Raw genomic sequence first — 45,352 nt, 5'->3', positions numbered from 1 at the left:
TGGTACCGGTGGAAAAAACGTCCGGGAGCTCAGTCAGGGGGCGTGCGCGGATGTCAAAAACAGGCCCGGCAGACGTAAGGGCGAAACTGTATATGGCGGCGATCGTAGCGATCAGGTGGAATGCCCCGGCGAAGGCGCTGTACCAGAGGCTAATCGCGAAGGGCAAAGCCAGCAAGGCCGCGCTTGGAGCGGTGATGCGCAAGCTGGTTCATCAGTGCTTCGGGGTGCTGAAAACGCGGATGAAGTGGGATGAAAATTACGCAGCTACCGCTTGACGTTCAAGACGGTAGCTACGGAATGTGCTTGCTTTTCGTTATGCGGCTGTCTTTCTTCGCTTCATACCAATTAATGTCGGGAACACAAACAGCGACTGCCCCAACCCGCGATTGGTCAGTGACCACACCAACACCGAACACAACGAACAGATGGCTACGATGGCAATCGGATACAAGCACGCCCAAAGTATCGAGAACCACGCCTGCTCGTACAGATGATGGCGCTGCGCAAATAAAATGGCTGACATGCCAAAATATTCAATAAATATGCGATGAATAACATAAATTTGCAGGGTATTGCGGCCAATCCAGTTCAGATAGGTCATGCGGAAATGCGCATTCAGCCAGCGGCAAATCGCCACGCTTAACAGCACCGCGATGATGCACAGAAACAGGTTCCTGCCGACACCAAAGATAATGTTTACCCCCGCAAAGGCGGCCAGCAGTGCCCAGGGGACCATATTTTCCCGCTTCCAGCTACTGAGCCGCAGCATCAGTGGACTCCAGAACGCCCCCAGCAGGAAAAACAGAAGATATTGCGCCAGACTCTGCGGTCCCCAGTACGGGATAATTTTCACTACCGCCAGATAATTCAACACCACCGCCACCGCCAGCAACGCCATTCTCTGCTCGCGAAAGATCTTGGCTAACAGGAAATAAATGCCCAGACCGTAGAGATACCATGACGTGCTCATCGCCATAAAGGTGAGCTTCAGAAACTCCAACAGCGATCCGGCATAGGCCGCATTGGTATTGTCAGAAATACGTTGCCCGGTGATTTCCGATGAAATGCCATCGATGGACCACCACTGAATAAATCCCCATAAAATATAGAGATAGAACAGATTGGTAATGCGGCTGGTGAAAACCTGCTTCCACGGGCGATTCATGATGCCATTCGCCGCCAGCAGTCCCGACACAAAGAAGAAGGCAGGCATACGCAGTGGCGACAGAATCGTATTAAACTTCACCCAAATTTCCGCTGGCAGCCAGCCTGCCGACAGATAATGCACGGTATTTTCGAATCCGGGTAAAACCGTATGGTAGAGCACCACTAACAAAATGCAGGTGCCTTTAAGGGTGTTCACCCATAATATCTCATCGGTCCTGGTGTTATTCATATGATTAACTCCCGCTGTGTCAGTCTTGAACGCGAAATTTGACGCCGAGAAATGAGGTATGACATTTTTAATAGTGAGAGGGATTATCAAACAGGCGAGGCAATCTGACTGTAGCGAAAGTCTTAAAAAATTTTTACTGGCCCTATATAACAATGCGTTACGTCATAACACCGACCAGCATAACTAAGCAGGCTAATAATTTTCTCCATTTATTTAAACGTTAAAGTGAATATTGATACACATCAATCGCAAATAAACGCGGTCAATAATTAAGATTTACTCACCTGCTTTCAATCCACACGATAATCAAATAAAAGTAAAAATAAACAGCATGTGGCAGAGAGTTAAGAAAAAAAATTCTGCCTGTGCTGCTTGTAAATGGCGAAATGGCCAGTTTTCACTGGCCTGTATTTCATCAGGATAACGGCGATGATTTTGCTTCAGTGGCTTGCTTACGCAGTAAACGTGGGTAGAGAAACAGCATCCGCCCCGGACCATGATTTAATAGCGTCCAGACCACTAATGACAGCGAAGTACAGACGGCTACCCCTGCCAACGGCATCAGTAATGCCCATGCCCAGCTAAAGGTGGTGTTACCAAACCAGCCATAGTGCAAAGCGAGCGTTAGCGCACTTAATCCCAGCAGTTCAATAAAGATGCGGTGCAGCACATAAATCTGTAGCGTGTTCCGGCCAATCCAGTTAAGCCACGCCATATTGCAACGTTGATTGAGGAAGCGGCACAGCACAATGCCAAACACGATGGTCAGCAGGCTATAGAAGGGATTCTTGTAACTACCGCCGACATGATGCGCCACACCGATTAACGCGATACCGGCCAGGAGCAGCCAGTGTTGCCGCTCAAGGTGGCTGATGACGATCAATCTCTCGCTAAAGAAAACGCCAAGCAGAAAGTAAAGATAGTTCTGAGCCACGCTGGCGGGGCCCCAACCGGGGATCAGACTGAGCTGAGCAGCATAGTTAGCCACAATTGCCAGCAGCACCAGCGCCACCTTCTGGCGGTGAAACAGCTTGGTGAACAGGAAAAAGCCTGCCAGCGCATAAAGATACCAAAGGCTGGTCATCGACAGCAGCAGCAACTTGATGAACTGAAGTGGAGAATCCGCGTAGGCGGCGTTTTTCGCCGTCGATAAGCGGTCACCCATCATATGCGTTGAAATGTAGTGGATGCACAGCCACTGAATCACGCCCCACAGCAAATAAAGATACAGTATGTTGCTGAATTTCTTCGTAAACACTTCCTGCCAGCTTTTTTTACTGATGGCGCTCGCCGCCAGCAGGCCAGAGACGAAGAAGAAAGCGGGCATACGTAACGGGGAGAGGTATTTATTAAAGGTCACCCAGCCTTCAGCAGGGATGATCCCGGCGGTCAGATACTGCAACGATGGGGCAAAAGTGGTGATGATAGCGTGGTGCAGAACCACCAGCAAAATACAGCCGCCTTTTAGCGTATTGATCCAGAGTATCTCTTGCCTGGCAGACGTCATTGTTAAGTCCTGATTGTGTCATGAATTTGTAAATAATTATTTTTATTTATTAATTCATCACAATCAGTACCACTCTTAAAAAGACCGCAAGAACCCAGCAGAGTAAATGAACGTAAAATAAATACTTAAAAATCAGTACAATGAGAAAATCAGGCTGATTTTTTTCGGAAGAAACTGATGTGGAAAAATGAGGAAAACGCCGTGAATCATCCACGGCGCTTAAGATTATTGATTAAGGAATTTATCGAGGAACTGTCGGGTACGGGCATGTTGCGGATTGCTGAACAGCGCCTTCGCCACCCCCTGCTCAACGATACGGCCCTGATCCATAAAGATGGCACGGTCAGCAACGTCGCGGGCAAAGCTCATCTCATGGGTGACAATCACCATCGTACGCTTCTCTTCCGCCAGCGCACGGATGGTATTCAGTACCTCCCCCACCAGCTCAGGATCAAGCGCTGAGGTGGGTTCGTCGAACAGAATCACCTGTGGGCGCATTGCCAGTGCGCGCGCTATCGCCACACGCTGCTGCTGTCCACCGGACAAGCGTCGCGGGAAGCTCTCTTCCTTACCGTGCAGCCCCACTTTCTCCAGCAATGAACGTGCACGCGCAATGGCCTCCGCTTTCGGTTCACCTTTGACGATCACCGGCCCTTCGATAATGTTTTCCAGTACCGAACGATGGGGGAACAGATTGAAATTCTGGAACACGAATCCCACCTGCTGACGCAGACGGCGCACCAGTTCCTTCTGTTTGTTGATGCCGAGAGCAGCATCGACGGCAATCTCGCCCACCCGGATGGTGCCACTATCCGGCACTTCCAGCAGGTTGATGCTGCGCAATAAGGTAGTTTTACCCGAACCGCTCGGCCCGATAATCGCAACCACTTCGCCAGAAGCCACGTCCAGATCGATACCGTGCAGCACCGTCTGGCCGTGAAACTGTTTCACCAGCTGACGTACTTCAATGGCACTCATTTCACCTCCCGATCCTGACGATTAACATGCGCTTCCAGTCGATTCTGCAAGGCGGAGAGTACCGTCGCCATCACCCAATAAATCACCGACGCCGCCAGGTACATGGTAAACACCTCCAGGGTACGCGAGGTGATCAACTGCGCCTGACGGAACAACTCCGGCACCTGAATCGTGGCCGCCAGCGAGGTATCTTTCACCAGGCTGATAAAGCTGTTGCCCAATGGCGGTAGCGCGGTACGTGCCGCTTGCGGCAGGATCACGCGACGCAGCGTTTGCCACGGCGTCATACCGATACTGGCCGCCGCTTCCCACTGACCACGCTCAATCGCAGCAATCGCGCCACGTAGCGATTCCGAGGCGTAAGCGGCGGTGTTTAACGACAGACCAATCATGGCGGAAGGAATGGGATCCAACTCGATACCAAACTGCGGCAGGCCGTAGTAGATCATAAACAGCTGGGCGATAAGCGGCGTGCCACGAAAGATCGACACATAACATCGCGCCAGCCAGTTAATCGGCCAGAAGTGCGACAGGCGCATCAATGCCAGCACAAAGCCAAGTATCAGCCCGAAGAACATGCCGCCGATACTCAGTTGCAGTGTGAACACCGCGCCTTTGAGTAAAAATGGTGCTGAATCCAGCACCAGTTGTAGGCTTTCCTGCATTATTTAGTAACGTCCGCGCCGAACCATTTCTCGGAAAGTTTGCTCAGGGAGCCATCTTTCTGCATATCAGCAATCGCCGCATCAATCGCTTTCAGCAGATCATCATTACCTTTACGCAGTGCCACGCCAGATTCCAGACGCGAGAAGGCCGGGCCTGCCACTGCCATGGTATCGCCAGTTTTCTTCACCAGATCCAGCGCGGCCAGACGATCCACCAGGATGGCATCAAGGCGGCCTGAACGCAGGTCCTGATATTTGGTTGGGTCATCATCATAGGTGCGGATATCCACGCCCTTCACGTTATCACGCAGCCACTGTTCATAGTTGGAGCCGAGACCCACACCGACTTTCTTACCGGAGAGATCGTCCGGCTTAGTAATGCTGCCCGCGTTTTTCTTCAGCGTCAGCGCCTGCACACCGGAAATGGTGTACGGCGTGGAGAAGTCATATTTCTTTTTACGCTCATCCGAAATGGTGACCTGGTTGATGACCACATCGATACGTTTTGAATCCAGCGCGGCCAGCATACCGTCCCATTTGGTTGGTTTCAGGCTGGCTTTCACGCCAAGATGCTGCGCCAGTTGCTGGGCGAATTCCACTTCGAAACCGGTCAGTTTGCCGTTTTCATCCTGGAAGCTGAACGGCGGATAGGTTCCTTCCAGCCCCACCAGCAGCGTGCCGCGTTCTTTCACTTTATTCAGCAGATTTTCTGCCGCGAAGGTTTTCACATTGAAACCGGCGACCAGCGCCACCGCCATCACTCCCATCACCAGTTGGCGACGAACCTGTGAGAAAGCCATAAATACCCCATTTATTATTTGTGAGTTGTGTGTGTTGTGTGCGTTATTTCACCGGGTCAGGCAAATAACAGCCGGATTATAAACCTTTTTTTACCTGCGTCTCAGACCGAAGGATGATAAGCAAATAACGCGGGTGATCCGCCGGTATGGACAAATAACAACGGGCCTTCACGACGGAAACGGTTCTGGCTGATGCCGTCAATCAAACCGGCCATCGCTTTTCCGGTATACACCGGGTCAAGCATGATGCCTTCCAGCCGCGCCAGCAGCTTCACCGCCTCCATCCCCTCTTCGTTCGGTTCGCCGTAGCGCGGAGCATAATATTCATCCCACAGCGTAATGGGCGCGCGCGCTGCAACCTCCAGCTGCTGCGCCAGTGCCGTGCGGATGCGCTCAACCACGGGCAGTTGATCTGCCACTTTGCGCGACACCGTCACACCCACCAGCTCGCTGTCCGGCAGCAGTTGCTCCAGACCAACCGCCAGGCCAGCATGGGTACCGGCACTGCCGGATGCCACCACCACGGCGGCAAAATCCACCACGCCTTCGCTTTGATGCGCAATTTCCTGGGCACATTCCACATAACCGAGTGCACCCAGTGCATTGGAACCGCCCACCGGCACCACATAAGGACGAAAACCCTGTGCTTCGAGACGTTCAGCCTGCTCCGCCAACTGTGCCGTCGGATTATGCAACGCATCGACCATCACCACCTCGACGTCCATCAGGTCCAACAGCAGTCGGTTGCCGTTACTCAGGTAGTTTTGTGCCGTGGTGCCAATCGGGTTTTCCAGCAACGCCACGCACTTCAGACCAAGACGTGCCGCCACTGCCGCTGTCTGACGTACGTGGTTAGATTGTATTGCACCCGCCGTCAGCAGCACATCCGCGCCTTCGCGCAGCGCATCGGCCGCGAGGAATTCGAGTTTGCGTAGCTTGTTACCACCGAGCGCCACCGGGGTGAAATCATCACGTTTAATGAAAATATCACGCCCAAGATAGTCAGAAAGACGGGGCAAATGCTCTAGCGGCGTGGGAGCACCCAGCAGCTCAAGACGAGGGAATTGGTGCAAAAGATGTAAGGACAATGCAGCCTCCATTCGGGCAAATTGCAATTATTCTTACAGTGTTGCAGAAGATGAGAAAAGTCGCACCCGGAATTCACCGGGTGCAGCCCCTGTTGCTGGCGTCTTCGACAACAACAGGGGGAGGATCACAGTTAGCTGCGCTGCCAGCCTAAAAACTGGTCATATTTACGCAAAGCGATGCGGTAATTATTATTACCGGCATCAGGTAAATCGTTCTCCAGACACTCATGCCAGCTGTTGCCCCGCAAACGTTCTGCCGGGAAATTTTTCGCCTTGAGCATGTCATCGAGTCGACGTAAACGCACCACGTATTCGCGGATGGTGCTGTGACTCATCTCAGTCTGTTCAAAGAGGTATTGCTTGAACGCCATGATATCGAAGTAATTCGGATGAGTATTACAAAAAATATCGCTGCAAAAACGGCACAACGCAGTCAATTCCGGCTGGAGTTTCATCCACACCTGATCGTCAATCATTTGGTCCATGCGAGCAATGGCCTCTTTATTGATGATCTGGCCGCGGAACACTAACGCCATACGGTCAAGAACCTTGCCACAATGTGAACAATTGCTTTGGCTGTGCTTGTAGTCTTTAAGGTAGCGACTTAAAGGTCTGGCTTTGGATTTGGCTCCCATTGCTGAGTCCCCGGTTTTATTTTTTTTTGGATCCCCAGGAACTGATTCTGTCAGCGCGCTCCCGTTAAACGGGCACGCAGGCGTTTGATCGCCTGACTGTGCAGTTGGCTGACGCGGGATTCGCCCACTTCCAGCACCGCGCCAATCTCCTTCAGGTTCAGTTCTTCCTGGTAGTACAGTGTCAGCACTAATTTTTCACGCTCGGGCAATGCCTCGATCGCTTCAATTACGCGCTCACGCAGATTCCCTTCCATCAGTTGATGAAGCGGGTTGGCTTCTTCATGCCCTTCCGTCACCAGCTCTGCGCTGTCACCGTGTTCTTCCCGATACTCGTCGTAGGAGAAGAGTTGGCTGTTGTTGGTATCGAGCAGAATCTGCCGATACTCCTCCAGCGAAACATTCAATTGATCAGCCACTTCCTGCTCGGTAGCCGCGCGCCCCATCGCTTGCTCTACCTGATGCATGGCGCCAGCCACTTCGCGCGCATTACGGCGTACGCTACGAGGTGCCCAGTCGCGACTGCGCAATTCATCCAGCATTGCTCCCCGGATACGCTGCACGGCGTAGGTGGTAAAGGCGGTGCCCTGTAACGCGTCGTAGCGTTCCACGGCATTCAGTAAGCCAATGCCACCGGCCTGCAACAGATCGTCAAGCTCAACGCTGGCGGGCAACCGTACCTGTAGGCGAAGCGCTTCGTGCCGCACCAGAGGAACGTAGCGCTGCCAGAGCGAATGTTTATCCATCACGCCATCGGCGGTATAGAGATCGTTCACGTTGACTACCCTGCGTTAATAAAGTTATCGGCATGATTATCTAATTCTGTAGGGCGTTTTGATTGGAGGAATAGGCGGGCAAAGCGCGGTTATTTCAATTTGTAATTGATGGCGGCACAGCAGGCCGCCACCCAAGACTTCCCTAACGCAGATTACGCAGGCGCTGGCGCGTGCCGGGCGGTACGTTGTCCCATAACACGCAGGTTTTCCCCTCAAGCGACTGATAGAAAGGGCTAATGTTGCCATCGCTTTCAAGTTGCGCGTTGAACACCACCTGACCGGTTTCCGCATCGATGCTTAACATGCGGTTAATAAATAGCCGCTGTAAGTCACTGCGCAGGAACAAACCGTTATCCACGCTATTATCGGCGAGAAATCCTTCTTCATTTTCCTGAGTATCGATATGACAGGCTTCGACCCACGGCCAGCTGTGTCGTTCAGTCAATCGCGTGCCAGTGATCACGCAAGCGCCGTAGCGCGCTTTAACCGCCGCGCTAAACTCGGCCTGACTGGCACGCTGGAATACTCGCGCTTTAACCCGCCTGCCGACTTCAGTACCGGGCATCACCGCAATCGGGACTTTATGTTGCGGTGTACTCAGCACCACCAGGAATTGCACCTTGCGCGATAATGGAAAACAGGGATGAGCCTGCGGGTCGAACAACTGCCAATATTCGTCGTCTTCATTCTGGCGCATCAGCACCAGCTTAAAGCCACGGCTTGCCAGCAGGTTCTGCGCCTCTGCCGAATGGGGATCGAGCATCGCGTAGACGCGGGTTTCCCCGACGACCTTCCAGCGATTTTCTTTCTTTATTTCGTCAGTGCGGCGGAAATAGAGGAAAGCCTGCTGGTTCTTCAGGTAATGCTCAAAGCGACGCAGATAGTTTTTGCGTTCGTTGTCGTCCGAGACAAACAGCAGATCCTCAATCGGGCTATTAATCTCCTGCTGAGCGAACACCGCGCGTATCACCAAATTGCGATAGCTGGTTGACGGGCTCAGCAACCCACGGGCGGTAAGCTCTTTATCATCAGGATTTTGCTGCATGTAGCGCAACGCGATCTCTTCGAAAGTCAGTAGCTCACCGGGTAACAAGTCATAATTGAAGCGCATAGACACCCCAGAAAATGGAAAAAGTACGGCAAAAATTCGTGTGATTCTGAAGGGAGTTATCGGCAGATTTGCAGGGTTCTGTAACAGGTTGGTTACTTTTTTATGGTATCCATACAAAGGTCATTTTTCTGCCCCTTATCCCCTGCATTACCGGCTTTTTTAGTGTTTATTTGCGCCATTAATTACCCTGACTCACTCGTATGCTGCTGTCATGACTCTTCACGCGCAGTGAATGGACCAAGATGAGAGCAAATTATGAAAGGAATGGTGTTGGCGGGCACAAGCTCCCGATTACATCCTGTGTGCACGCCGTGGTGTTACGGCCGTCCGATGTGGTGGAGTTGACCCCATGCGTATCCTGCTGACAGGCGCGGGCGGCCAACTCGGGCGCACCCTGATTGATCGCTTACCGACAGAATGGGATATTCATCCTTTCACGTCTGGTGAACTGAATATTACGCACTATCCATCCGTAAAACACAGGTTCCTGAATCTGCGCCCGGATGTTGTCATTAATGCTGCTGCTTACACCGCAGTGGACAAGGCGGAAAGCGAACCCGAACATGCAATAGCGGTCAATGCAGAAGGTCCGGCTTTGCTGGCTGAAGCGGCGAATCAAACGGGCGCTCGTCTAATTCATGTGTCTACGGACTATGTTTTTGATGGCAATAAATCGACGCCTTGGGTGGAAGGTGACACGCCCTCCCCGATCAATGTTTACGGCTTAAGTAAATTTGCCGGGGAGGTGCGGCTGATTAACACCTTACCTGATGCCTTAATTGTGCGTTCATCCTGGGTGTTTAGTGAATATGGTCAAAACTTTGTACGTACCATGCTCGACATCGGATTGCAGCGTCGGCAACTCAGTGTTATCGAAGATCAGATTGGTAATCCCACCTACGCCGGTGATTTAGCCGATTTTCTCATCTTTTTGGCGCAGAAACCGCAGGTTAAAGGAGTTTTGCATTTTGCCGGCAATGAAACCATCAGTTGGTTTGGCTTTGCGCAGGCGATTTTCCAGGCAGCAACGGCTATCTGTCCGGCCTACGCCAGCATGCAACTCACCCCCATTAGTAGTGAACAGTGGCCATCACCGGCAAAGCGCCCACGGAATTCAGTCCTGTGCAGCTTACGCCTGGCCGAGTTAGGTTTCCCTTCTTCGGATTGGCGCGCCCGTTTAAGCGAGGTGGTCCCTCAACTGCTGGCAGCAAACGTGTTGAAAAAGGCAAATTGAGCCAAAAACCCTGTCTGTTTCTGCCATTGCACTGACCCAAGCCTGAATAAAATAAGGCGGTTAAATTTACTCAGGCTAAGGTTGGACGCCATGTCTTCACCCTCCCGGGCGCTGCTGCTTGATGCGGGATTCGCCTCACTGCCCTTTCTGGATGTATTACGCCAGCACGGTTACCGCACGGCGGTGTGCGGCAGCAAAACCCAAGACCCTGGCCATCGTTTTGCAGATGACAGCAGTCCTGTTAACTATGGTGATGTGCAGCAAGTCATTGACCTGTGTCGCGAATGGGGCATCTCGGCCCTGCTGCCCGGCGTCACGGATGTCTCGTATCTCACCGGTTCACGCGTCGCAGAACAACTTGGTTTTTCCGGATTCGACACTCCGGATGTTGCCGATACGTTGTTCCAGAAGGACCAGTTTCGCCAATGGGCACAGGCTAACCATTTCCCGGTGCCAGCAGCGGTACAGCAGTTAAGCGAAAGCAATGGATTGTCTTTACCGCTGATCGTTAAGCCAGTTGACGCCTACAGCGGGTTAGGGATTACCCATATCTCTGAACGCGAACAGTTAGCTGCTGCTTTCCTCGCTGCTCAACAGGCTTCACGTAGCGGTGAAGCGTTGATTGAGCAGTTTATTAATGGCACGCTGCACAGTCACTCCGCCTTTATTCGTAAAGGTGAAATCGTCTGCGAATTTTATGTCGATGAGTTTTGCACCGTTTATCCGTGGCAAGTCAACAGCAGTTCTCTCACCACGCAACTGAGCCGCACATTACAGGATCGCGTCAGCGATTGTCTGGCGACGTTGACGTCACAGCTCAATCTGTGTGATGGCCTGCTACACACCCAGTTTATGACCGACGGCAACGATTTTTGGTTGATTGAACTGACACGACGTTGTCCAGGTGATCTCTACAGCCGCCTGATCAGCCTGTCGACCGGTGTGCCTTACAGCAGCCATTTTGTCGCCCCCTTTATCAATATTGATGACCACTTTGACCAACGCCGCCCGGTACGCCAGCGTTTTATCGCCCGTCATACCGTCTCCGTCGCCGAAGCAACCCGTTTCGCGGGTTTTCACTTTGCCGCATTACCGGCAAAAATACTCGATGTCATCCCCCTCAAGTTACCGGGCGATGCACTGGAAGCCGCGCCGCGCGACCGCGCAGGACTGGTGTTTGCCGAGTGCGACAGCCTGACCAGGCTGGCGCAACTGACGCCGCATCTGAACCAGTATCTTAATCCCCCGATGCAACAGGAGAGAAAGTCATGACCCAACCACTCAGGATTGCCTTCCTTGGTGGCGGCATCAATTCCGCCATCGGCCAGACTCACAAAATTGCCGCCCAGATGGATGGTGAATTTCATCTGGTCGCTGGCTGTTTCAGCCGCGATGCACAGATAAATCAACAAACAGCGCAGATCTGGGGCATCGCCACCGATCGTCTGTACGACCATTATGAAGCGCTGCTGGCAGCAGAACATTCACAACTGGATGCGGTGGTGATTTTACTGCCTACGCCGCATCATCTCGACGTCATCGTGCGCTGCCTTGAATATGGTGTCGCGGTGATATGTGAAAAGGCATTGGTGGAGTCAGTCGCCAGCGCGCTGGTGGTCAGCCACACCCTGCAACGTACTGGTGGTCGTCTGTTTGTTACCTATAACTACAGCGGTTACCCAATGGTGCGCGAGCTGCGCCAGCGCATTGCCGATGGCGAGCTGGGGAATATCCAGCAGATCCTGGTAGAGATGCCGCAGGAGGGCTTTAGCCGTCGCAATATGGCCGGGGATGTAGCACGGCCACAAAGCTGGCGTCAGTCCGACGGAGTGATCCCCACGGTATCGCTCGATCTCGGTGTTCATGTGCATCAGTTAGTGGATTTTATTGCGCAACGTCGGGCGACCGATGTCTATGCGATCAATAGCCACTTCACGACGTTACCCAACATTATCGACACCGTCCATGCTGTTTCCCGCTATGAAGATGGTCTGGTATGCCAGTATTGGTACGGCAAGGCGGCGCTGGGTTACCGCAATGGCTTACGTATCCGGGTAATGGGCGATAAAGGTAGCGCGGAGTGGTTACAGGTGGAACCGGAAACCCTGAAACTCAGCAATGTGCACGGCCAGGTCACTTTGATTGACCGTACCGATAATGCCAACCGCATCGCTAACCTGCCACGCTACTGCCGCTTCAAGGCAGGTCATCCGGCTGGATTTATCGAAGCCTTTGCTAACTACTATGCGGATATCGCCCAGAGTTTACGTGGCGAACACAACGACTACAGTCAGGGTATTGATACGGCACTGAGCGGGCTGAATTTTCTCGAAAAAGCCCAACGCAGTGCCACGTTACACCAGCCAGTAACGCTGCTGGACTTGCTTTCCCATCCCGCCACTGCGACCGGTTAATGCGCTAACACTTTGCTCCCCCCTTTCGGGGGGAGCCGTTCTCAGGCCGCCGCGGTCTGACTGGCTGCCAACACAATATCAATAATGCGCACTTGCTCTGTCTCAGTCAGCGTGGGATGGATCGGCAGGCACAGCACCTGCTGGGAAGTGGCACTGGCAACCGGCAGATTGTCAGGATGAGACGACTCATAACCTTTATACATCGGGAACTGCGAAATCAGTGGATAGAAGTAGCGACGGGCGTAAATCCCTGCGTCCTTCATCTGTTGATAAAGCTGGTCGCGCGTCAGCGGAAAGTGTTCCGGGTGGATAAACAGCGGGCAGTAGGCGTAATTCCATTCGGTTTGCGCATCCGCCTGCAACAACGATACCCCTGGCACCACGGCTAACGCCTCAGCATAGCGTTGATAAATTCGTTGACGCACACCAAACGCGGCATCCACATGCTTTAGCTGCAACATACCAAATGCCGCCTGGAATTCGCTCATTTTGCCATTGATGCCCGCCGCTACGACCGTTGTTTCATCAGCAAAACCGAAGTTCTTCAGATAATCAATGCGACGTTTAATCTTCTCATCCGGGCAAATAATCGCACCGCCTTCGAAGGTATTAAACACCTTCGTGGCATGGAAACTCAGCACCGATAAATCACCATGATTCAGGATGCTGACCCCTTCACGTTTCACGGCAAAAGCGTGTGCCGCGTCATAAATCACGCGTAAGCCATAAGTATCGGCAATGCGCTGAATCGCATCGGTGTCACACGGCAGGCCGTAACAATGCACAGGCATGATGGCGCTGGTTTTAGGCGTAATTGCCGCCTCAATTTTGGCCGGGTCGAGGTTACAGGTTTGAGGATCAATATCGACAAACACCGGCTTGATGCCGTTCCACAACAACGAATGTGAGGTTGCCACAAAGGAGTATGGTGTGGTGATCACCTCACCATCAATACGCAGCGCCTGTAACGCGGTCATCAATGCCAGCGTGCCATTAGAAAACAAGCAGATATGTTTCACACCCAGGTATTCTGCCAGCGCAGCTTCCAGGGCCTGGTGATACGGGCCCCCGTTGGTCAGGTATTTGCTCTGCCAGATATTTTCGAGGTAAGGAATAAACTCCTCCAGTGGCGGCAGTAAGGGGCTGGTCACCAGAATATTTTTGTTGTCGTAATGTGGCGCGATTTTTTTCATCGTGGCCCCCTGCGGGCAAAGTAATGTGTCACGGTTAATGGAGATCTACACCGGCCTGCTGCCAAAAGGTCGCAAGCGTGTTTGTCGTTGACTGGTTTTCGCGGGTTACTGGCGACACAACTGCCGACTCAACGTTCTGATGCCATTCACGTAAGCGAGTAATCCAAACATTGTCTTTATTCCTTACCGCTGCTACTGACCCGCCGTGTGCCAACGCGATATGCTCACTGCACAACACCGGAAGCGAAGCCGCCTGGTAATGCAGCAGGGGCAAATTATCTTTGAAGCGGTTTTCATCATTGTTGAGACGAAACAGCACCGCCAGATTGACTTGCAGGGATATGATGTCATCAGCGTTCACTAGCACAGAGTGCGTTCGATGTATTTCACTCACACCGGCAAACCAACCGGCGGGAACATCGCCACGAATGACCCAATCGATAAATCCCGCGGTTTCGTTGATGACAGGGGCAAAGAAGCGCTTATCAGCATCACTTAATTGCAGAGTGTCACATAACACCCGCAGTTTCGTGCCGCGTGGGGCGACTCCTAACTGAAGTTTTGGCATGACCACCAACGATGGCAGGGAATAGACCGTTTGCTTACGTTTTTGCAGCCAGAGTTTTAATTCTTCGTTGCGTACCAGCCAGCCAGCGAGCCAATCGGCATGCAACAGTCCCTGGACTGCTTGCTGATTGATGCCAGCCTCAGGTAAGCAATACGTCTGGCAACCGGTCATGGTGGTAATCGACTTAAGATGCCCCAGTTGGCGTTCGCCTACCTCCGCCGATATGATCAGCATGTCTGGCTGTAAGCGCACCAACACCCAAGGCGCGAGGGCATCATATGTGAGCAACGCAATCTGTTGTTGCTGCGCCATCGCGCTCAGTATCTCACCCAGGTAAGCGCTGGCGGGCATGCCTTTATCTCCCTGTACCCAAACGACGCGTGGGATGTTTGCCTGGGTGAATGCTGGCCACATTTGCTTGACGCTTTCATCAACCGTGAAGGGTTCGCCATACAGAGAATGACTGGGGTGATAGCCAGGGTCACAGAATAGACTTCTGCCCCATTGCTGCTGAAGATGCGAAGCCTCGACAGAAGATGGATTAAATCCACGCGCATCAGCATCAGTTGCGACCACACTGTGGGGCGTCCAGATGGACAGGTAACCGGCTTGCGCGACCTTGAGGAAAAAATCGATTTCCGCCAGAGCAATGTCGCCATAACTCTCGTCCAGTCCCTTCATCTCATGCCAGCATGTTTGGCGAACCACCAGGCATTGCCCATCTAACAGGCGAGAATAACGGTCACTTTGCAGGAAACCGGCGGCGATCATCGAATCCCAACGTTCGCCCTTACCAATGTGCCCGGCAAGGCCACGATAACCACCAATGATGCCAGCCGACAGGATATGCTGCTCCGTATGGATCAGTTTTGGACCAACCACAGCCACTTCCTGACGTTGAGCGTGATTCATCAGCGCAGAAAGCCAGTTATCACTAAAGAAAATCAGGTGAGGTTCGATAAAGCAAAGAAACTCGCCTTTGGCGTGTTGCGAAGCACGATTGCGTAATATTACAGGCTGCCAGCCGACAGTAAGATTAATCACCCGGATACGCGCAGGATCAATGCTTGCAAGTCCCTCCAGCCATGTATTGATCGTGCTATCACTATGTTGATGATTGATCACCAGCAATTCGGTATTTGCCCATGCGTTATATTGCAGCAAACTGGTGATTGCACGTTCAAGAGCCGCCAGTTTGTTGCCCGCCAGCAGTATTAAAGAAACCAAGGGTTGCGCTCGATGATGGTACACAACACGCATCGGCAAACCGGGTTGTACCTCTACGGAGGCCGTCGGATAACCTCGTTGGATTGTCAACGCGTTTAGCGCCTGAGCAGCCTCATCACTCTCCTCGGTGTGCACTTGCGGCTGCGGCAAAATACAGATCAGGTCGGGATAATGCCGAATAGCCATAACACCGGCATGGAGATAAAGTTGTTGCAGCACGCTAACGTCCAGTGCCTGCGTTAAATGGGCTGTATCCAGCCATTGAGCGAATGCACTTCGCGCCAGCAGGCAGCGTTTGAGATAGATTTCGGGTGCGTTACTGAACAGATCCCAATCCCATTGCGGTTTGAGATGTGGAACCGGCTCACCGTTAGCATCAAGCCATAACTCGTCGGCATACACCGCCTGCACTTGCGTCTGACTCGCAAGGAAATGTGCCAGGCCCGGCCAGCACTCAGCGCTATAAAAACCACCAGCAGGAATACACTGCAACCAATCAAAAGTATCCTCAGCAACCTGCCGTGCCAACCACCCTCGCCAATGCGTCAGTGCAACAACCTCAACACCTTGCCTTGCGGCATCCTGACGCGATGAAACAATGACAACAGCCACGTAAGCAGGACGTTCAGCCAGCGTATCAAGCGTTAACGACAAGCGATCGGGATGTTCAGCATCATCAAAAATCGTGATAAGCAAACGAGGCATCTGCGTAAATTGCAGTTTGCTTTTCAGCGCAGGTGTCAAACTTCGGTTCACCAACCAATTTTCCAGGCGTCCTTCCCAAACCGTTTGCTGAAATTCTCTGGCTGCCTGCTGTGAAGAGCTCACCAGATGGTCAAGCTGTGACGCAGTCTGTTTACGGCGCTCAAGTAACACATCATGCATTTCTCCGATGTTACTGCGCACCCTCTCCAGGGTCCCAGGTTTGTCATCCCAACAATAGCCTAATCCATTTAGATCATTGATCGTTGCGGGTGTTACCGCATGCTGTTCATAGCCCCTGGCCGTCAACGCCACCACCGGACAACCACAGAGTACGGCTAGCAATCCTGTTCCCGAGGATTCATAGGTGTATAACGTACGGGTAGTTTTGAGTATTTCGGCGAGTTGTGGCAACGATAACGGATTACGCATGGAGAGAATCTGTATATCCGCAGGCAATGACGCGAAGTCAACGGCAGATTCTGGAACTCGATTCAGGTACAGCACATCACGATTACGTTTACGCTGCTCATCACAAAACAGGTCAAGGTCATAACACTCAATATTGAGAATATTGGCGTGGTGGTGCTTTGCAGCGAACTCCGGTCGATACCAATAAAAGAGGTCGCCCACCTTGTCTTGTAATGTATTGCCATTAATTGCCGACTCACGGTTCAACATATATCGCACCACGACCGGAGCCTGATGTGGATTCCCGCTGACAACTTCTGGATAAACAGCAATAAACAGGCCGCCGCGCAAACGGTAGTCACGCAACTCTTTCCCGGTCACCGCCGGGGTATTCCATTCTGGATTGACCTTACAATTCACCATCCATGCGCGTCTGCCACTTTCATTTAACAGATGGCACAAGCGATGCATAACCTGCACGCCAGCAGAAGAGTCGCGGTAATCTGGCGCGATAATGAAATAAGGGAAATTTTCGTCCTGAATAGTCGTCATCATGGTTACGCGTATATTGAGCGGCAAGTGTTGCCGGGCAAATTTTCTCTATAGTAGCCATGACAGGTGACAACCAATCCCCAAAACAGAGGGCAAAAACGCGGCATTTTTCATATCAAAGGAAACAGGCTGGATGGGATACCCAGCCTGCGTGCCACAGTAATCAGGCGCTCCAGGCTTTGAGCCAGTTATCAACATGGGTGCCTTTGAGCATCCACTCTTCACGCACCTGCCGCTGGAGGGCGAGACCGGTTCGTTCACTTTCATTCAGGTCATTAAGATGCATACGGATCGCATCGACCCAATCTTTGAAGCGATTTTTCACGCGAGTCACCGGTAAGTTAGTGTGGCGATAACATTGGACATCGCTGCACACCACCGGGATGCCACAAGCGCCATACTCCATCAAGCGCAGATTGCTTTTGCAATCGTTGAAGATATTATCCTCTACCGGTGCCAGAGCCAGATCCAGATTCAGTGCAGCCAGCGTGGCCGGATAAAGGCTGATGTCCACGCCTGAATGATGTTCATGCACGTAAGGGCGCAGTTTCTCCGGGCACATCCCCATGAACACCCATTCCACTTCGTTGGCAAGCGCTTTGACCACATCCGCTATCATTTCCAGGTCCCCCTGATGACTGGAGCCACCAGCCCAGCCGACACGGGGTTTACGCCCTTGCCCACGTAGACTGTGTAGCCCTCCCCACCAGTTAACCGGCAAACGGTTAAGCACCACCTGAATATCAGGGTGGAAAGACGACAGGGCCTCTGCTAGTGGCTGTGTCGACACCACGAAGCGGTCAAAATAGCTCAGGCTTTTACGTAAATGCCCCGATACTTCCTGCCGGAAATTGGCGCGGTTGTAGTGTTTCATGGGCAAATTAAGAATATAGTCATCCAGCTCAAACACTTTGAACATTTCGGGAATCTTACCGGCACGCTCAATCCAGGTATGAAAGGCAGGTGCATACCGGCGCTGGATAATCAAACTGTCTGGACGATACTGTGCCACCTCACTCAGGTTAAGCAATGAGAGAGAGGCATTACCCTGTGCCTTGCCTTCCATTTGCATCGCGTGCAAGGGTTGCAGCATACGATAGTGACCGCAACCCGCCGTATCTGAGTGATGGAGTAACAGCTGTGGTAAACCCGCACTTCTCACTGGCTGCCAGCACATTTCACTGTCATTGCTGATATCAAAATGTCGACCACGTTGCGACAGGTTGGTGTTATACGCTGGGTCGCGTCCAACTAACGGTAACCAGCGCTGCAACAGCAAATCCTCTTCCTGTTGCTTGAGTCGCGCCGCAGCCTGGATCGACACGCCCGCAAACGGACGTTTTCGATCTGCCGCCCGCAATACACGGGCATAGGGCGTCCACACTGTCAGGTAGCCTTGATTTCGGGCGCGCAGGCAAAGATCAACGTCAGTGAATAGCGTCAGGGTTTCATCGAAACCATTCAGAGCGGCAAACACCGTAAAACGAACCAGCATAAAGTCGCCTGATACGGCACTGTAGTTTTGATCGAGATGTAGGCGTCCAAGCGCAGACGGAGCCTTATCGTCCTGGCCGCGAAATACATCGCCAGCGATGCCATTAACACCAAGGACAAAGCCCGCATGGCGCACTTTATTATCCGCCGACAGTTGCTTGCCTCCCACAATCGCCACTTCCGGGCGTTGCGCGTGATTGAGCAAATTCGCCAGCCACTCGCCATCCGTAATGGCTAGCTCACTGTGCAGAAACATCAGGTATTCGCCCTGTGCATGTTCTGCTGCCAGATTCGCCATTGCGCCCTGATGCCATTCACCGTCGTAACGCACGACGCGGATACGCTCTACATCAACGGTTGCAATCGCCTCAAGCCAGTTATCGCGCTCCTGGCTACGCTGATTGTCAGCCACGATCATCAACTCGTAATGCTGATAACGTGTCTTCTCCATCAATGTTGTGACACAGGTGATCAACGCCGCCAGGCTTTCCCCGGCCAGAATGATTATGGAAACCTTGGGTTGATCAGCATGGTTATAGCGCAGCCGATAGTTGTAGTAGCCATCAAGCGCAATTTCCGCCTCTGCATAACCACGGTTGTGCAGATGACGCTGGATAATCTGTGCATCCTGCGCAATATCTCGTGGTCGAAGATGAGCTGTCAGAAGTGGTTCCGCGAGGTGACCGACAACATTCAACCCCTGCGATTCAATCAGTTTGACGATCAGATCCAGTTCAGCTGACTGGTTAAAATTGATGTCAAACCCCTCTGCTGCGAGTAACAGTTCACGACGAAATAGCCAGTGTCGTGCCATGGACTTCGGTGAACTGAGCAACATATCCAGATTGAAATCCGGGCGGAATGCCAGACCTGCGGGTTGCTGTTCAATATAGAAATACTCATCTGCATACAGCGCCAACACGTCATCCCGTGATGGCAAAGTGGTAGACAACGCCATTAGCCCGGAGAGATTAAAACGTGTTCCGGCCTCAACACACATCAACCAAGTGTACGTCTGTTCAGCAATAAGCTGGTTAATTATCGCAAGTCGGGATTCAGCTGATGCAGGCCAGGCTGGGGCTCCCTGCGTATTGTCAGTTACCTCACCGACCAATAAAGGGGTAAGTACCAATAATGGCGAAGAAAAATCACTCAGGGATGTTAACGTGTCATTCAGCTGCTCTACATTTTCAGGCGTGACGATAATGATGATCGCAAGGCTCGCAGGCTGTGGTGAACGATCGCTCAACTGTTGCAGCGCCGCCTGGTGAACTGGCTTCAGACTCCGAACCGCATTCCAGTGAAAAAGCGTACTGAGACTGAGTGCATGATATTGCAACTGCCTGACATTATGCTGCGTAAATGCCGCTGGCTGTGATAAGGGCGCAACAGAGATGAGCTCTGATGGCCCTTTTGCGCTGCTCTGCCAGGATGCTTGCCGCAAAAACTGAATCACTCTCTCTCGCGACGTCCGAGCCGGCTCGTCATCCTCGATCTGATGAGGTTGAGGATGGACATCAGAAACGCGTACTGCACAGAGTGGGGTCGGGAACCAAACCGCATCACCTTGTGCTAACAATTTGCTATACAAAACCAGTGCACCTGCTGGTGCTAATGTTTCATTCTCAAGGGTGAACAGCGCCTCTGGTTCTGGCATCAGTGCCAACAGGCACTCCCGCCTGATTAAGGTCGCACTGAGGTCACCGATCAGGTTGTAGCTGAGACGACATTGATAACGCAGCAGGTCGGTACCCTTTACCAGCCCCGGTTGTGGCAAAAATGCCGCTGTGGATAACGTATCCGCCACATCCTCACCGCCTGCATCAAGTCGCTTACGTTTGGAGACAGCCAACACCGCCTGAGGCAGGCTTTCTAACACCTGGACCATCGTTGAAACACATTGAGGTGCCAATTGATCGGCAAAACTCAGCAACTTAATGTATTTGCCTTGTGCCGAATGGATCGCTTCAGCCAGTGCTGTTGAGTACCCAGCTGGAAAGATTAAGTGCCTGACGGTATGTCCTGGCTGATTGAGATAAGGTTGTAACCGTTGACCAATAAACTGTTTGCCACTGGTATCGGAGACCAGAATCTCACAATGCGGATAGTCCTGTGCCAGGGCGCTTTTAAGCGATCCCTCCAGCCAGACGGGAACGTGTGCAGTGATAATAATGCTGACAAGTGGAGAGTGATTCATCAGAGGCCCTTCGCTGGAATACGTTGCGCCAGCACTCTTTGTCAGGCGCAGAAAGACGAGTATTCCTCATGATAAAGAGCCTCTCTGGATTCAATCCGTCGAGCAACACCGTGAATCGCCGCCTATTCATACCGTTTTGGTCAGCAATCAGGCGCTGCTGAATGTCACATGGCCGGTGATTTTGGCGAAAGTTTTAAGAAACGCATAACACCCGGACGTCGCTCGGAAGTCAGTAGTAAACGGTTGTCGTCGGTTAAATCACGCAGCTCAGCCAGATGGAGTGTGGCACGCTCGACAGGTTTAAGCAGCTCGAGGTCAAATAACTGACTTGCTGTGCGCAATAACCTTGTATAACGTGGCAAAAAATCATCAACCCAATGATGAATTTCAATGATAACAGTACAGGATTGCAGCAACGAAAGTGTTTTTTCGCTCAACAATTCAAACTCAAACCCTTCAATATCCACCAGTACAAACGCGTTGTTCCTTTCCTCCGCAGATAGCGCGGCGAGACTCTTCTCAGTCGCCTCACCAAAAATATGCAATTCACCGGGTGAACCATTGTTTTGCCAATTTTTGGCGATGACTTCGCGCCCTTTTTCCGTTATTTCAAAGCAAGATGTCTTGTTAAATTTACCGGAAAGCAGCATCCCAATAGCATAATATCCATCAGCAGCACCAATATCGATAAATCGGCTGTACTGATCGGGATTTATTTCTCCGACAATATCAAGAATCTCTTTTTCATATAAACCCAGACATTGTGACGCAAGATCAAGCTTACCCCACCAGGTATTACGATCGAGTTTCATGCCAGTAAAAGGACCGTATTTAACATGGCCCTCTAACTGTTCAAAGACTTCAAGTGAAATACGCTCCTGGCGTTCCCGAATCGTCTCCGTACGCCATTGTTCCCGCTGCGCTGCTGTCGATTGAGTTGCACGCATCAGCATGGGTTCGAAATAGCGACTTTCACCAGTAATAAAATCTTCAATGTCTCTCATGTCTTTTCTCTTTGATAAAATGCCCGGAAATGCCTTGATTTATAACGCCTGTAATATACGCTTGCGTTCAGCATCATCTTCTTCACGGCTATAGTCCGCAACAGTACAAGAAGCACAAATTCCTTTTTTCAGGCCAAAATCAAATAACCCTTTACGGAAATTACTTAGCATTTTCCCAGCATAGATGTCATAGATTGACAACGTCTGTAAACTCCCTGCTGAAGCAAGATTAGTCTTGTCATCAAGAAAACTTTCGCAGCAAGGTTGAACCGTACCGTCATAGAAAATAGTGAATTCTCTAAATGGCTTCACACAGGGCTGCGTACGAATCGCACTGCTCGCAACATGTTCTGTTAATAATCCCGCGCGATTTGTGCCGCTTTTGCGCCAGTCTGGCCATTGAACCTTAATTTTTACGCCCCGCAGGCTGAACTCAATGTTCGTTGACTGCGTCACATCATCTACACTGAAATCGGCAAACAAGTGTTCGCAACCCAATCGCTCGACAATTTTATGCACTCGCCGACAAATGGAGGATGCACTTTGTATGACGTTCGCATTGGGATGTAACGTCACACATATGGCATCCAGTCCACTTTCAGCTAAGGTAGCCAAGCGTTCGCTGTCCAGATAATCCCCATTACTGTTAAATGCCACATGGGTATAGGGTAACGTGCGTTTTATCAAAGCAATTTTGCTTTCCAGTGCCAGGTCCATTAACGGTTCGTTATAAAGATTTAACGAGATGCGATTCTCATAACGAACTGCCGCCAGTTCATGACAGATCTTTTCTAATAAAGTCTGGTCCATGAAGCGTTGCACTGACTGACGATTCGAAAAACTTACCGGGCAATAATCGCACTTCCGGTTACAACTGTATGAGAGCTCAAGGTTGACGATTTCAACGTGTCGTTTAAACATGATTTGTTTCTGAATATCCGTCAGTAGCGCACTGCGACGATTATCTAACAAATTCATAATGCTTTCGTCTGAACCGAAACTGATCTGATCGAAATAGTTCATTGAAACTCTCCTGCTTATCCCCTCCGGTTTGACAAGTTATCTGCTCTTACCGAAGCCAGAATGGGATGACTCTGCTAAAGTGCCAGGAGGGATCCGGGCGGTTAAATGAGATTAAAATTAACACCGGATAAACCTTTTCAATCGTGAGATAAAGGCCTAATTCACGACTATTTGCCGCCTACATATTCACCCTGGGGAGCGTGTTCTGGCTTGCAGAAAGCAAAAAACGAAGGGTGTATAAACACCCTTCGTTTACGTTAATCAGATTCAGTAACTCGTTATGCCAGACAAGTCTGTTTGGATAACGCCTGTTACGCTGATTAGCCTTGCAGCAGAGACAGAACCTGCTGAGGTACGGCGTTAGCTTTCGCCAACACGGAGTTACCTGCCTGCTGGATGATCTGTGCTTTAGACATGTTCGACACTTCTGTTGCGTAGTCCGCATCCTGGATACGGGACTGCGCTTCCGACAGGTTCGTCGTGGTGTTGTTCAGGTTGGTGATAGCAGAGTCCAGACGGTTCTGCACCGCACCCAGGCTTGAACGGTAGGTATCAACTTTAGCGATAGCTTTGTCCAGCAGCGCCAGCGGGTCAGCAGTTGCTGCGCCAGAGAATTCTGTGGTTGCAGTCACGCCACCGGTAGAGCTCAGTTCGATACCTGAAGTTGCGCCAGAAGTCGCAGCAGTTGCATCGGAGCTGTTTGCCAGCAGGCCAGAAGACACGCTGTAGTTTTTGTCCTGGATGGTGACGTAGGCAGTTGCGTTGCCGCTGCTGTCGGTGCCAACTTTAATCAGCTGACCGCTCTGTACCGCGCCGTTAGTGGCGATACCGTTAGATTCGTCACCGTAAGAAACGTCGGTGGTGTTCAGTTCAACTTTACCGGCATCTGCACCGCTGTTATCAACAGATACAGAGTAGTAATCGCTGCCAGACTGAACAACATATTCGTTGGTGCCAGAGATCTGGTGCAGAGACAGAGTACCGCTGCTCACGCCCAGTTTGGTTGCTACGTCTGACATGTCAACATCAGTCATCACGCCGCCAGTATCGGCAACCTGAGTAACCGCGTCGGTCACATCCAGAGAGTTTTTAGAAACAGAGAAGCCGCTCAGACCCAGAGTTGAAGAGTCGATCTGCTCCAGGTTGATGTCGATGGTTTCGCCATCGTTAGAACCAACCTGAATGCTCATTGAGCCGTTTTTAGACAGCACGTTCACGCCGTTGAAAGTGGTCTGGTCAGACACACGGTCGATTTCATCCAGACGTGATTTGATTTCGTCCTGGATTGAAGACAGGTCGGAATCAGAGTTGGTACCGTTCTGTGCCTGTACGGTCAGTTCACGGATACGCTGTAAGTTGTTGTTGATTTCAGACAGTGCGCCTTCAGTAGTCTGCGCAGCAGAGATACCGTCGTTGGCGTTACGAGCTGCCTGAGTCAGGCCGTTGATGTTAGAAGTGAAGCGGTTAGCAATTGCCTGGCCCGCTGCGTCATCTTTAGCGCTGTTAATACGAAGACCAGAAGACAGACGCTCAATAGAAGTAGACAGAGCAGACTGGTTCTTGTTGATGTTGTTCTGAGTGATCAGCGAGAGGCTGTTGGTATTAATGACTTGGGCCATGATAAATATTCCTGTTAATCAAGTCTTTCGGTTAAGGTGTGGGCTTCAACCCGCCGGCTTCAGCGCCGTCAAAGTTGTTATCGTCTGCCCTTAAACAACCTTTAGATTTTTTTTAGTACCAGGCAAAAATTTTTGTCTTCAGCCTGTCACGCTTATGTTTATCGCCCGACCCGCTGACTTCTTTAGATATAAATGATCACTTTTCTAGCGTCAGAAATACCCTTCTCTATATGCGCTATTCGCTTTATTACTCGCAGGTAAATAATTTTAAACTTTCCCCATCGAAAGCCGATAACCCCGGTATTCACTCTCCGTGTCGACATAAAAAGGAAACAACATGGCAAGTATCTCTACCCTGGGTGTCGGTTCAGGCCTCGATTTAAGTAGCATTCTGGATAGTCTGGAAACCGCCGAAAAAGCGTCATTAGATCCTATCTCTACTCAGCAGACAGCTTATACCGCCAAGCTGAGCGCTTACGGTACGTTGAAAAGCGCATTGACCACGTTCCAGACCGCGAATACCGCCTTGAATGACGCAGACCTTTTTACTGCGACATCTGCCACCAGCAGTTCCAGTGCCTTTAGCGCCACGACATCTGGCAGCACAGTAGCCGGAAACTACACCATTAGCGTGTCACAGCTGGCGCAGGCACAAACCCTGACTTCAGCAACACAGACCAGCAACAGCACCGCGCTGGGCGACAGCTCTGCCAGCAGCCGTACGATGACCATTACCCTGGTGGATGGCACCAGTAAAGACATCACCCTGACCAGCGATCAGACGTCATTGACGGGTATGCGTGATGCCATCAACAGTGCCGATGCCGGTGTTACCGCCACCATTATTAAAACCGGTGATAGCAGCTATCGCCTGTCACTGACGTCGTCAGAAACCGGCAGCGATTATGCCGTTAGCAGCATCAGCGTGACCGGCGATGACACCCTGCAAGGCATCGTAGGATATGACTCAACCTCCAGCAGCAACGCCATGACGGAAAGCGTCACGGCTCAGAATGCCAAGCTGACGGTAAACAACGTTGAAATTGAGAACAGCAGCAACACCATCAGTGATGCGCTGGAGGGCATTACGCTCAAACTCAATGACACCACCACCGGTAACGCGACATTAAGCATCACCAAAGACTCGTCGAAAGCGCAAAGCGCGATTGAGAGCTGGGTTGATGCCTACAACACCCTGCTGACACAGTTCGACACCCTGACCAAATATACCGCAGTGGACGTGGGTTCAGATTCACAGGACTCCAGCAACGGCGCGCTGCTCGGTGACAGCACCCTGCGTACCATTCAGACGCAGCTGAAAAGCATGCTGACCAATGCGCAGAGCAGCTCAACCTATAAAACGCTGGCGCAGATCGGTATTACCACTGACCCGACATCCGGTCAGCTGGAGCTGGATTCCGATGAACTGGAAACCGCCCTGACCAGCGACCCGGATGGCGTGAAAGAGATGATCGTTGGCGATGGCACCACCACTGGCATCACCACCACCATCGCCACCAACCTGACCAGCTGGCTTTCTACCACCGGTATCGTTCAGGCGGCCACCGATGGCGTGAGTAAAACCCTGAATGATCTGACTGATCAGTACAACGATATGAGTACGCGTATCGATAACCTGATCGCGCGTTATAAAACACAGTTTACTGCCCTCGATGTTTTGATGAGTCAGTTAAACAGTACCAGTAGCTACCTGACGCAGCAGTTTGATTCTTCAAGCAGCTCCAGCACGACGACCAGTAGCTCATCCTCATAAGGAGTGATTCATGTATAGCGCAAATGGCACCCAAGCCTATGCCAAAATCGGCGTTGAAAGCGCCGTCATGAGCGCCAGCCAGCAGCAACTGGTGGTGATGCTGTTTGACGGTGCGCTCAGTGCACTGGTACGCGCCCGTCTGTTTTTGCAGGACGGAAATATGGAGGGCAAAGGTCTGTCGCTCTCTAAAGCGATCAATATTATCGAAAACGGACTCAAACAGGGTCTGGCAGAAGGCAGCGGTGATGAACTCACCGATAACCTGTTAGGGCTGTACGCCTACATGGTTCGCCGTCTGTTACAGGCCAATCTGCGTAATGACGTAGAAGCCATCGAAGAAGTTGAAGGGCTGCTACGTAACATCGCTGATGCCTGGAAAGAAGTCGCTCAACCTCAACACCTTCAGGACGCCGTTTAATGACTATCGCACCGCATCTGATTGCCATTTACCAGCAGTTACTCGATCTCAGCCAGGGAATGCTGCGCCTTGCCGCAGACGGCGAATGGGATGAATTAATCACCAAGGAGATGGAATACGTTAGTGCGGTGCAACAGTTGGCACGATCGACGCAAGATAACGCACCTTCGCTGCAAACTCAGGAGCAACTTCGCCCGGTACTACGCCATATCCTTGACAATGAGAGTGAAGTCAAACGCCTGTTACAGGCACGTCTGGATGAACTGGCACAGCTGGTTGGACAATCATCACGGCAGAAAACCATGATGAGCGCCTACGGCAAGCAAGGCAGCGTATTGGTACCACGTCAGTCAGTCTGAGTGTTACCTGAAGTAGCGGCAGCGAAACCTCTTTCTCTGCCGCTATTTTTTCAACGATTAATTCTGTGCGGCACTCTGCGTCGGACGCAAAATCTCAGGTTCAATATTCTGAATCACATCGTCATTTGGTCGTGCGGCGACTTCTTTTAATGCCTGCTGACATTCAACGGTTGGACGGTCCACTTTACGCATCCGCAAGCCATCGTAACGCAGCTCACCATTATTTAATCTCAGCGGCATCACACGTACCTGGCGTGTCACGTTAACCCATTGGTCATCCAGACGAGTCAGCTTGCCGGGTTTGGCAATAACGCGCTGCCACTGGCGGCAATCAAGCGTATCGCCCTGTGCGCCAATAATCAGACTGCCCATTGCCTGATCGCTCACCAGCTTGCGTTGGGGACCGACCGTTTGCCAGTAGCCCTGCAATTCCGCTGGCGCGGGCGTCTTCACCGCCGCTTCATAATTGTTGATTTGCGCACACCCCGTCAGCGCCAGCGCGGTCAATACCATCCACTTTTTCATCATTCGATCCCTACACTCGCTTCAATGGCGGCTACGTTATAATTTTTCCAGGGCGTTGCGCAAGGTATCTGCACAGGATCTGGCTGGTTCCTGACAAGCTGACGCATGCGCGCTACACTACGCGCCGAGTTTATTAGCAGGAACCTCCGCATGAAAACGCCAGAACAATATTACGCCCAGGCCCGAGAAATGTTTTTTGCCGCCCATCCTGATTTCCAGGCGGCGCTGGATGAATTGACAGAGAATGATGCGCAGCAAGCGGGCATGACCCTGACTGCGCTGCACCAGTGGCACGCAGAACGTATCTATGCCGCGTTCTTACGCCAGAAGAACCTCGACGGCATGCTGTTTTCTATTCAGCTTGCCGAACCGGATAAAGCGGTGGCCGCAGAGGCCATCGAAACCTACCTGAAATCTCACGCGGCGGCGTTAGGTATGACGTGGGAAGAGTTCTGTATTAAGAACGAACTTTAAACACTTCAGTTTTGCGTGGTCGCGATTTCACACCTCCTACCACTCAAAATGATCAGGATAAAGTTGTACAAGGACGAAAAACTTGTATAAGTTAGTTCTACGACTTCGGTCGTAGATTGTCCTTGAACGAATGGTGCTTTTGCACCGCCTCTGGAGGTGTTGCTGGATTTCCACCTCCAGAGGTTCTATTTTTTCACTTACTCTTCACGTTCTATCGCCTTCACTTCGACATAACGCGCCACTGCCAACAGGCGATTGATATGGGTCAGCAGCAGATCCACATCAGACTGCAAAAACTCTTCAGAGGAGCGAGACGCGGTGACAATCGCATCCTGTACCGTTTCACTGATGGTCAGCGAATTATCCTGCTTTGCCTGAATCAATAACGCGGCCAGCAACAGCGACTGCGCTTCGACCTGTGCCATCAGCTCTTTCGCTTCCACATCCATCTTTGCCATCTTAAGTAAAATATCGACGACCAACTGGCGCATGCTTCCCCTCCTGGCGTGAAAAAGTGACGTGGTGAGAGACAGGTCGAGAAAATTATCAGCTTTCCCCTTCCTGCCGCTTGATACTGTTTTTATTTACAGTAATATGACGCTCTGATTGATTAAATGGAATGCCCTGAATGTTTGTGGAGCTGATTTACGACAAGCGCAACGTCGCAGGATTACCCGGTGCGCGCGAAATGATCTTGCAGGAACTGGAAAAACGCGTGCAGCGGGTATTTCCGGAGCTTGAGGTACGGGTCAAACCGATGGAACGGAACGCCATTGAGACCGATATGAGTAAAAATGATAAAGCCACCCTGGCACGCATCATCGAGGAGATGTTCGATGAAGCCGATATGTGGCTGGTGGCCGACTAAATCACCGCGTTGGTGGCTTAGCGCTCCTGCTCGTTATGATTGACGGCGATTTCCATATCCTGAATCGCCTGATCAATATCGTCCAGCAGTTTTCCCTGCTTATTAATCAACGTATCGAATCGTGCGGCATATTCTTTGTCTTTATACTCACCGGCATCAAAGGCCAGCCAGTGACTGGAAAGAGTTTCGGTGTTGGTCTGCGCATAATGACGCATCTCTTTTAGCTGTGAGGTGACATCACGCAGGTAGTCAGTTTTGGTTTTGATTGCCTCTGAATCACTCATGCTATATTCCTTTTCTGTGAAAATTACCCATTTAAATAACGCTTCAGTGATTAAAGGTAGTTAAATATATCGATAACGCATTAGGAATAATCGGATCTGACTTTTCTACTGAGGCTGATGCCCTCGCTGCCGTGTGCCGGCCATGCAAATGACTCGCCGAAAAGTATCAATGCAAAAAACCCGCTCACAGGCGGGTCAAGTAACACAAAAACTACGGCAAAAATTACAACACGTCGGTCAAGTGATCGACGACAACCCTTCCGTTTACATCGGTTTGCGTAATACGGTAGCTGACATTCCAGGACCGCTGGATGCACAGTTTATCAAACAGGGAGACATGGCCCTTATGTTCACCATTCTTCCCGACAATACGCCATTCGGTAATATCTTCCTGACCGCGATTGTTGAGCCTTTGTATGCTCTGTTCTACTAAGCGATCGCTATCATCAATCTTCAAATAATCACGCAACATTGTGCTCACCTCCCGTTAACGAAGGTCACACTACGCTTTTTATTTGTCGTTTCAATCTAATATTTTTATCGTTAACCATAACACGGTCGGATGCAGAAAGAATCCGATTTGACGTAAACAGAACAGCGCTTTTTACCCTGTCGAGCGCTTTCAGACGCTTCTCAAGATAAATAATCGCTGTCTGAGACATTTTCCCTGGATGCTCTGTTAATGTAGACCTCACAAAAATAATGTTCCGGAACCTGCCATGCTCTCAACCATCCTTTATCGCAGCCATCTCTGCGACCATGTTCCAGTGAAAAGACTGGAAGACATGGTTGAAAAAGCCAATAGAAATAATGAATTATTGGATGTGACGGGCATTTTATTATTTGACGGGCTGCATTTTTTTCAGTTGCTGGAAGGGCCAACCGATGCTGTACAGTCTATCTATGACCGGATCTGTAAAGACGCCCGCCATCAAAACCTGGTAGAGCTATTGCACGACTATGCCCCGGCGCGCCGTTTTGGCAATACCGGGATGGAGCTGTTTGATTTACGCGAACACGATAAAGCCACGGTTTTACAGGCGGTGCTCAATAAAGGAACATCAAAATACCAGCTTACCTTTGAAGACCGGGCATTACGATTTCTGCGAACGTTTGTCGAGGCCGGAGAAAAAGAGAACTATTTCGAAATCCCGCCCGGCAACACCTGGGAATTTATCGCCGACGAGCAGGAAAATTTAATCATCGATGTTCCGCAAGACGCTTCTGTCCAGTGTCATTTTGCTTTCCAGCCGATTATCGACCCCTTTTCACGCGAAGTACTGGCGCTGGAAGCGCTGATTCGCAGTGCTGATGGCGGCTCACCACAAAAGTTTTTTGCCCCATACAGTCGCAAGCAAGCTTATGAGGTTGATCTCAAATGCAAAAGCCAGGCATTTAAGCTGGCAAAGCAGTTCAACATCCCGAAATTAACGCTGTCGATTAATCTGCTGCCGATGTCGCTGGTGATGGTGCCAAATGCGGTGGACTACCTGCTGGAAGAAATTCATGCCAATGGCCTGATCCCGGAGCAGATTGTGGTTGAGGTGACGGAAGATGAGGCCATCTCACGCGCCGACGAATTTACCGCCGCCATTAAACAACTCAAAGCAGCGGGCATCAGTGTGGCCCTCGATGATTTTGGTGCCGGTTTTGCCGGCCTGTCTCTGTTGGCAAAGTTCCAGCCGGACAAAATCAAAATTGACCGCAGCATTATCAAAGATGTCCACAAAAGCGGGCCTAAACAGGCAATTGTGCATGCCATGATCAAGTGTTGCGCTTCGCTGGAAATTTCCGTGATAGCGGAGGGCGTAGAGCAACCCGAAGAGTGGATGTGGCTGGAGGCGGCAGGAATCAGTAAATTTCAGGGCTTTTTGTTTGCCCGACCACAATTGAACGGCATCCCGGCTGTGGCATGGCCGGAGATACGCTAATCCCGAAAAACTTGCGCAATCCGGGGTCATGAACTAGCACGGTTAAAAATGCTTGTGATTGGCATCACGATACCTGGCAAATGTGCCTGCGTGACGCTGTATTTTTCGGATAAGTCTGAGATAATGACCTTGCCCCTTCAAGAGCTAAGCCATTGTGAGTGCCGGAGATAAGCGCCGGGTGGGGCATAAATTTTTCATCAAAACGGCGCGAGGAATCGCGCCGTTTTGTTTGCAGTGTCAATGCGTGATGCTGACTACACCTGCATATTCATAATATCGGTATAAGCCGACACCAGCTTGTTCCTGACCTGAATCCCCATCTGCATAGAAATCGACGATTTTTGCAGATCGACCATCACATCATTTAACGCCACGCCCGGTTTACCCAGTTCAAAATCCTGTGCCTGACTGCGCGCATTGTTTTGCGTTTCACTGATCTTATCCAGCGCCGCTTTCATGGTTGCGCCAAAGTCCACCTGCTGAGTGGCGTCACTCTGCTGGCCGCTGGCTTGCAACGACGTCAGCTGAAGCTGTTGCAGAACACCATCAATTGCCTGAATCGACATGCCATTACCTCGTTGAAGATGATTCATTTTTTCACGCTGGAAAAGTTATCACACTGTCAATAAGACAAAGGCGTTAAATGACCGCAAAAACCCCGGCTTTTTCGCCCATCAAATTTCGCGATTCAGAAAATAATGCAAAGCATTGGAGTGGAATTTCATTTTTCGACGTTTCAGGGAGTCCGTTTTGTCACCACAACTCACCCGGTCAATTATGTCAGGCAGGAATCGGTCATGAATGCGAGCGCAGCCGCTACACAGGATACAACCAAGAAAGGCTTCAGTGACCTTCTCGCCCGCCTGCGCGCCAATCCGCGAATTCCCTTAATTATCGCTGCCGCTGCGGCTATCGCAGTGGTTTTTGCGTTGGTGCTCTGGGCAAAAGCCCCCGACTATCGCGTCCTTTATAGCAACCTCTCTGATGAGGATGGCGGCGCGATTGTCACTCAACTGACCCAGATGAACATTCCTTACCAGTTTGCCGAGAACGGCGGTGCACTGATGGTGCCGGCCGATAAGGTGCATGAACTGCGCCTGCGTCTCGCCCAACAAGGGTTGCCGAAAGGTGGCTCGGTAGGGTTTGAACTGATGGATAAAGAAAAGTTCGGCATCAGCCAGTTCAGCGAGCAGGTTAACTATCAACGCGCGCTGGAAGGTGAACTGGCACGAACTATCGAAACACTCGGTCCGGTCAAGAGCGCGCGTATTCATCTGGCGATGCCGAAACCGACCCTGTTCGTGCGTGAGCAGAAAGCGCCGTCGGCTTCCGTTACGCTGAATCTGCAACCAGGCCGCGCTCTGGACGAAGGTCAGATTCAGGCAGTGGTGCATATGGTCTCGAGCAGTGTGCCTGGCCTGCCGCCGGGTAACGTGACAGTGGTAGACCAGGCCGGTCGCCTGCTGACCCGTTCTGACAGCGAAGGCCGTGATCTGAACGATGCCCAGCTGAAATATACCGCCGAAGTGGAAGGCCGCTATCAGCAGCGCATCGAAGCGATTCTTAATCCTATTGTTGGCCAGGGCAATGTGCATGCGCAGGTGACAGCGCAGCTCAACTTTGACCGTAGCGAACAGACGGATGAGAAGTATCAGCCTAACGGTAGCCCTGATAATTCAGCGATTCGTTCGCGTCAGACCAGCACCAGCGAGCAGAACGGTAGCCCGTACCCGGGTGGCGTACCTGGTGCATTGTCAAATCAGCCCGCCCCAGCGAATACCGCGCCGGTGACCAATCCGCCCGCTAACAATGCCAATGGACAAAACAATGCGGCCAATGGCACCAGCACCAGTACCAGCGAAAAGAGCGGCCCAAGCAGTTCACGCCGTGACGACACCGTTAACTACGAACTGGATCGCACCATTCGTCATACCAAGCTGAACGTCGGGGATGTGCAGCGTCTGTCGGTCGCGGTGGTGGTGAACTACCGCACTGACGACAAAGGCAAAGAAGTTGCCCTGAATGATCAGCAGATTAAGCAGATTGAAGACCTGACCCGTGAAGCGATGGGCTATTCGCAGAACCGTGGCGACAGCATCAACGTGGTGAACTCACCGTTCAATATGACCGAGCCTGCCGGTGGCGACCTGCCCTTCTGGCAACAGCAGTCGTTCTTTGATCAGTTGATGAATGCCGGTCGCTGGCTGCTGGTGGCGTTGGTTGCCTTCATCCTCTATCGCAAACTGGTACGTCCGCAGATTATGCGTAAGCGTGAGCAGGAACAGGCCGCCGCCGAAGCCGCTGCCGCCCGTGCCGCTGCGCAGGAAGAGGAAGAAGCCTATAGCGTGCAGCTCAGTAAAGATGAGCTGGATCAGGAACGCAAATCAACTAACCGCATGAGCGCGGAAGTCATGAGCCAGCGTATCCGCGATATGTCTGAAAACGATCCACGCGTAGTTGCGCTGGTGATCCGTGAATGGATGAGTAACGAACTATGAGTCTGACCGGTACTGAAAAAAGCGCCATTCTGATGATGACCATTGGCGAGGATCGTGCGTCTGAGGTGTTTAAACACCTCAACCAGCGTGAAGTGCAACATCTGAGTGCGGCCATGGCCAGCATGAAACAGATTTCGCACAAGCAGCTGACCGAGGTGTTGCGTGAGTTTGAGATGAATGCCGAGCAGTTTGCCGCGCTCAGTCTTAACTCCAACGACTACCTGCGCACCGTGTTGATTAAGGCGCTGGGCGAAGAGCGTGCTTCCAGCCTGCTGGAAGATATTCTCGAAACCCGCGAAACCACCAGCGGTATGGAAACGCTCAACTTTATGGAACCGCAGGCGGCGGCAGACCTTATCCGCGACGAGCATCCGCAGATTATCGCCACCATCCTGGTCCACCTCAAACGTGGTCAGGCGGCAGATATTCTGGCGCTGTTCGACGAACGTCTGCGTCACGATGTGATGCTGCGTATCGCCACCTTCGGCGGCGTGCAGCCAGCAGCGCTGGCCGAGCTGACCGAAGTGCTCAACAGCCTGCTGGATGGTACCAACCTCAAGCGCGCGAAGATGGGCGGCGTGAGAACCGCAGCGGAAATTATCAACCTGATGAAAACCCAGCAGGAAGAGGCGGTTATCGAAGCGGTTCGCGACTTCGACGGCGAACTGGCTCAGAAGATCATCGACGAGATGTTCCTGTTCGAAAACCTGGTGGAAGTGGACGACCGCAGCATCCAGCGTCTGTTGCAGGAAGTGGAATCCGAGCAGTTGCTGATCGCCCTGAAGGGTGCCGAACAGCCGCTGCGCGAGAAGTTCCTCAAAAACATGTCAGCCCGTGCGGCGGATATCCTGCGCGACGACCTTGCCAACCGTGGCCCGGTCCGTATGTCTGCGGTGGAAAACGAACAGAAAGCCATCCTGCTGGTGGTACGCCGTTTGGCAGAGGCAGGCGAAATGGTAATTGGTGGTGGCGAGGAAACCTATGTCTGATGCCTTTTCTGCCCGTCCGTGGCAACGCTGGCAGCCTGATGATTTAGGGCGTTCATTCGATTCTGAACCCGAAGAGCTGCCGCTGGAGTCCATCAGCGACGAAGTGCTGAGCGCCGAAGATGAACAGCAACAACAACTGGAGCGTCTGCAACAGCAGATGCGCAAAGAGGCGCAAACGCAGGGCTACAGCGAAGGCTACCAGAAAGGTCATGCTGAATCGCAGCAACATGGCTACGACGCTGGTTTCCAGCAGGGCCTGGCTGACGCCCAACAGCAGCAGGCGCCGTTGCAAGCGCGTATGCAGCAACTGGTGACCGAGTTTCAGCACACGCTGGAGTCGCTCGATAGCGTGATCGCCGCACGTTTGATGCAGTTGGCGCTGGAAGCCGCACGCACCGTTATCGGTCAGGCAACGACGGTCGATGGCAGCGCACTGCTGCGTCAGATTCAACAGCTGATTCAACAGGAACCGATGTTCAGCGGGAAACCCCAGCTACGCGTGCACCCGGATGACCTGCAACGAATTGAACAAACCCTCGGCCCGACGCTGGATCTGCACGGTTGGCGTCTGCTGGCCGACAGTACCCTGCACCCTGGCGGCTGTAAACTCAGCGCCGAGGATGGCGATCTCGACGCCAGCGTAGCAACACGCTGGCAGGAATTGTGCCGCCTGGCGGCACCGGGAGAGTTCTGATGAGCACGCGCCTCAATCGCTGGCTCGGGGCGCTGGACGCCTTCGAAGATCGTATTTCCCAGGTGCAGACCGTACGTCGCTATGGCCGCCTGGTTCGTGCCACTGGCCTGGTTCTGGAGGCCACCGGCCTGCAACTGCCGCTGGGTGCCACCTGTATTATTGAACGTCATGACGGCGCGAATATCACTGAAGTAGAAAGTGAAGTGGTCGGCTTTAACGGCCAGAAACTGTTTCTGATGCCGCTGGAAGAAGTGGACGGGATTTTGCCCGGTGCTCGCGTTTATGCGCGCGTCACCGGTGATAACGCGCATAGCGGCAAACAGCTGCTGCTCGGTCCACAACTGCTGGGTCGGGTGCTTGATGGCAGCGGTAAGCCACTTGATGGCCTGCCCTCCCCGGAAACCGGCTATCGCGCGCCGTTGATCACCGCCCCTTTCAACCCGTTACAACGTACCCCGATTGAGGATGTACTGGATACCGGCGTACGCGCTATCAACGCCCTGCTTACCGTCGGACGCGGGCAGCGTATGGGCCTGTTCGCTGGTTCCGGCGTCGGCAAAAGCGTGCTGCTCGGCATGATGGCACGTTACACCAAAGCCGATGTGATTGTGGTTGGCCTGATTGGTGAACGTGGCCGTGAGGTTAAAGAGTTTATTGAAAACATTCTCGGCGCCGAAGGCCGGGCACGTTCGGTGGTCATTGCAGCTCCGGCTGATGTCTCACCGCTGCTGCGTATGCAGGGCGCGGCCTACGCCACCCGCATCGCTGAAGATTTTCGCGATCGCGGTCAGCATGTGCTGCTGATTATGGACTCACTCACCCGCTACGCTATGGCCCAGCGTGAGATCGCGCTGGCTATCGGTGAACCTCCTGCCACCAAAGGTTATCCACCTTCGGTGTTTGCCAAATTGCCCGCGCTGGTGGAACGCGCCGGTAACGGTACGCATGGCGGCGGCTCCATTACCGCCTTTTATACCGTTCTGACCGAAGGTGACGACCAGCAGGACCCGATTGCCGACTCCGCGCGCGCCATTCTTGACGGACATATCGTGTTATCGCGCCGTCTGGCGGAAGCGGGACATTATCCGGCAATAGATATTGAAGCCTCGATCAGCCGTGCCATGACCGCGTTGATCGATGAAAACCACTACGCCCGCGTGCGTCAGTTTAAGCAACTGCTCTCCAGCTTCCAGCGCAACCGTGATCTGGTCAGCGTGGGAGCCTACGCCGCAGGTAGCGATCCGATGCTGGATCGGGCCATTAAGCTCTATCCACAGATGGAAGCCTTCCTGCAACAGGGGATTTTCGAACGCAGCGACTACGACGATGCCTGCCTGCATTTACAGGCGATGTTCGGTTAAACCTGCGTGAAGGGGGATTGCAATGAAAACGGCCAATGCTATCGATACATTGCGCGACCTGGCGGAACAGGACCTGGAGAAAGCGGTCATTCACCTTGGTGATATGCGCCGCGGCCACCAGCAAGCTGACGAGCAGCTGCATATGCTGCTCGATTACCAGGATGAGTATCGCAACAAGCTGAATCAGGATATGTCTGGCGGTATCGCCAGCACCCGCTGGACCAACTATCACCAATTTATTCAGACGCTGGAAAAAGCCATTGAGCAGCATCGTCAACAGTTGCAGCAATGGAGTCAGCGCCTCGATCAGGCTCTTAATAACTGGCGCGAAAAGCAGAAACGGCTTAATGCCTATCAAACGCTGATTACCCGCGCCGCCGAAACCGCATTACGACAAGAAAACCGTCTCGATCAGAAACGGATGGATGAATACGCCCAACGGGCCGCACTGAGGAAAGGCGAATGATTACGCTGCCAACACTCGTTACACAAACTGCCAGTTCGGGTGAGGCTGATACTTCAGCTTCAACGGACATTCTGCAAGGGGTGGAAAACCTGCCGCAGGACTTCGTTACCGCCCTGGGAAATCAGTTATTGACGCTGGCAAAACAGCAAGGCACCAACGCGCAATCGGCTGATTCATCAGCAGAAAGCGATGAAAAATCCAGCAAAGGTGTCTCTCTGAGCGCGCTGCTGGAGGCACTGGACAAACCAGAGACGCTGAACGCACTTTTACAGCCGGAAAATATTAAAGCCACGCTGAAATCAGCCGATGATAAGGATAAGACTGAGGCAAGTTCGTTAAGCGCCAGCGACTTACAGAATGTTCAGGCCCTGTTCGCCATGTTACCGGCAGCGGTGGAAGATCGTACTACGCAAACAGCGGCCACCACGGCGCTGAGTGAGAATACCAGTGACAGTCGTGCCAGTCTGAACAGTACGTTACTCAGTGCGCTAACCAGTAAAGTTAAGGATGAGCAGTCGGATACAACGACAGCCACCACAACGGCAGCGACGAAGAAAAGCAGCGATGTGGCTGATGCGTTAACCGCGCAAACCACCACAACGCAGGCCACCAGCACCACGGCCGGCAGCAGTTCGACTAACAGCACCGCCCTGACGCTGGATGAGAGTTTTCAGCAGGTGTTGAGTACGCTAAGTAAACCGGATGATAAGCGTGATCTGAGCAGTAGCGACACGACAACGCCGGTAACCAGCGCACCGCTGAGCAGTACCAGCACGCTGACCAGCAGCACCGCGTCGACCAGCACCACACCGTCGACACCGATGCTGAATGCGCAACTTGGTTCGTCGGAATGGCAGCAGGCGCTGAGTCAGCAGATTGTGATGTTTAGTCGCAACGGCCAGCAGAATGCTGAGTTGCGTCTGCACCCGGAGGACCTGGGTGCAATTCAGATCAGCCTGACCCTGGATAAGGATCAGGCACAGTTGAATATGGTTTCCAGCCACAGCCATGTGAGGGCCGCGCTGGAAGCGGCTCTCCCACAGCTGAAAACGGCGCTGGCGGAGAGCGGTATAAACCTGGGACAGAGTAATGTCAGCAGCGACGCTTCCGCACAAGGCCAGAATTATCAGGGTCAGCAGGAAGGTCGCCGTGATGGCCAGCACGGCAGCTTTACCCTCTCCCAGGACAGTGACAACGAGATAACGCCTATTGCCGTCCCGGCAGCCCTTCAGGCGCGCGCGACCGGCAACGGCGCTGTCGATATCTTTGCCTGACAGCGGCTAACGCTGAAGGTAAGCGTAAAACCCGCGTCTTTTCTTCCCATTGTTTGACTTAAGACGCGGGATAATCTGTCCAGGCGAGCCGAAAGGCTTGCCCATAATTCACAGGAAGTAACTGCAAACATGTCTGATAACGCGAAAGCTAAAGGCCGCAAACGTTCAATATTAATTCCGGTGTTACTGATTGTGACGCTGGCCGCTTGCAGCGTGGCAGGCTATGCAGTCTGGCGAATGATGAATAAACACGAGGGCGATAAGCCGGAAGTGGCGAAAGTAGAGCCACCCCCTGCCCCCGTATTTTTTGCAATGGATACTTTTACGGTTAACCTGGTCAATCCTGACAACGATCCTGACCGTGTGCTGTACGTAGGCTTTACGCTGCGTCTGCCCGATGAGGACACCCGACGTCGGCTGAATGACTACCTGCCGGAAGTGCGCAGCCGCCTGCTGTTGCTGCTCTCACGTCAAAGCGCTGCGGCGCTGGCGTCTGAGCAAGGCAAACAGGCCCTGGTTGATCAAATCAAACAGGTGCTGGCGCCGCCGCTGGTAAAAGGTCAACCTCCGCAGGTGGTCAGTGACGTGCTGTTTACCGCCTTCATTTTGAGGTGATTTAATGGGCGATAGCATTCTCTCCCAGGCTGAGATTGACGCGCTGCTCAATGGCGACAGTGACAGCGCGGAAGTAGAGAAGAGTTCCAACGGGGGCGACAGTGATATTCGTCCCTATGATCCCAATACCCAACGTCGCGTGGTGCGTGAACGTTTGCAGGCGTTGGAGATCATCAATGAGCGTTTTGCCCGTCACTTTCGTATGGCGCTGTTTAACCTGTTGCGCCGCAGCCCGGATATCAGCGTCGGGGCGATCAAGATTCAGCCGTACCATGAGTTTGCCCGCAACCTGCCGGTGCCGACCAACCTGAACCTGATCCACCTGAAACCGCTGCGCGGCACCGCGCTGGTGGTGTTTTCGCCGAGTCTGGTGTTTATCGCCGTGGATAACCTGTTCGGTGGCGATGGCCGCTTCCCGACCAAAGTGGAAGGCCGCGAATTTACCCATACCGAGCAGCGCGTCATTCGCCGCATGCTGAAGCTGGCGCTGGAAGGCTACAGCGACGCATGGAAAGCGATTTACCCGCTGGATGTGGAGTATGTCCGTTCTGAGATGCAGGTGAAGTTCACCAACATCACCACCTCGCCGAACGATATCGTGGTGAACACCCCGTTCCAGGTGGAGATTGGCAACCTGGTGGGTGAATTCAACATCTGTATTCCATTTTCGATGATTGAGCCGCTGCGTGAGCTGCTGGTCAATCCCCCACTGGAGAACTCTCGTCAGGAAGATAACCACTGGCGCGACAACCTGGTGAAACAGGTGCAGCACTCGGAGCTGGAGCTGATTGCCCACTTCGCCGATGTGTCGCTGCGTCTGTCACGTATTTTGCAACTGAAACCTGGTGACGTCCTGCCCATTGAGAAGCCGGATCGCATCATCGCACACGTAGATGGCGTACCGGTGCTTACCAGCCAGTACGGCACGTTAAACGGCCAGTATGCGCTGCGTGTCGAGCATCTGATTAACCCGATTTTGAATTCGCTGAATGAGGAACAGCCCAATGAGTGACAGCAAGAAACCGTCCGATGACGACATCTCCGCGGACGATCTGTGGGCTGCTGCAATGAACGAGCAGGCGGCAACCAGCGCGCCGGAGCAAAGCGAAGCGGTATTTAAGTCGCTCGACGGCGGCGGTGCCAGCGGATCATTGCAGGACATCGATCTGATCATGGATATCCCGGTCAAACTGACCGTGGAGCTGGGTCGGACCAAAATGACCATCAAAGAGCTGCTGCGCCTGACGCAGGGTTCGGTAGTGGCGCTGGACGGTCTGGCCGGTGAACCACTGGATATTCTGATCAACGGCTACCTGATTGCCCAGGGTGAAGTGGTGGTGGTGAACGACAAATATGGCGTGCGCATTACCGATATCATCACCCCGTCTGAACGTATGCGTCGTCTGAGCCGCTAAGTATGTTGAAGAACGCGCAAACGGTACAACCTGCCAGCCACAGCCAACCGGTGGTTTCAGCCGGTTCGGTGATTGGCCAGGTCAGCAGCGTGCTGGCGGTGATTGTGTTACTGATCCTCGCCTGTGGCTGGCTGGCACGCCGCCTCGGTTTTGCACCGAAGGCGGTGAGCGGTCAGGCGCTGAAAGTCAGTGCCAGCGTACAGGTCGGCCAACGCGAGCGGGTGGTGATTGTTGATACCCAGGATGCCCGTCTGGTTCTTGGCGTCACCGCACAACAGGTCACTCACCTGCATACCCTGCCACCGCTTGCGCCTGAAGATGCTGCTGCGCCACCCGCGCCGCAGGATTTTCGTCAGCTGTTAAACACTCTGGTTAAACGCCCCGGAAAAACCCAATGATGCGTCGTTTGCTTCCTCTTCTGCCGCTGCTGTTGCTGGCACCGGTTGCGCATGCGCAACTGCCCGGTTTGGTAAGCCATCCGTTGGCAAATGGTGGCCAGAGCTGGTCGTTGCCGGTGCAGACGCTGGTTTTTATCACCTCACTGACTTTTATTCCGGCCGTGCTGCTGATGATGACCAGTTTCACCCGCATCATTATTGTATTTGGCTTGTTGCGCAACGCGCTCGGTACGCCATCAGCACCGCCGAACCAGGTATTGGTCGGTCTGGCGCTGTTCCTCACTTTCTTCATCATGGCACCCACTTTCGACAAGATTTATTCCGACGCTTATCTGCCGTTTAGCCAGGACAAGATCAGCATGGATGTCGCCATTGATAAGGGTGCACAGCCGCTGCGTGAATTTATGCTGCGTCAGACGCGTGAAGCGGATTTAGCGCTGTTTGCCCGTCTGGCAAATACGCCGCCGATTGAAGGGCCGGAAGCGGTGCCGATGCGCATCCTGCTGCCTGCCTATGTCACCAGTGAGCTGAAGACCGCATTCCAGATTGGTTTTACCGTCTTTATCCCTTTCCTGATCATCGACCTGGTGGTTGCCAGCGTGTTGATGGCGTTGGGGATGATGATGGTCCCCCCCGCCACCATTTCACTGCCGTTTAAGCTGATGCTGTTCGTGCTGGTGGATGGCTGGCAGCTGCTGGTGGGTTCACTGGCGCAAAGTTTCTATTCCTGAGGAGTGCAGCATGACACCCGAATCGGTAATGGTAATGGGACAGGACGCGATGCGTGTTGCCCTGATGATGGCGGCACCCATGTTGCTGGTGGCGCTGGTGAGTGGCCTGATTATCAGCCTGTTGCAGGCGGCTACGCAGGTCAACGAACAAACCCTGTCATTTATTCCCAAGATTCTTGCCGTGGCCGCCACCGCGGTGGTTGCCGGTCCGTGGATGCTTAACCTGATCCTGGATTACATGCGCACCCTGTTTAGCAACCTGCCTTATATCATCGGTTAATGATTAACCTCGACAGCGGCCAATTAGTTCATTGGGTCAGCCAGTTCTTCTGGCCGATGGTGCGTTTGCTGGCGCTGTTTGCCAGCGCGCCGGTACTCAGCGAGAAAAGTATCCCGAACCGCGTCAAAATTGGTCTGGCGGTGCTAACGACGTGGATTTTGATGCCGTTGCTGCCACCGGTTGAAGTCACCCTGTTTACCGCTGCCGGTTTCTGGCTGCTGCTTCAGCAAATTCTGATTGGTGTCGGTCTGGGGCTGACCATGCAGTTTGCATTCGGTGCAGTGCGTATGGCGGGCGAAGTGATTGGCTTGCAGATGGGGTTGTCATTCGCTACCTTCTTTGACCCTGGCAGCCGTCTGAATATGCCGGTGCTGGCGCGTTTTCTTGATATGCTGGCGATGCTGCTGTTCCTGACCTTCAACGGTCATCTGTGGCTCATCTCGATGCTGGTCGACAGTTTTCACACCATGCCGATCAGCGATCATCCGCTCAACGCTAACGCGTTTATGGCGTTGGTGAAGGCAGCGGGATTAATTTTCCTTAATGGCATGATGTTAGCGCTGCCATTAATCGTTCTGCTCCTCACGCTCAATATGGCCCTGGGTTTGTTAAACCGTGTTACACCACAGTTATCAGTTTTCGTTGTTGGCTTCCCAATCACCTTAACTGTGGGGATCCTGAGCATCGGTCTGATGATGCCGCTCCTTGCCCCTTTTTGCGAACATCTCTTCAGTGAAGTCTTTGATTTGCTCGCTCAGTTCCTGTCAGAACTCTCCCGTACGAGTTGATTAACGAATCTGTAGCCGTTCTTAAGTGATAGTTAAGCGTTCAAAATCTATTTGTGCATTTTTCGAACCATAATTCTCAGAAATCAACTGAGGAAAATCTGATAAATGCGCATTTCTGGTGAAAATTATTCTTATTAAACGGCGCTTCAAGTATTTTAGTCAGACGAATCCTACAGTGCCTAAGCGTGTGGATTCGTTGAAAAAATGCCCAATAGATTGTTTTTAAACAAAAAAAATTTAGCAGCGATTTTTCTTGTAAGAAAACCTTTTTTCCGGCATTGTCAACACTCGCTGAAACGTCACACTTTCGTATTTCAAATGTTTTTAAGATTTGTCCTATCAGATTTGTCTGTGACATGCGCGATAGTGACATGGCTCGCAAAAATGAGCGATTTACCGACTTAAAACAAATTCCCGGCGATTCCCACTGTCGCGGGGTCAAGAGTGACGTTGAAGTAACACAACAAACTTCGCAGAACGGGTCAGGGAAGAGTCATGATGGCGCACGGGTTTACTCCGCCAGGCTGCTGAGCAGAATAAAAAAGTGTCTTTGGAAATCTCTCTCGTACCGCAAACGCGTAATTCATCGTTGATTTAAACGGATAACAAATTGGTGAGGGTCGCTAACATGCCAACGATTATTATGGATTCATGCAACTACACACGCCTGGGATTATCGGACTATATGTCCGCAAAAGGAGTTAAAAAGAAAAATATTACTTCCGTGTCTGACATCGAGCAATTGCAACAAAGATGTGAACAGCTAAAACCCGGGGTCGTATTTATTAACGAAGAATCGTTCATTCATGAATCCGACTCCAGCGATCGTATCCGCGGCATTATTATGCAGCATCCTGACACCCTATTTTTCATCTTCATGGCGATCTCAAACATCCATTTTGAGGAATATCTCTACGTTCGTAAGAACCTGATTATTACGTCAAAATCGATTAAAACATCGACCCTGGATTCCCTTCTCGGCACCTATCTGCAAAAGAAACTCAATGCAGCGCCACGAATTTCAGCCGGGCTTGATATTCACCCTCTGACATTAAGCCAGACTGAGTCAAATATGCTGAAAATGTGGATGTCAGGACATGACACCATTCAGATTTCAGACAAGATGCAAATTAAGGCGAAAACAGTTTCGTCACATAAAGGTAATATTAAACGTAAAATCAAGACCCACAATAAACAAGTTATTTATCATGTTGTGCGTCTCACTGATAATGTTACCTCCGGGATCTATGTCAACGTGCGATAATTTCCCTCGGTAAAAATAAGGGCTAATCCGCTGATTGGCCCTTTTTTGTTTTTGTCCATTTTGCGATGCAGATCCCACTCTGCTGACTAATCCTTTCCCCTCCCTTGCCGATGTTAGCTTCAGAACACCAACCTATATGAGAGCAAGGATATGAAAACAGCATCGATTGATGAGCAACATAAGCTCAGCATCTGGCAGAACCTGCGCCTGATGCCTCTTTTCAGCATGATCTTTGGTGGCATTCTGCTGCTTTTTGCCCTGTGCATTGGACTCGCCAGCTACTTTCTGATTCAAAGCAATAACTCGCTGAATGACGCCACAGATGAAATCCAGATTCGTATGGGGATTTCCAACAGCTCAAACCACCTGCGTACTGCACGTCTGAATGTTATTCAGTCTGGTGCCGCCGCACGTATTGGCGAGATGGATAGCTACCGCGCTGACCTGGCGCGCACCGAGCAGCGTATTGAACAGGCACGCGCCGGTTTCAAACTTTATATGGACCGCAAAACCAAAACCGCAGAAGACCTGGCGCTGGATGCACCGCTGACGGAACGCTTCAACGCTTATATCGATAAAGGTCTGAAGCCGATGATCGATTCGGCAAAACAAGGCAGCTTTGAAGGCATTATTGCGCAGGAAACCGATGTAACACGCAAACTGGATGACGCCTATAACGAGGTGTTACTCAAAGCAATCAAGATCCGTACTAATCGCGCTGATGCGATAAATGCGGAAGCGGCACATCAGTCACGTATTGGTTTTATTGCTATGGCCGCCGCCTTTGCCGCAGCACTGGTGTTGGTATTGCTGACCTTCCTGTTCCTGCGCCGCGTGGTGATTAACCCACTGCGTCAATCCGTCGCGCGTATTGAACGAATCGCTCAGGGTGATTTAACCGCGCCCGATCAGGCATGGGGCCGCAGTGAAATCGGCAGCCTGTTGCATAATCTGCAACTGATGCAGGCCTCACTGGTTCGTACGGTTGGTGTGGTACGTGAAGGTGCGGTGGCGATCTACCAGGGTTCCAGTGAGATTTCTGCCGGTAACACCGATCTCTCCTCACGCACCGAACAGCAGGCTTCCGCACTGGAGCAGACCGCAGCCAGCATGGAACAACTAACGGCCACCGTGAAGCAGAATGCCGAAAACGCCCATCATGCCAGCCAACTGGCAGCCGATGCCTCGGGTAAAGCGCGCAGCGGTGGAGAGCTGGTCGATGGCGTGGTGAAAACCATGAACAACATTTCTGGCAGCTCGAAAAAGATTGCCGAAATCACTAATGTTATCAACAGCATTGCATTCCAGACCAATATTCTGGCATTGAACGCCGCCGTTGAGGCCGCCCGTGCCGG

Annotated in this window: 45 protein-coding genes (1 of these 45 cut by a window edge); 26 read left to right on the top strand and 19 right to left on the bottom strand. The window is 52.1% G+C overall.

Features of this window, described 5'->3' with window-relative positions; genetic code table 11:
* Positions 1-275 (top strand): transposase (locus tag CTZ24_RS16790; protein ID WP_208724128.1); only part of this gene is annotated, 275 nt, incomplete at its 5' end.
* A 38-nt stretch (positions 276-313) separates the two neighbouring features.
* Here CTZ24_RS16790 and CTZ24_RS16785 read toward each other — a convergent pair.
* The 9 genes from CTZ24_RS16785 to CTZ24_RS16745 all read right to left on the bottom strand — a co-directional run bounded on the left by CTZ24_RS16785 (position 314) and on the right by CTZ24_RS16745 (position 8,953).
* The gene (locus tag CTZ24_RS16785) at positions 314-1,396 is read right to left on the bottom strand and encodes an acyltransferase family protein (RefSeq protein ID WP_021182899.1); all 1,083 of its coding nucleotides are present in this window, start codon (positions 1,394-1,396) and stop codon (positions 314-316) included.
* Positions 1,397-1,811: 415 nt separating this feature from the next.
* Positions 1,812-2,903: an acyltransferase family protein gene (locus CTZ24_RS16780; protein WP_208724127.1), complete on the bottom strand. Its 1,092-nt coding sequence runs from the start codon at positions 2,901-2,903 to the stop codon at positions 1,812-1,814.
* A gap of 225 nt (positions 2,904-3,128) precedes the next feature.
* Positions 3,129-3,881 carry an L-cystine ABC transporter ATP-binding protein TcyN gene (gene tcyN / locus CTZ24_RS16775; RefSeq protein WP_021182896.1) on the bottom strand — a complete coding sequence of 251 codons (753 nt, stop codon included), beginning with the start codon at positions 3,879-3,881 and terminating at the stop codon, positions 3,129-3,131.
* Complete coding sequence (gene tcyL, locus CTZ24_RS16770) at positions 3,878-4,546, bottom strand: cystine ABC transporter permease (RefSeq protein WP_208724126.1); 669 nt, start codon at positions 4,544-4,546, stop codon at positions 3,878-3,880. The genes tcyN and tcyL overlap by 4 nt, the downstream gene beginning before the upstream one ends.
* The gene (gene tcyJ / locus CTZ24_RS16765; protein ID WP_021182894.1) at positions 4,546-5,346 is read right to left on the bottom strand and encodes a cystine ABC transporter substrate-binding protein; all 801 of its coding nucleotides are present in this window, start codon (positions 5,344-5,346) and stop codon (positions 4,546-4,548) included. Before tcyJ ends, tcyL begins: the two co-directional genes overlap by 1 nt.
* 101 nt (positions 5,347-5,447) lie before the next feature.
* On the bottom strand, positions 5,448-6,434 hold the full coding sequence (locus CTZ24_RS16760; RefSeq protein ID WP_021182893.1) for a D-cysteine desulfhydrase: 987 nt from the start codon (positions 6,432-6,434) through the stop codon (positions 5,448-5,450).
* Positions 6,435-6,565: 131 nt separating this feature from the next.
* Positions 6,566-7,069 (bottom strand): flagella biosynthesis regulatory protein FliZ, encoded by a 504-nt coding sequence (fliZ, locus tag CTZ24_RS16755; RefSeq protein WP_013509525.1) that lies wholly within the window; start codon positions 7,067-7,069, stop codon positions 6,566-6,568.
* 50 nt (positions 7,070-7,119) lie between these two features.
* Positions 7,120-7,842, bottom strand: a complete 723-nt coding sequence (locus CTZ24_RS16750) for an RNA polymerase sigma factor FliA (protein ID WP_013509526.1) — start codon at positions 7,840-7,842, stop codon at positions 7,120-7,122.
* Positions 7,843-7,984: 142 nt separating this feature from the next.
* Positions 7,985-8,953: an HNH endonuclease signature motif containing protein gene (locus tag CTZ24_RS16745; protein ID WP_208724125.1), complete on the bottom strand. Its 969-nt coding sequence runs from the start codon at positions 8,951-8,953 to the stop codon at positions 7,985-7,987.
* 349 nt (positions 8,954-9,302) lie between these two features.
* On the opposite strand from CTZ24_RS16745, the gene rfbD reads away from it, so the two are divergent.
* The 3 genes from rfbD to CTZ24_RS16730 all read left to right on the top strand — a co-directional run bounded on the left by rfbD (position 9,303) and on the right by CTZ24_RS16730 (position 12,601).
* Positions 9,303-10,187: a dTDP-4-dehydrorhamnose reductase gene (gene rfbD / locus CTZ24_RS16740; protein WP_208724124.1), complete on the top strand. Its 885-nt coding sequence runs from the start codon at positions 9,303-9,305 to the stop codon at positions 10,185-10,187.
* A gap of 90 nt (positions 10,188-10,277) precedes the next feature.
* Positions 10,278-11,459 (top strand): ATP-grasp domain-containing protein, encoded by a 1,182-nt coding sequence (locus tag CTZ24_RS16735; protein WP_208724123.1) that lies wholly within the window; start codon positions 10,278-10,280, stop codon positions 11,457-11,459.
* Positions 11,456-12,601 (top strand): Gfo/Idh/MocA family protein, encoded by a 1,146-nt coding sequence (locus CTZ24_RS16730; RefSeq protein ID WP_208724122.1) that lies wholly within the window; start codon positions 11,456-11,458, stop codon positions 12,599-12,601. The genes CTZ24_RS16735 and CTZ24_RS16730 overlap by 4 nt, the downstream gene beginning before the upstream one ends.
* Before the next feature lie 41 nt (positions 12,602-12,642).
* On the opposite strand, the gene CTZ24_RS16725 is transcribed toward CTZ24_RS16730, so the two are convergent.
* From CTZ24_RS16725 to CTZ24_RS16700, 6 genes are all read right to left on the bottom strand, one after another.
* Positions 12,643-13,794, bottom strand: a complete 1,152-nt coding sequence (locus CTZ24_RS16725) for a DegT/DnrJ/EryC1/StrS family aminotransferase (protein WP_208724121.1) — start codon at positions 13,792-13,794, stop codon at positions 12,643-12,645.
* A gap of 34 nt (positions 13,795-13,828) precedes the next feature.
* Complete coding sequence (locus tag CTZ24_RS16720; RefSeq protein WP_208724120.1) at positions 13,829-17,257, bottom strand: glycosyltransferase family 2 protein; 3,429 nt, start codon at positions 17,255-17,257, stop codon at positions 13,829-13,831.
* 160 nt (positions 17,258-17,417) lie between these two features.
* Positions 17,418-20,945: a glycosyltransferase gene (locus CTZ24_RS16715; protein ID WP_208724119.1), complete on the bottom strand. Its 3,528-nt coding sequence runs from the start codon at positions 20,943-20,945 to the stop codon at positions 17,418-17,420.
* 164 nt (positions 20,946-21,109) lie between these two features.
* Positions 21,110-21,949, bottom strand: a complete 840-nt coding sequence (locus tag CTZ24_RS16710; protein WP_208724118.1) for a hypothetical protein — start codon at positions 21,947-21,949, stop codon at positions 21,110-21,112.
* Positions 21,950-21,988: 39 nt separating this feature from the next.
* Positions 21,989-22,972: a radical SAM/SPASM domain-containing protein gene (locus CTZ24_RS16705; protein ID WP_208724117.1), complete on the bottom strand. Its 984-nt coding sequence runs from the start codon at positions 22,970-22,972 to the stop codon at positions 21,989-21,991.
* A 320-nt stretch (positions 22,973-23,292) separates the two neighbouring features.
* Positions 23,293-24,591, bottom strand: a complete 1,299-nt coding sequence (locus tag CTZ24_RS16700) for a FliC/FljB family flagellin (RefSeq protein WP_021182883.1) — start codon at positions 24,589-24,591, stop codon at positions 23,293-23,295.
* 337 nt (positions 24,592-24,928) lie between these two features.
* Between CTZ24_RS16700 and fliD the strand changes: the two genes are divergently transcribed.
* The 3 genes from fliD to fliT are packed head-to-tail and all read left to right on the top strand — an operon-like array spanning position 24,929 to position 27,142.
* Positions 24,929-26,365: a flagellar filament capping protein FliD gene (gene fliD, locus CTZ24_RS16695; protein ID WP_021182882.1), complete on the top strand. Its 1,437-nt coding sequence runs from the start codon at positions 24,929-24,931 to the stop codon at positions 26,363-26,365.
* Between the two features lie 10 nt (positions 26,366-26,375).
* On the top strand, positions 26,376-26,783 hold the full coding sequence (gene fliS / locus CTZ24_RS16690) for a flagellar export chaperone FliS (protein ID WP_021182881.1): 408 nt from the start codon (positions 26,376-26,378) through the stop codon (positions 26,781-26,783).
* Positions 26,783-27,142 carry a flagella biosynthesis regulatory protein FliT gene (gene fliT, locus CTZ24_RS16685; protein WP_021182880.1) on the top strand — a complete coding sequence of 120 codons (360 nt, stop codon included), beginning with the start codon at positions 26,783-26,785 and terminating at the stop codon, positions 27,140-27,142. The genes fliS and fliT overlap by 1 nt, the downstream gene beginning before the upstream one ends.
* Before the next feature lie 57 nt (positions 27,143-27,199).
* On the opposite strand, the gene yedD is transcribed toward fliT, so the two are convergent.
* On the bottom strand, positions 27,200-27,667 hold the full coding sequence (gene yedD, locus CTZ24_RS16680; protein WP_208725577.1) for a lipoprotein YedD: 468 nt from the start codon (positions 27,665-27,667) through the stop codon (positions 27,200-27,202).
* A 150-nt stretch (positions 27,668-27,817) separates the two neighbouring features.
* On the opposite strand from yedD, the gene CTZ24_RS16675 reads away from it, so the two are divergent.
* Positions 27,818-28,141: a DUF6388 family protein gene (locus CTZ24_RS16675; protein WP_208724116.1), complete on the top strand. Its 324-nt coding sequence runs from the start codon at positions 27,818-27,820 to the stop codon at positions 28,139-28,141.
* Between the two features lie 197 nt (positions 28,142-28,338).
* Here the strand turns inward: CTZ24_RS16675 and iraP are convergent, their stop codons facing one another.
* Positions 28,339-28,632, bottom strand: coding sequence for an anti-adapter protein IraP (iraP, locus tag CTZ24_RS16670; protein WP_021182877.1), 294 nt, complete (start codon positions 28,630-28,632; stop codon positions 28,339-28,341).
* 137 nt (positions 28,633-28,769) lie between these two features.
* On the opposite strand from iraP, the gene CTZ24_RS16665 reads away from it, so the two are divergent.
* A complete protein-coding gene (locus CTZ24_RS16665; protein ID WP_013509539.1) occupies positions 28,770-29,009 on the top strand; it encodes a DinI-like family protein in 240 nt (79 codons plus the stop codon).
* A gap of 17 nt (positions 29,010-29,026) precedes the next feature.
* Here the strand turns inward: CTZ24_RS16665 and CTZ24_RS16660 are convergent, their stop codons facing one another.
* Entirely contained in the window at positions 29,027-29,293 is a 267-nt protein-coding gene (locus CTZ24_RS16660; protein ID WP_208724115.1) for a hypothetical protein, read from the bottom strand.
* Between the two features lie 169 nt (positions 29,294-29,462).
* On the opposite strand from CTZ24_RS16660, the gene CTZ24_RS26935 reads away from it, so the two are divergent.
* Positions 29,463-29,726, top strand: a complete 264-nt coding sequence (locus CTZ24_RS26935) for a hypothetical protein (RefSeq protein ID WP_208724114.1) — start codon at positions 29,463-29,465, stop codon at positions 29,724-29,726.
* 286 nt (positions 29,727-30,012) lie between these two features.
* On the top strand, positions 30,013-31,224 hold the full coding sequence (locus CTZ24_RS16650) for a diguanylate phosphodiesterase (RefSeq protein ID WP_208724113.1): 1,212 nt from the start codon (positions 30,013-30,015) through the stop codon (positions 31,222-31,224).
* A gap of 254 nt (positions 31,225-31,478) precedes the next feature.
* Here the strand turns inward: CTZ24_RS16650 and fliE are convergent, their stop codons facing one another.
* A complete protein-coding gene (gene fliE, locus CTZ24_RS16645; protein WP_021182870.1) occupies positions 31,479-31,790 on the bottom strand; it encodes a flagellar hook-basal body complex protein FliE in 312 nt (103 codons plus the stop codon).
* Between the two features lie 231 nt (positions 31,791-32,021).
* On the opposite strand from fliE, the gene fliF reads away from it, so the two are divergent.
* The 15 genes from fliF to CTZ24_RS16570 form a co-directional block, all read left to right on the top strand.
* The gene (fliF, locus tag CTZ24_RS16640) at positions 32,022-33,722 is read left to right on the top strand and encodes a flagellar basal-body MS-ring/collar protein FliF (protein WP_208724112.1); all 1,701 of its coding nucleotides are present in this window, start codon (positions 32,022-32,024) and stop codon (positions 33,720-33,722) included.
* A complete protein-coding gene (gene fliG / locus CTZ24_RS16635) occupies positions 33,719-34,711 on the top strand; it encodes a flagellar motor switch protein FliG (protein WP_021182868.1) in 993 nt (330 codons plus the stop codon). The genes fliF and fliG overlap by 4 nt, the downstream gene beginning before the upstream one ends.
* Positions 34,704-35,405 (top strand): flagellar assembly protein FliH, encoded by a 702-nt coding sequence (gene fliH / locus CTZ24_RS16630; RefSeq protein ID WP_021182867.1) that lies wholly within the window; start codon positions 34,704-34,706, stop codon positions 35,403-35,405. The genes fliG and fliH overlap by 8 nt, the downstream gene beginning before the upstream one ends.
* Positions 35,405-36,766: a flagellar protein export ATPase FliI gene (fliI, locus tag CTZ24_RS16625; RefSeq protein WP_021182866.1), complete on the top strand. Its 1,362-nt coding sequence runs from the start codon at positions 35,405-35,407 to the stop codon at positions 36,764-36,766. The genes fliH and fliI overlap by 1 nt, the downstream gene beginning before the upstream one ends.
* A gap of 22 nt (positions 36,767-36,788) precedes the next feature.
* Entirely contained in the window at positions 36,789-37,232 is a 444-nt protein-coding gene (fliJ, locus tag CTZ24_RS16620; protein WP_021182865.1) for a flagellar export protein FliJ, read from the top strand.
* Positions 37,229-38,506, top strand: coding sequence for a flagellar hook-length control protein FliK (locus tag CTZ24_RS16615; protein WP_208724111.1), 1,278 nt, complete (start codon positions 37,229-37,231; stop codon positions 38,504-38,506). The genes fliJ and CTZ24_RS16615 overlap by 4 nt, the downstream gene beginning before the upstream one ends.
* A 129-nt stretch (positions 38,507-38,635) precedes the next feature.
* Positions 38,636-39,121, top strand: a complete 486-nt coding sequence (gene fliL, locus CTZ24_RS16610) for a flagellar basal body-associated protein FliL (RefSeq protein ID WP_021182863.1) — start codon at positions 38,636-38,638, stop codon at positions 39,119-39,121.
* A 4-nt stretch (positions 39,122-39,125) separates the two neighbouring features.
* The gene (fliM, locus tag CTZ24_RS16605; RefSeq protein ID WP_021182862.1) at positions 39,126-40,133 is read left to right on the top strand and encodes a flagellar motor switch protein FliM; all 1,008 of its coding nucleotides are present in this window, start codon (positions 39,126-39,128) and stop codon (positions 40,131-40,133) included.
* Positions 40,126-40,536, top strand: a complete 411-nt coding sequence (gene fliN / locus CTZ24_RS16600; protein ID WP_021182861.1) for a flagellar motor switch protein FliN — start codon at positions 40,126-40,128, stop codon at positions 40,534-40,536. Before fliM ends, fliN begins: the two co-directional genes overlap by 8 nt.
* Before the next feature lie 2 nt (positions 40,537-40,538).
* Positions 40,539-40,934 (top strand): flagellar biosynthetic protein FliO, encoded by a 396-nt coding sequence (gene fliO, locus CTZ24_RS16595; protein ID WP_021182860.1) that lies wholly within the window; start codon positions 40,539-40,541, stop codon positions 40,932-40,934.
* Positions 40,934-41,665: a flagellar type III secretion system pore protein FliP gene (fliP, locus tag CTZ24_RS16590; RefSeq protein ID WP_036625087.1), complete on the top strand. Its 732-nt coding sequence runs from the start codon at positions 40,934-40,936 to the stop codon at positions 41,663-41,665. Before fliO ends, fliP begins: the two co-directional genes overlap by 1 nt.
* 10 nt (positions 41,666-41,675) lie before the next feature.
* Complete coding sequence (gene fliQ, locus CTZ24_RS16585) at positions 41,676-41,945, top strand: flagellar biosynthesis protein FliQ (RefSeq protein ID WP_021182859.1); 270 nt, start codon at positions 41,676-41,678, stop codon at positions 41,943-41,945.
* Entirely contained in the window at positions 41,945-42,733 is a 789-nt protein-coding gene (fliR, locus tag CTZ24_RS16580) for a flagellar biosynthetic protein FliR (RefSeq protein WP_021182858.1), read from the top strand. The genes fliQ and fliR overlap by 1 nt, the downstream gene beginning before the upstream one ends.
* Positions 42,734-43,361: 628 nt before the next feature.
* Positions 43,362-43,997, top strand: coding sequence for a transcriptional regulator RcsA (gene rcsA / locus CTZ24_RS16575; RefSeq protein WP_036624919.1), 636 nt, complete (start codon positions 43,362-43,364; stop codon positions 43,995-43,997).
* A 150-nt stretch (positions 43,998-44,147) separates the two neighbouring features.
* On the top strand, positions 44,148-45,352 hold the 5' portion of the coding sequence (locus CTZ24_RS16570) for a methyl-accepting chemotaxis protein (protein ID WP_208724110.1). The gene runs 490 nt beyond the window's last position; 1,205 of the gene's 1,695 nt are visible here — the first part of the coding sequence; it begins with the start codon at positions 44,148-44,150; the stop codon falls past the right edge of the window.

Origin of the sequence: Pantoea phytobeneficialis, from assembly GCF_009728735.1 — a bacterium.
Lineage (GTDB): Bacteria > Pseudomonadota > Gammaproteobacteria > Enterobacterales > Enterobacteriaceae > Pantoea > Pantoea phytobeneficialis.
This window is presented reverse-complemented; position numbering and strand designations above follow the sequence as displayed.

Coding starts and splice junctions, on each gene's coding strand:
- CTZ24_RS26935 (WP_208724114.1), top strand. CDS start 29,463: ATGCAAAAAACCCGCTCACAGGCGGGTCAAGTAACACAAAAACTACGG.
- fliZ (WP_013509525.1), bottom strand. CDS start 7,069: ATGGGAGCCAAATCCAAAGCCAGACCTTTAAGTCGCTACCTTAAAGAC.
- CTZ24_RS16705 (WP_208724117.1), bottom strand. CDS start 22,972: ATGAACTATTTCGATCAGATCAGTTTCGGTTCAGACGAAAGCATTATG.
- fliE (WP_021182870.1), bottom strand. CDS start 31,790: ATGTCGATTCAGGCAATTGATGGTGTTCTGCAACAGCTTCAGCTGACG.
- CTZ24_RS16720 (WP_208724120.1), bottom strand. CDS start 17,257: ATGATGACGACTATTCAGGACGAAAATTTCCCTTATTTCATTATCGCG.
- fliH (WP_021182867.1), top strand. CDS start 34,704: ATGTCTGATGCCTTTTCTGCCCGTCCGTGGCAACGCTGGCAGCCTGAT.
- CTZ24_RS16675 (WP_208724116.1), top strand. CDS start 27,818: ATGAAAACGCCAGAACAATATTACGCCCAGGCCCGAGAAATGTTTTTT.
- fliM (WP_021182862.1), top strand. CDS start 39,126: ATGGGCGATAGCATTCTCTCCCAGGCTGAGATTGACGCGCTGCTCAAT.
- rfbD (WP_208724124.1), top strand. CDS start 9,303: ATGCGTATCCTGCTGACAGGCGCGGGCGGCCAACTCGGGCGCACCCTG.
- tcyL (WP_208724126.1), bottom strand. CDS start 4,546: ATGCAGGAAAGCCTACAACTGGTGCTGGATTCAGCACCATTTTTACTC.
- fliN (WP_021182861.1), top strand. CDS start 40,126: ATGAGTGACAGCAAGAAACCGTCCGATGACGACATCTCCGCGGACGAT.
- fliG (WP_021182868.1), top strand. CDS start 33,719: ATGAGTCTGACCGGTACTGAAAAAAGCGCCATTCTGATGATGACCATT.
- fliL (WP_021182863.1), top strand. CDS start 38,636: ATGTCTGATAACGCGAAAGCTAAAGGCCGCAAACGTTCAATATTAATT.
- rcsA (WP_036624919.1), top strand. CDS start 43,362: ATGCCAACGATTATTATGGATTCATGCAACTACACACGCCTGGGATTA.
- CTZ24_RS16735 (WP_208724123.1), top strand. CDS start 10,278: ATGTCTTCACCCTCCCGGGCGCTGCTGCTTGATGCGGGATTCGCCTCA.
- CTZ24_RS16725 (WP_208724121.1), bottom strand. CDS start 13,794: ATGAAAAAAATCGCGCCACATTACGACAACAAAAATATTCTGGTGACC.
- fliQ (WP_021182859.1), top strand. CDS start 41,676: ATGACACCCGAATCGGTAATGGTAATGGGACAGGACGCGATGCGTGTT.
- fliS (WP_021182881.1), top strand. CDS start 26,376: ATGTATAGCGCAAATGGCACCCAAGCCTATGCCAAAATCGGCGTTGAA.
- CTZ24_RS16615 (WP_208724111.1), top strand. CDS start 37,229: ATGATTACGCTGCCAACACTCGTTACACAAACTGCCAGTTCGGGTGAG.
- fliT (WP_021182880.1), top strand. CDS start 26,783: ATGACTATCGCACCGCATCTGATTGCCATTTACCAGCAGTTACTCGAT.
- tcyJ (WP_021182894.1), bottom strand. CDS start 5,346: ATGGCTTTCTCACAGGTTCGTCGCCAACTGGTGATGGGAGTGATGGCG.
- iraP (WP_021182877.1), bottom strand. CDS start 28,632: ATGCGCCAGTTGGTCGTCGATATTTTACTTAAGATGGCAAAGATGGAT.
- CTZ24_RS16700 (WP_021182883.1), bottom strand. CDS start 24,591: ATGGCCCAAGTCATTAATACCAACAGCCTCTCGCTGATCACTCAGAAC.
- fliD (WP_021182882.1), top strand. CDS start 24,929: ATGGCAAGTATCTCTACCCTGGGTGTCGGTTCAGGCCTCGATTTAAGT.
- fliI (WP_021182866.1), top strand. CDS start 35,405: ATGAGCACGCGCCTCAATCGCTGGCTCGGGGCGCTGGACGCCTTCGAA.
- CTZ24_RS16730 (WP_208724122.1), top strand. CDS start 11,456: ATGACCCAACCACTCAGGATTGCCTTCCTTGGTGGCGGCATCAATTCC.
- CTZ24_RS16785 (WP_021182899.1), bottom strand. CDS start 1,396: ATGAATAACACCAGGACCGATGAGATATTATGGGTGAACACCCTTAAA.
- CTZ24_RS16710 (WP_208724118.1), bottom strand. CDS start 21,949: ATGAGAGACATTGAAGATTTTATTACTGGTGAAAGTCGCTATTTCGAA.
- CTZ24_RS16665 (WP_013509539.1), top strand. CDS start 28,770: ATGTTTGTGGAGCTGATTTACGACAAGCGCAACGTCGCAGGATTACCC.
- tcyN (WP_021182896.1), bottom strand. CDS start 3,881: ATGAGTGCCATTGAAGTACGTCAGCTGGTGAAACAGTTTCACGGCCAG.
- fliO (WP_021182860.1), top strand. CDS start 40,539: ATGTTGAAGAACGCGCAAACGGTACAACCTGCCAGCCACAGCCAACCG.
- CTZ24_RS16650 (WP_208724113.1), top strand. CDS start 30,013: ATGCTCTCAACCATCCTTTATCGCAGCCATCTCTGCGACCATGTTCCA.
- fliR (WP_021182858.1), top strand. CDS start 41,945: ATGATTAACCTCGACAGCGGCCAATTAGTTCATTGGGTCAGCCAGTTC.
- CTZ24_RS16715 (WP_208724119.1), bottom strand. CDS start 20,945: ATGAATCACTCTCCACTTGTCAGCATTATTATCACTGCACACGTTCCC.
- yedD (WP_208725577.1), bottom strand. CDS start 27,667: ATGAAAAAGTGGATGGTATTGACCGCGCTGGCGCTGACGGGGTGTGCG.
- fliP (WP_036625087.1), top strand. CDS start 40,934: ATGCGTCGTTTGCTTCCTCTTCTGCCGCTGCTGTTGCTGGCACCGGTT.
- fliF (WP_208724112.1), top strand. CDS start 32,022: ATGAATGCGAGCGCAGCCGCTACACAGGATACAACCAAGAAAGGCTTC.
- fliJ (WP_021182865.1), top strand. CDS start 36,789: ATGAAAACGGCCAATGCTATCGATACATTGCGCGACCTGGCGGAACAG.
- CTZ24_RS16660 (WP_208724115.1), bottom strand. CDS start 29,293: ATGAGTGATTCAGAGGCAATCAAAACCAAAACTGACTACCTGCGTGAT.
- CTZ24_RS16780 (WP_208724127.1), bottom strand. CDS start 2,903: ATGACGTCTGCCAGGCAAGAGATACTCTGGATCAATACGCTAAAAGGC.
- CTZ24_RS16745 (WP_208724125.1), bottom strand. CDS start 8,953: ATGCGCTTCAATTATGACTTGTTACCCGGTGAGCTACTGACTTTCGAA.